Annotated in this window: 54 protein-coding genes (2 of these 54 cut by a window edge); 30 read left to right on the forward strand and 24 right to left on the reverse strand. The window is 62.9% G+C overall.

Features of this window, described 5'->3' with window-relative positions; translation table 11 throughout:
• From BM019_RS13430 to astA, 5 genes are all read left to right on the forward strand, one after another.
• Window positions 1-363 carry the 3' portion of a type I glutamate--ammonia ligase gene (locus tag BM019_RS13430; protein ID WP_092418538.1) on the forward strand. 984 nt of this gene lie to the left of the window's left edge, so only the last 363 of its 1347 coding nucleotides appear in the window; the start codon falls outside the window, past its left edge; its stop codon occupies window positions 361-363.
• Complete coding sequence (locus BM019_RS13435) at window positions 347-1099, forward strand: N-formylglutamate amidohydrolase (protein ID WP_009043108.1); 753 nt, start codon at window positions 347-349, stop codon at window positions 1097-1099. Before BM019_RS13430 ends, BM019_RS13435 begins: the two co-directional genes overlap by 17 nt.
• Before the next feature lie 193 nt (window positions 1100-1292).
• A complete protein-coding gene (locus BM019_RS13440; protein ID WP_092418539.1) occupies window positions 1293-2636 on the forward strand; it encodes an APC family permease in 1344 nt (447 codons plus the stop codon).
• Window positions 2637-2828: 192 nt separating this feature from the next.
• On the forward strand, window positions 2829-3845 hold the full coding sequence (locus BM019_RS13445; protein WP_092418540.1) for an arginine N-succinyltransferase: 1017 nt from the start codon (window positions 2829-2831) through the stop codon (window positions 3843-3845).
• A 58-nt stretch (window positions 3846-3903) separates the two neighbouring features.
• Complete coding sequence (astA, locus tag BM019_RS13450; protein ID WP_009043105.1) at window positions 3904-4968, forward strand: arginine N-succinyltransferase; 1065 nt, start codon at window positions 3904-3906, stop codon at window positions 4966-4968.
• A gap of 24 nt (window positions 4969-4992) precedes the next feature.
• Here the strand turns inward: astA and BM019_RS13455 are convergent, their stop codons facing one another.
• The 3 genes from BM019_RS13455 to BM019_RS13465 all read right to left on the reverse strand — a co-directional run bounded on the left by BM019_RS13455 (window position 4993) and on the right by BM019_RS13465 (window position 8082).
• The gene (locus tag BM019_RS13455) at window positions 4993-5388 is read right to left on the reverse strand and encodes a carboxymuconolactone decarboxylase family protein (RefSeq protein WP_092418541.1); all 396 of its coding nucleotides are present in this window, start codon (window positions 5386-5388) and stop codon (window positions 4993-4995) included.
• A gap of 231 nt (window positions 5389-5619) precedes the next feature.
• Window positions 5620-6864, reverse strand: coding sequence for a M20/M25/M40 family metallo-hydrolase (locus BM019_RS13460; RefSeq protein ID WP_092418542.1), 1245 nt, complete (start codon window positions 6862-6864; stop codon window positions 5620-5622).
• Between the two features lie 93 nt (window positions 6865-6957).
• On the reverse strand, window positions 6958-8082 hold the full coding sequence (locus tag BM019_RS13465) for a diguanylate cyclase (RefSeq protein WP_092418543.1): 1125 nt from the start codon (window positions 8080-8082) through the stop codon (window positions 6958-6960).
• Between the two features lie 264 nt (window positions 8083-8346).
• On the opposite strand from BM019_RS13465, the gene BM019_RS13470 reads away from it, so the two are divergent.
• The 3 genes from BM019_RS13470 (at window position 8347) to BM019_RS13480 (ending at window position 10562) form a co-directional block, all read left to right on the forward strand.
• On the forward strand, window positions 8347-9741 hold the full coding sequence (locus tag BM019_RS13470; RefSeq protein WP_092418544.1) for a 2-oxoadipate dioxygenase/decarboxylase HglS: 1395 nt from the start codon (window positions 8347-8349) through the stop codon (window positions 9739-9741).
• 235 nt (window positions 9742-9976) lie between these two features.
• A complete protein-coding gene (locus BM019_RS13475) occupies window positions 9977-10270 on the forward strand; it encodes a type II toxin-antitoxin system RelE/ParE family toxin (RefSeq protein ID WP_085530375.1) in 294 nt (97 codons plus the stop codon).
• A 1-nt stretch (window position 10271) separates the two neighbouring features.
• Entirely contained in the window at window positions 10272-10562 is a 291-nt protein-coding gene (locus tag BM019_RS13480; RefSeq protein WP_062822914.1) for an addiction module antidote protein, read from the forward strand.
• A 396-nt stretch (window positions 10563-10958) separates the two neighbouring features.
• On the opposite strand, the gene BM019_RS13485 is transcribed toward BM019_RS13480, so the two are convergent.
• The 11 genes from BM019_RS13485 to BM019_RS30790 all read right to left on the reverse strand — a co-directional run bounded on the left by BM019_RS13485 (window position 10959) and on the right by BM019_RS30790 (window position 25506).
• A complete protein-coding gene (locus BM019_RS13485) occupies window positions 10959-11546 on the reverse strand; it encodes a hypothetical protein (protein ID WP_007923530.1) in 588 nt (195 codons plus the stop codon).
• A gap of 118 nt (window positions 11547-11664) precedes the next feature.
• Entirely contained in the window at window positions 11665-13047 is a 1383-nt protein-coding gene (locus BM019_RS13490; protein WP_092418545.1) for an efflux transporter outer membrane subunit, read from the reverse strand.
• A complete protein-coding gene (locus BM019_RS13495) occupies window positions 13040-16222 on the reverse strand; it encodes an efflux RND transporter permease subunit (RefSeq protein WP_092418546.1) in 3183 nt (1060 codons plus the stop codon). The genes BM019_RS13490 and BM019_RS13495 overlap by 8 nt, the downstream gene beginning before the upstream one ends.
• Window positions 16219-17409, reverse strand: coding sequence for an efflux RND transporter periplasmic adaptor subunit (locus BM019_RS13500; RefSeq protein ID WP_062822918.1), 1191 nt, complete (start codon window positions 17407-17409; stop codon window positions 16219-16221). Before BM019_RS13500 ends, BM019_RS13495 begins: the two co-directional genes overlap by 4 nt.
• Before the next feature lie 101 nt (window positions 17410-17510).
• Window positions 17511-17648, reverse strand: coding sequence for a hypothetical protein (locus BM019_RS30785; RefSeq protein ID WP_009043095.1), 138 nt, complete (start codon window positions 17646-17648; stop codon window positions 17511-17513).
• 203 nt (window positions 17649-17851) lie between these two features.
• Window positions 17852-18934, reverse strand: coding sequence for a lipocalin-like domain-containing protein (locus BM019_RS13505; RefSeq protein ID WP_009043094.1), 1083 nt, complete (start codon window positions 18932-18934; stop codon window positions 17852-17854).
• Entirely contained in the window at window positions 18924-21440 is a 2517-nt protein-coding gene (locus BM019_RS13510) for an ABC transporter permease (protein ID WP_239691069.1), read from the reverse strand. Before BM019_RS13510 ends, BM019_RS13505 begins: the two co-directional genes overlap by 11 nt.
• Window positions 21406-22074, reverse strand: coding sequence for an ABC transporter ATP-binding protein (locus tag BM019_RS13515; protein ID WP_092418547.1), 669 nt, complete (start codon window positions 22072-22074; stop codon window positions 21406-21408). Before BM019_RS13515 ends, BM019_RS13510 begins: the two co-directional genes overlap by 35 nt.
• Before the next feature lie 268 nt (window positions 22075-22342).
• Complete coding sequence (locus BM019_RS13520) at window positions 22343-22996, reverse strand: peroxiredoxin (protein WP_009043091.1); 654 nt, start codon at window positions 22994-22996, stop codon at window positions 22343-22345.
• A gap of 184 nt (window positions 22997-23180) precedes the next feature.
• A complete protein-coding gene (locus BM019_RS13525; RefSeq protein ID WP_092418548.1) occupies window positions 23181-25304 on the reverse strand; it encodes a TonB-dependent receptor in 2124 nt (707 codons plus the stop codon).
• A complete protein-coding gene (locus BM019_RS30790) occupies window positions 25240-25506 on the reverse strand; it encodes a hypothetical protein (protein WP_175510644.1) in 267 nt (88 codons plus the stop codon). The genes BM019_RS13525 and BM019_RS30790 overlap by 65 nt, the downstream gene beginning before the upstream one ends.
• 160 nt (window positions 25507-25666) lie before the next feature.
• Between BM019_RS30790 and BM019_RS13535 the strand changes: the two genes are divergently transcribed.
• From BM019_RS13535 to BM019_RS13565, 8 genes are all read left to right on the forward strand, one after another.
• A complete protein-coding gene (locus tag BM019_RS13535; protein WP_092418550.1) occupies window positions 25667-26215 on the forward strand; it encodes a YniB family protein in 549 nt (182 codons plus the stop codon).
• Window positions 26216-26591: 376 nt separating this feature from the next.
• Window positions 26592-27077, forward strand: a complete 486-nt coding sequence (locus BM019_RS30505) for a hypothetical protein (protein ID WP_139217375.1) — start codon at window positions 26592-26594, stop codon at window positions 27075-27077.
• On the forward strand, window positions 27052-27837 hold the full coding sequence (locus BM019_RS13540) for a hypothetical protein (protein ID WP_092418551.1): 786 nt from the start codon (window positions 27052-27054) through the stop codon (window positions 27835-27837). Before BM019_RS30505 ends, BM019_RS13540 begins: the two co-directional genes overlap by 26 nt.
• The gene (locus BM019_RS13545) at window positions 27834-28358 is read left to right on the forward strand and encodes a hypothetical protein (RefSeq protein WP_092418552.1); all 525 of its coding nucleotides are present in this window, start codon (window positions 27834-27836) and stop codon (window positions 28356-28358) included. Before BM019_RS13540 ends, BM019_RS13545 begins: the two co-directional genes overlap by 4 nt.
• Entirely contained in the window at window positions 28346-30322 is a 1977-nt protein-coding gene (locus BM019_RS13550; RefSeq protein ID WP_092418553.1) for an AAA family ATPase, read from the forward strand. The genes BM019_RS13545 and BM019_RS13550 overlap by 13 nt, the downstream gene beginning before the upstream one ends.
• A 305-nt stretch (window positions 30323-30627) precedes the next feature.
• A complete protein-coding gene (locus tag BM019_RS13555; RefSeq protein WP_092418554.1) occupies window positions 30628-31005 on the forward strand; it encodes a DUF7079 family protein in 378 nt (125 codons plus the stop codon).
• A gap of 378 nt (window positions 31006-31383) precedes the next feature.
• Window positions 31384-31665 carry a hypothetical protein gene (locus BM019_RS13560; protein WP_092418555.1) on the forward strand — a complete coding sequence of 94 codons (282 nt, stop codon included), beginning with the start codon at window positions 31384-31386 and terminating at the stop codon, window positions 31663-31665.
• A gap of 217 nt (window positions 31666-31882) precedes the next feature.
• Window positions 31883-32284, forward strand: coding sequence for a type II toxin-antitoxin system HicB family antitoxin (locus tag BM019_RS13565; protein WP_092418556.1), 402 nt, complete (start codon window positions 31883-31885; stop codon window positions 32282-32284).
• A gap of 459 nt (window positions 32285-32743) precedes the next feature.
• Here the strand turns inward: BM019_RS13565 and BM019_RS13575 are convergent, their stop codons facing one another.
• Window positions 32744-33508, reverse strand: coding sequence for a hypothetical protein (locus BM019_RS13575; protein ID WP_088019194.1), 765 nt, complete (start codon window positions 33506-33508; stop codon window positions 32744-32746).
• Window positions 33509-33805: 297 nt separating this feature from the next.
• Between BM019_RS13575 and BM019_RS13580 the strand changes: the two genes are divergently transcribed.
• On the forward strand, window positions 33806-34453 hold the full coding sequence (locus BM019_RS13580; protein WP_092418558.1) for a hypothetical protein: 648 nt from the start codon (window positions 33806-33808) through the stop codon (window positions 34451-34453).
• A gap of 92 nt (window positions 34454-34545) precedes the next feature.
• Entirely contained in the window at window positions 34546-35175 is a 630-nt protein-coding gene (locus BM019_RS13585) for an HAD family hydrolase (protein ID WP_092418559.1), read from the forward strand.
• A gap of 101 nt (window positions 35176-35276) precedes the next feature.
• Here the strand turns inward: BM019_RS13585 and BM019_RS13590 are convergent, their stop codons facing one another.
• From BM019_RS13590 to BM019_RS13610, 5 genes are all read right to left on the reverse strand, one after another.
• On the reverse strand, window positions 35277-36350 hold the full coding sequence (locus BM019_RS13590) for a 2,3-butanediol dehydrogenase (protein WP_239691072.1): 1074 nt from the start codon (window positions 36348-36350) through the stop codon (window positions 35277-35279).
• A gap of 88 nt (window positions 36351-36438) precedes the next feature.
• The gene (locus BM019_RS13595) at window positions 36439-37551 is read right to left on the reverse strand and encodes an acetoin dehydrogenase dihydrolipoyllysine-residue acetyltransferase subunit (RefSeq protein ID WP_092418561.1); all 1113 of its coding nucleotides are present in this window, start codon (window positions 37549-37551) and stop codon (window positions 36439-36441) included.
• Window positions 37548-38564, reverse strand: a complete 1017-nt coding sequence (locus BM019_RS13600; RefSeq protein ID WP_092418562.1) for an alpha-ketoacid dehydrogenase subunit beta — start codon at window positions 38562-38564, stop codon at window positions 37548-37550. The genes BM019_RS13595 and BM019_RS13600 overlap by 4 nt, the downstream gene beginning before the upstream one ends.
• Before the next feature lie 45 nt (window positions 38565-38609).
• A complete protein-coding gene (locus tag BM019_RS13605; protein WP_092418563.1) occupies window positions 38610-39587 on the reverse strand; it encodes a thiamine pyrophosphate-dependent dehydrogenase E1 component subunit alpha in 978 nt (325 codons plus the stop codon).
• A complete protein-coding gene (locus BM019_RS13610; RefSeq protein ID WP_009043077.1) occupies window positions 39565-40665 on the reverse strand; it encodes an ATP-NAD kinase family protein in 1101 nt (366 codons plus the stop codon). The genes BM019_RS13605 and BM019_RS13610 overlap by 23 nt, the downstream gene beginning before the upstream one ends.
• 342 nt (window positions 40666-41007) lie before the next feature.
• On the opposite strand from BM019_RS13610, the gene BM019_RS13615 reads away from it, so the two are divergent.
• Window positions 41008-42876 (forward strand): sigma-54-dependent Fis family transcriptional regulator, encoded by a 1869-nt coding sequence (locus BM019_RS13615; protein WP_092418564.1) that lies wholly within the window; start codon window positions 41008-41010, stop codon window positions 42874-42876.
• Window positions 42877-43042: 166 nt separating this feature from the next.
• On the opposite strand, the gene BM019_RS13620 is transcribed toward BM019_RS13615, so the two are convergent.
• Complete coding sequence (locus BM019_RS13620) at window positions 43043-44059, reverse strand: AraC family transcriptional regulator (RefSeq protein WP_053260439.1); 1017 nt, start codon at window positions 44057-44059, stop codon at window positions 43043-43045.
• A 171-nt stretch (window positions 44060-44230) separates the two neighbouring features.
• Here BM019_RS13620 and BM019_RS13625 point away from each other — a divergent pair, with 171 nt between their 5' ends.
• The 7 genes from BM019_RS13625 to BM019_RS13655 all read left to right on the forward strand — a co-directional run bounded on the left by BM019_RS13625 (window position 44231) and on the right by BM019_RS13655 (window position 49851).
• On the forward strand, window positions 44231-45082 hold the full coding sequence (locus BM019_RS13625) for a 3-hydroxybutyryl-CoA dehydrogenase (RefSeq protein WP_092418565.1): 852 nt from the start codon (window positions 44231-44233) through the stop codon (window positions 45080-45082).
• Window positions 45075-45671 carry a TetR/AcrR family transcriptional regulator gene (locus BM019_RS13630; RefSeq protein WP_062822931.1) on the forward strand — a complete coding sequence of 199 codons (597 nt, stop codon included), beginning with the start codon at window positions 45075-45077 and terminating at the stop codon, window positions 45669-45671. The genes BM019_RS13625 and BM019_RS13630 overlap by 8 nt, the downstream gene beginning before the upstream one ends.
• A gap of 429 nt (window positions 45672-46100) precedes the next feature.
• Window positions 46101-46289 (forward strand): DUF1843 domain-containing protein, encoded by a 189-nt coding sequence (locus BM019_RS13635; protein WP_009043072.1) that lies wholly within the window; start codon window positions 46101-46103, stop codon window positions 46287-46289.
• A 34-nt stretch (window positions 46290-46323) separates the two neighbouring features.
• A complete protein-coding gene (locus BM019_RS13640) occupies window positions 46324-46968 on the forward strand; it encodes a DUF1842 domain-containing protein (RefSeq protein WP_009043071.1) in 645 nt (214 codons plus the stop codon).
• Between the two features lie 53 nt (window positions 46969-47021).
• Window positions 47022-47603, forward strand: coding sequence for a DUF1842 domain-containing protein (locus tag BM019_RS13645; protein ID WP_092418566.1), 582 nt, complete (start codon window positions 47022-47024; stop codon window positions 47601-47603).
• A gap of 153 nt (window positions 47604-47756) precedes the next feature.
• Window positions 47757-49220, forward strand: a complete 1464-nt coding sequence (locus tag BM019_RS13650) for a GDL motif peptide-associated radical SAM/SPASM maturase (RefSeq protein ID WP_092418567.1) — start codon at window positions 47757-47759, stop codon at window positions 49218-49220.
• 217 nt (window positions 49221-49437) lie between these two features.
• Entirely contained in the window at window positions 49438-49851 is a 414-nt protein-coding gene (locus BM019_RS13655) for a VOC family protein (protein WP_009043068.1), read from the forward strand.
• Between the two features lie 46 nt (window positions 49852-49897).
• On the opposite strand, the gene BM019_RS13660 is transcribed toward BM019_RS13655, so the two are convergent.
• Window positions 49898-50404, reverse strand: a complete 507-nt coding sequence (locus BM019_RS13660; protein WP_085530352.1) for a winged helix-turn-helix transcriptional regulator — start codon at window positions 50402-50404, stop codon at window positions 49898-49900.
• Between the two features lie 114 nt (window positions 50405-50518).
• Between BM019_RS13660 and fabF the strand changes: the two genes are divergently transcribed.
• Window positions 50519-51787 (forward strand): beta-ketoacyl-ACP synthase II, encoded by a 1269-nt coding sequence (gene fabF, locus BM019_RS13665; RefSeq protein ID WP_092418587.1) that lies wholly within the window; start codon window positions 50519-50521, stop codon window positions 51785-51787.
• Between the two features lie 91 nt (window positions 51788-51878).
• Here fabF and BM019_RS13670 read toward each other — a convergent pair whose 3' ends face one another.
• Entirely contained in the window at window positions 51879-52334 is a 456-nt protein-coding gene (locus BM019_RS13670; protein ID WP_009043065.1) for a MarR family winged helix-turn-helix transcriptional regulator, read from the reverse strand.
• 309 nt (window positions 52335-52643) lie between these two features.
• Between BM019_RS13670 and BM019_RS13675 the strand changes: the two genes are divergently transcribed.
• Together BM019_RS13675 and BM019_RS13680 are read left to right on the forward strand one after the other, a co-directional pair.
• Complete coding sequence (locus BM019_RS13675; protein ID WP_092418568.1) at window positions 52644-53198, forward strand: cytochrome b; 555 nt, start codon at window positions 52644-52646, stop codon at window positions 53196-53198.
• A gap of 280 nt (window positions 53199-53478) precedes the next feature.
• Window positions 53479-55287: a calcium-binding protein gene (locus tag BM019_RS13680; protein WP_092418569.1), complete on the forward strand. Its 1809-nt coding sequence runs from the start codon at window positions 53479-53481 to the stop codon at window positions 55285-55287.
• Window positions 55288-55434: 147 nt separating this feature from the next.
• On the opposite strand, the gene BM019_RS13685 is transcribed toward BM019_RS13680, so the two are convergent.
• On the reverse strand, window positions 55435-55731 hold the full coding sequence (locus BM019_RS13685) for a hypothetical protein (protein WP_092418570.1): 297 nt from the start codon (window positions 55729-55731) through the stop codon (window positions 55435-55437).
• A gap of 536 nt (window positions 55732-56267) precedes the next feature.
• Here BM019_RS13685 and BM019_RS13695 point away from each other — a divergent pair.
• Window positions 56268-56590 carry the 5' portion of a phiTE_072 family protein gene (locus BM019_RS13695; protein ID WP_239691070.1) on the forward strand. Its footprint extends 97 nt past the window's final position, so 323 of the gene's 420 nt are visible here — the first part of the coding sequence; its start codon is at window positions 56268-56270; the stop codon falls past the right edge of the window.

Below are 56590 nucleotides of genomic sequence, written 5' to 3' on the forward strand. Positions count from 1 at the left end.
CCCGTGGCGCCGCAGTACAACCTGGAATTCCGCGCGCTGGACGCCACCGCCTCGCCGCACCTGGCCATGGCCGCGGTGCTGATCGCCGGACGCCTGGGCATCGAACACAAACTGATCCTGAGAGCCACCACCGACGAAGTGCCGGACGAACTGAGCGCGCAGCAGCGCCAGGACCGCGGCATCGTCGCCCTTCCGGCCTCGTTGCCGCAGGCACTGGACTGCCTGCGCAACTGCCCGGAACTGCTGCAAGCGCTGCCAGCCCCGCTGCTGGAAACCTATTTCGCCGTCAAACACAAGGAAGTAGAACTGACCGAGCACCTGACCCCTGCCCAACTCTGTGAGCACTATGCACACCTGTACTGAAACCGCTGAACTGGGGCTGTACACCCGACCGGCCTACCAGCTGCTGCGAGAAGATTCCGCGCACCCGCTGATCCTCGTCTGCGAACACGCCAGCCGTTATATTCCGGCGCAACTCAACGACCTCGGCCTGGACCCGGAAGCGGCGCGCGAACACATCGCCTGGGATCCCGGCGCCCTGGAGCTGGCGCAAAGCCTGTCGCAGACCCTCGGCGCTACACTGCTGACGGCCAATTATTCGCGGCTGCTGATCGACCTCAACCGCCCGTGCCAGGCCCACGACAGCATTCCGTTGCAGAGCGAGATCTACCAGATCCCGGGCAACCAGTACCTCGACGAAGCCACCCGCGAGTACCGCCGCAAGCAGCTGTTCAGGCCCTTTCATGCGCGCCTGAGCGGGCTGATCGACGCGCGCCTGGCCGCGGGCCGGCCGGTGCGGGTGGTGGGCATCCACAGTTTTACCCCGCTGTACTACGGCCAGCGCCGTACGCTGGAGATGGGCGTGCTGTTCGACCGCGCCGAGGGTTACGCCCGGCGCCTGCTGGAAGGCATGTCGGTCCACGACGTGAAGATCGCCGGCAACGAGCCGTACAAGATCGACGCCCTGGGCGACATGACCGTGCCGGCCCACGGCGATGCCCGCGGGCTGGATTCGGTATTGATCGAGGTGCGCAACGACCTGCTGCGCACCCCGCAGGCCATACAGTGCTGGACGGATTATCTGGCGCCGCTGTTGTAAAAAAGCTGTACATCAGGATCGAGCTGTCGTTGTAAAAAAGCTGTTTGCTGTACCGGTACAACAACTATAAAAAACCGCCGTGGCGTGTCTTTAAACCTGCCAGGTTCAAATACATTGCCTGCCCCTGCAGGTCGTCCTTCGACCTCAGCGACAGGCTCCCGCCCCCCCTTTGGCTGACAAGGAGAACCTCTTCATGGAGATTGAAGAATTCGGCTACAAACAGGAACTCAAGCGCGGCCTGACGCTGCGCGATCTGGTGGTCTACGGGATGATTTTCATGATCCCCATCGCCCCGTTCGGGGTCTACGGCTATGTAAACCAGGAAGCACCGGGCATGGTGCCGCTGGCCTACATCATCGGCATGCTGGCGATGCTTTTCACCGCCCTCAGCTACGGCAGCATGGCCCGCGCCTTTCCCATCGCCGGCTCGGTCTACTCCTACGCCCAGCGCGGGCTCAACCCCCATGTCGGGTTCATCGCCGGCTGGCTGATGCTGCTCGACTACCTGCTGATCCCGCCGTTGCTGTACGTCTACGCGGCCATGGCGCTGAACCACCTGTACCCGGACATTCCCAAGGTCGGCTTCATCCTCGCGTTCCTGGTCAGCGCCACCTTCGTCAACCTGCGCGGCATCACCTTCACCGCACGGATGAACATCGTGTTTCTCCTGGGGCAACTGGTGGTGCTGGGGATCTTCCTGTTCTACGCCTGGAACGCCCTGCACGGTGGCGCCGGTAACGGCCAGCTGACCCTGGCGCCGCTGTACCACCCGGAGAATTTCCACTTCGGCATGCTGATGCAGGGCGTGTCGATCGCCGTGCTGTCGTTCCTCGGTTTCGATGCCATTTCCACCCTGGCCGAAGAGATCAAGAGCGAGCCGGGCAAGAGCGTCGGCCGCGCCGCGCTGATCACCCTGCTGGTGATGGGCGCGATCTTCGTGGTGCAGACCTGGATCGCCACCGACCTGGCCGCCGGCATGGGCTTCAAGTCGGCCGACACCGCCTTCTACGAGATCGCCGAAATCGCCGGCGGCAGCTGGCTGGCGACCCTGACCGCGGTGGCCACCGCGCTGGCCTGGGGCGTGGCGGTGGCCATCACCTCGCAAGCGGCGGTGTCGCGCCTGCTGTTCGGCATGGCCCGCGACGGCAAGCTGCCGAAGATCCTGGCCAAGGTCCACCCCAGGCACAACACGCCGCACGTCAGCATCTACCTGGTGGCCGTGCTGTCGCTGCTGATCTGCTACCTGTTCATCAACTCGGTGGACACCCTCACCTCCCTGGTGAACTTCGGCGCCCTCAGCGGTTTCATGCTGTTGCACCTGACCGTGATCAATCACTACTGGCGTCGCAACCATTCGGCCCAGGTACTGCGGCATCTGATTTGCCCGGTGATCGGCTTTCTAATTGTCTGCGCGATCATGTACAACATGGGGGTCGATGCGCAGAAACTCGGTTGCATCTGGATCGCCATCGGCCTGGTCTACCTGTTTTTCCTCAACAAGCTGGGCGCCAATACGGCGCTGGCCGATCCACTTTAATCAACACCCCCGGCCGCCGCGGCACCATGAAGGTGCTCCGGCGAATCCGAGTGGGCGCCGACAGGTGCCTGCGTGCCACCACCCGCCCATGCGGGCAGTGGCAGTAATGCGTGGAAACCGACAGTGATTGTCAGGTTCGGCGCCCCGGGTTTCGCGACCAGGCGTCGATCATTTTGATACAGGAGTGCATCCATGCTGGTCTTACGCCCAGTTGCGCCAGACGATTTGCCGGAGTTGCAACGGCTGGCCCGTGAAAGCCTGGTGGGGGTGACGTCCCTGCCGGACGATCGACAACACCTTTTGGACAAGATTCTCGACTCCTGCTCCTCCTTCGCCGCCAACGTGCAGGCGCCGGGGCCGGAGAACTATTTTTTTGTCCTGCACGACCCGGCCAGCGGCCAGTTGCGCGGCTGTTCGGAAATCCTCGCCATGGCCGGGTTTTCCGCGCCCTTCTACAGCCTGCGCAACCGGCCTTTCGTCAGCAGCTCGCGGGAGCTGAACGTGCAGCACGGCGTGCCGACCCTGTCGCTGTGCCAGGACCTGAGCAACCACAGCCTGCTGCGCGGCTTTCATATCGACCCGGACCTGGTCGGCACGCCAATGGCGGAGCTGCTCTCCAGGGCTCGCCTGCTGTTCATCGCCGCCCATGGCTCGCGCTTCGCCGACACCAGCATCACCGAGATCGTCGGCTACAGCAGCGACGACGGCCATTCGCCGTTCTGGGATGCCCTGGGCAAGCACTTCTTCGACCTGCCCTACGTCGAGGCCGAACGCCTATGCGGCCTGCAAAGCCGCAGCTTCCTCGCCGACCTGATGCCGCAGTACCCGATCTACATCCCGATGCTGCCCAAGGCGGCCCAGGACTGCATTGGCCAGGTTCACCCGCAGGGTCGCGAGGCCTACGAGATCCTGCTGCGCGAGGGGTTCGAAGCCAACCACTATGTCGACCTGTTCGACGGCGGCCCGACGCTGTACGCCCGCCACAACGGCGTTCGCTCCATTCGCCAGAGCCTTATCGCCAACGCCTGCCCGGGCCCGCAGAGCGGCAGCGGCCGGGCCTGGCTGGCGAGCAACGAGCGGCTGGGGCAATACCGGGCCGCCCTGGTGCACCTGGACGAAGCACCGGGGGACCTGGTCAACCTTGACCCGCAAACCTTCCAGGCCCTGCACCTGCAAACCGGCGACCCGGTACGGCTGGTCGCCCTATGAAGAACCCCGGACACGTTTGCATTCGCCGCCGCAACAGGCGCGCAGAAGGAGCTGCATCATGATCGTTCGCCCGGTACGCATGACTGACCTGCCCGCGCTGATGGCCCTGGCCCAGCGCGCGGGCCTGGGGCTGACCACTCTGCCGGCCAACCAGGATCGCCTGACCCATCGGATTCGCTGGGCCCAGCGGACCTTTGCCGAACAGGTGGAACGGGCCGACGCCGACTACCTGTTCGTGCTCGAGGACGACGACCAGCAAGTGATCGGCATCAGCGCCCTGACCGGCGCCGTGGGCCTGCGCGAACCCTGGTACAGCTACCGGGTCGGCATGACCGTCAATTCGGCGCCGCACCTGGGCATCCGGCGGCAGATCCCGACCCTGTTCCTGAACAACGAGATGACCGGCCAATCGGAACTCTGCTCGCTGTTCCTGCGCCCCGACCAGCGCCGTGACAGCAACGGCCGCCTGCTGTCCCTGGCGCGCCTGCTGTTCGTCGCCGAGTTTCCGCACCTGTTCGGCGACAAGCTGATCGCCGAGCTGCGCGGCAAGGGTGACGAGAACGGCTGCTCGCCGTTCTGGAACAGCCTGGGCCGGCACTTTCTGCAGATGGATTTCGTCCAGGCCGACCACCTGTCCAGCCTCGGCCACAAACCCTTTATCGCCGAACTGCTGCCGCGCCAGCCGCTGTACACCTGCCTGCTCAGCGAACCGGCCCAGGCCGCGATCGGCCAGGCCCACGAAAACGCCGAGGCGGCGCTGGCCATCCTGCGCCACGAAGGTTTTGCCCATCAGGGCCATATCGACATCTTCGACGGCGGGCCGGTGATCGAGGCCGAGCTGAGCAAAGTCCGCGCGGTGCGCGAAAGCCAGGTGCTGCCGCTGCTGGTCGGCACCCCGGACGACGACGCGCCGACCTGGCTGATCCACAACCGCCGGCTGGAAAGCTGCCGCGTCACCCGCGCCCGCGCTCGCCTGGTGTCCGGCTGCCTGCTGGTGGATCGCCTCAGCGCCAAGCGCCTGCAAGTGCAGCCCGGCGACCTGGTGCGCGCCGTGCCGCTGCTGGCCACCCAGGCCAAGGCGGCTGCGGTCGAAAGCCCAAGGACGGCGCTGGCTGATGCCTGAGCGGCGCCAAGGGCCGTATCGGACTCATTCGAGCTTGAACCCGTCATCCAGCGGCACCCGGTAGCCGTTGGCCAGGCGATTGGTTTCGTTGGCCATGCCGACCACCGCCTGCAACTCACCGAACATCGCCTCCGTCATCCCCGCCTTGCGCGCCGCGGCGGTGTGCGAAGCGATGCAATAAGGACAGTTGTTGGTGACGCTGACCGCGACGTAGATCAGCTCCTTGGTCAGCGGATCGAGCGCCCCCGGCGCCATGATCTCCTTGAGACTGTCCCAGGTACGCCGCAAGGTCGGCGGATGGGCCGCCAGGCATTTCCAGAAGTTGTTCACCTGGTCGACCCGGCGGGTGCGCATGATGTCGTCGAACACCGCCCGCACTTCCGGGCTGGCGTCGGCGTATTCGGTGAGGTGCTTGCTCATTGAAGGCTCCGCGGTGGGGGACGAGGCTTTCGAGTATAGGCAGGGGGATCGCAGGCGCCCGCAGCCATTCCCCTGTAGCCGCTGCCGAGCCTGCGAGGCTGCGATCGACTGCGCAGCAGGCGCAAGGATCTCGAGACCGCTGGAGGACCTGCGGTCCTATCGCAGCCTCGCGGGCTCGGCAGCGGCTACAGGTCCGGCCATGCAGACAATGCAGTGCGTCTGTTCCTGCAATCAGCGCTTGGCCGACAGCTCCATGATCATCCGCGCCAGCAGATAGATCCGTGGCGCCACGCTCTCGACTTCGGCGTACTCCTCGGGGGTGTGGATATTGCCGCCGACGATGCCGAAGCCATCCAGGGTCGGCGTGCCAACGCCGGCCGAGAGGCTGGAGTCCGCCGCCCCGCCGCTGCCCTCGATGGTCAGCTTGCGCCCCAGTTCGCCGTAGATGCCCTGGGCCATGGCCACCAGCGCATCGGACTTCTCGGTCTGCGGCATCGGCGGCAAACCGCGCTGCAAGCTGGTCTTGACTTCGGTGTCGGCGATCAGCTTGTTGGCCGAGACCCGCGCCAGATCCTGCTCGATGCGGTCGAACTCCTCCGGCACCGCCGCCCGCACATCCGCCTTGGCGGTGGCCTGGTCGGGAATCACATTGGTCCGGTCGCCGGCCTTGAGCACGGTGAAGTTGATGGTGGTTTTCTTCTCTTCATCCCCCAGCTTGCCCAGTTGCAGGATCTGGTGCGCCGCCTCCATCGCCGCGTTGCGCCCCAGCTCCGGCGCGACGCCTGCGTGAGCGGCCTTGCCCTTGACCTCCACCAGCGCCGTGGCGCTGCCCTTGCGCCACACCACCAGGCCATCGGCCGGGCGCCCCGGTTCCAGGTTCAAGGTCACGTCGTGGGCCTTGGCGGTTTTCTTGATCAGCTCGGTGGCGATCTCCGAACCGGTTTCCTCGCTGGCGTCGAGCAGGAAGGTGATCTGTGCATAGTCCTTGAACTTGAGGTTATCCAGGACCTTCAGCGCGTAGATCCCGGCGACGATGCCGCCCTTGTCGTCCATCACCCCGGGGCCGTAGGCGCGGCCATCCTGGATGCGGAACGGCCGCTCGGCCGCGGTGCCTTCCTTGAACACCGTGTCCATGTGCGCCATCAGCAGGATCCTCGCCTTGCCGGTGCCCTTGAGCGTGGCCAGCACATGGCTGCCGCCGGCCGTGCCGTTGGGGACTTTTTCGATGCTGGCGCCAAGCTTCTTCAGTTCGGCGATAGCGATGTCGCTCACCTGGTCCAGCCCCGCCTCGTAGCCGGAGCCCGAGTCGATGTTCACCAGGCGCTCCAGCAGTTTCAGGGCGTCGCCCTGGTATTGCTGCGCATCGTTCTGCACTTGGGGGTGGGGTTCGGCGCTGGCGTGGGTGGCCAGCAGGCCAAGGGCGAGGGTCAGGCCGATACGGGCGGCCAGCAATGAGCGAGGGGAAGTCTGCGTCATGAATCGGTCCTTGTTTCGTGTCGGAAGGTGCCCGCCCACCCTACCTGACAAATTCGCCCCCCTCCATGCTGGCGCAATGCTCTGCGAGCGGCCTCACAGCGAGTTCAGCAGGACCTTTGGCGAGCGGTCGCCGCGGCCGCAGCTGACCTTGTTGCGGCCGGTGGTCTTCGCCTCGTACAAGGCCTGGTCGGCATCGTTCAACCAGTCCAGGGCATCGCTATGGTCCGGGGAATAGGCGGCCAGGCCGATGCTCAGGCTGACCTCCAGGGCTGGGCTCTGTTCATAGCCCAACCCGCCAAAACGGCAACGCAAGGCCTCCATCAGTTCGGCGGCATGCTCCAATGGCACGTCCGGCAGGATCACGCAGAACTCGTCGCCGCCGTAACGCCCGGCCAGGTCACTGATCCGCAGGTTCTGCTTGAGCAGCTTGCTCAGCTGGCGCAACACGATGTCGCCGGCGACATGGCCGTAGGTGTCGTTGATGGCCTTGAAATGATCGATGTCGATCAGCGCGATGGCGCCGCCCTGGTTCTGGGTCGAGGCCTGGCGCCGGCAACGCTGGAACTCGATTTCCAGCTGGTCCTTCCAGGCCCCGTGGTTGAGCAGGCCCGACAGGCTATCGGTGCGGCTCAGGGCCAGCAATTCGCGTTTGTGCCGGGACAGGACATTGGCCTGCTGGTAGCAGATAAAACCCAGGGCCAGCGGATACAGGGTCAGCATCGGCAGGCAGGCATAAAGTTGCAGCGCACTGGTCTGGGTCACGAAGCCGACGCCGAACAACAGCAGCCCGACAGCGATCCCCAGCGCCTGCGCCAGACAACCGGCCAGGAAAAAGGGCACGCCACCCAGGGCGATATTGTTCATCGCCATCAACGACAGGGTGGTGGTGGTCGGCAGCGGGTTGAAGTGCATGGCCGCCACCCAGAACCCGCCAAGGAAGGCATCCACCAGCAGGTTGCGATGCTCGCCGCGAAACGGCACTGGCGAGCAGCGCGCCCACTGGTACGCCAGGTGCGGCCAGATGAAAGCGTTGAACGACATGAACGCCCAGACCCAGGGCGATGGATGCAGCGGGTACATGCCCGCGGACACGCAAAGGAAACCGAGGGCCAGCCCCAGAATTCGCGTCTTGTATAGCCTCCTGGCCAGTGAAAGTCCCTTTCCTCCATTGTGCGGCGTCAAGGCCAAGTCGCCTCCGTTGAACGGTACGCAAGCCATGGGATGCGGTGGTGTTCAGAAGTCTATCAGCGCAACGGCAAATAGCCATCACCGCTCGGCCGCCGGAAAGCGCTGCGGGTTGCCTGAGTGAAAACCAGCGGATGCCATCGGTCCAGTTGCACGTAGCCACCCTGCCCGCCTGCATTCATTTGCAGAATGAAGTCCGGAAGAAACTTCGTTTGTCAGCACACCCCGCGCCAACCAGAATCAGGCCCAGCCAACACCGCTACCCTCTTTGTCTCACTACGCCGGGAATCCTTGTTTATGAGCCTGCAGAGCTTCGTCAGCCCAGACCTGATCCGCCAACGTTTTTCACGGGCGATGTCGGACATGTACCGCGAGGAAGTGCCGCTGTACGGTGCCCTGATGGAGCTGGTGGCCCAGGTCAACGCCGGGGTCCTGGACAGCGACGAGAGGATCGCCCGGCAGCTGCGCAGCACCGGCGAAATCCAGCGCCTGGACCTGGAGCGCCACGGCGCCATTCGCGTCGGCACCGCCACGGAACTGGCGACCCTCGGCCGGCTGTTCGCGGTCATGGGCATGCAGCCGGTGGGTTACTACGACCTCACCCCGGCCGGGGTGCCGGTGCATTCCACGGCCTTTCGCGCGGTGCATGAAAGCGCCCTGCAGGTCAGCCCGTTCCGGGTCTTCACCTCGCTGTTGCGCCTGGAGCTGATCGACAACCCGCAGTTGCGTAGCTTCGCTGAATCGGTGCTGGCGCGTCGGAGCATTTTCACCCCGCGCGCCCTGGCCCTGATCGAACAGGCCGAAACCCAGGGCGGCCTCGATGACAGCGCCGCCGGGGAATTCGTCGAGCAGGCCCTGGAAACCTTCCGCTGGCACCACAGCGCCACGGTCACAGCTGCGCAGTACCAGCAACTGAGCGCCCAGCACCGATTGATCGCCGACGTGGTGGCGTTCAAAGGACCGCATATCAACCACCTGACGCCACGCACCCTGGACATCGACCAGGTGCAAGCGCTGATGCCGGCCCACGGCATCACGCCCAAGGCGGTGATCGAAGGCCCGCCGCGCCGGGAATGCCCGATCCTCTTGCGCCAGACCAGCTTCAAGGCGCTGGAGGAAGCTGTGGCCTTCACCGACCAGCCCGACAGCCGCGGCAGCCACAGCGCGCGCTTCGGCGAGATCGAACAGCGCGGCGCCGCCCTCACCCCCAAGGGCCGGGCGCTGTACGACCAGCTGTTGAACGCCGCCCGCGACGCCCTGGGGGACTTTCCCAACGAAGCCAATGCCCAGCGCTACAACACCCTGATGGCCGAACACTTCCGCGCCTTTCCCGATGACCACGAGACCATGCGCGAACAGGGCCTGGCGTACTTCCGCTACTTCGTCAGCGAACAAGGCCTGGCCGCATGCCAACAGGCGGATCGACCGACGAACCTGGAGGCGCTGATCCACGCCGGGCATGTGCGGGCCGAGCCGCTGGTGTACGAGGACTTCCTGCCGGTCAGCGCCGCCGGGATCTTCCAGTCCAACCTGGGCGACGATGCGCAAAGCCATTACGCCGGCCACTCCAACCGGCAGGCTTTCGAGCGGGCCCTGGGGCGCCCGACCATCGATGAACTGCAGCTGTACGCCGACACCCAACAGCGCTCGCTCCAGGCATGCGCCGCGGCGCTGGGCCTGCCGGCTCTCTGATTCTCCGTCCCACAGCATCAGCCAGAACGGCTGATGCTGGCTCTTTCCCGCCCCCGCAGCCGGGCAATGGCTACAGGGTGTTTCGGCAGCCCTGATCGACAACATGCCGATACGAAACAGCCCGCCTCGCCCACTCCCCTCCTGCTTACCTTCCCATGACGTCTTCAGGTGCACCGTCAGTCGCCTGGGGGTCGTTACACCTTTTTATTTTGTCTCTATATGGATACAGTCACTCATGGATTACGAGATCCTGCAGACGACCGTCTTTGCCCAATGGCACACCACACTACGGGACCTGCGCGCCAGGATAGCCATCGCTCGGCGCATCGAGCGGGCTTCGGCGGGCAACCTGGGCGATGTGAAAAACCTCGGCGGCGGTCTCTCGGAAATGCGCGTGAATACAGGCGCCGGCTACCGCCTCTATTTCACGGTGCGCGGCCACACCCTTATCGTCCTGCTGCTGGGCGGCGACAAGTCCACCCAGCCTGCCGATATCTGCCAGGCCCGTTCCCTGGCCAAGGAGTTCTGATATGTCCGACACCCTGCTTCCCTTCGACATCGCCACCCTGCTCGACAGCGACCAGGCGATCAGCGAGTACCTGTCCCAGGTCCTGGCCGATGGCGATACCGATGAACTGATCCGCGCCCTGGGCCATGTCGCCAGGGCGCGGGGCATGACGCAGATTGCCAAGGCCACCGGCCAGGGCCGGGCCAGCCTCTACAAGGCCTTTGCCCCGGGCGCCAAGCCGCGTTTCGATACCGTGGTCAAGGTCATGCGCGCGCTGGGCCTGCAGCTGTGCACCACCGTGTCCCGCGGCTGAAGCCGACCCAGGCGGCAGGCAATGAAACAACAGGCTGTGTCGGTAAAGAGTCTTGCTGGAGAGAGCCGAGCGCTCTTGGCAACCGCGGGCAACAGGCGTCGAACCTGCGCGGGTCGCATGAACGCAATGACGGAAATCGTGGGGCGGGAACCCCGAAGAGGGTGTTCGCCCAGTGCTCTGGCCTGGCAATCCATGCACCGGTAAAGAGCCCTTGCACCGGGCGAACGAGAACTATTTTAATCGAACAACAAAAGAAAGTCCGTGCACATATTCTGAAGAATTCTGAACACAAAGCTGGTGGAAATTTTTTTATTTCGCTCACCTTCGTTCAACTCTGCGCACGGACCTCCGAGATCCGGCGCGCCGGCCGCCACAGCGACCAGCGCCCGGTCTCAATCAACCTTCGTGCTGGGTCGTAACTTGCAACACGTCGGTGTAGGTCACCACCACGCTCTGGCCGACCTTGAGGTCTTTCAGCCGGGCCTGGACTTCCGGTTTTTCCACGGCCAGGACCTTCTTGTTACCCGCCGGGCCCTGGAAGGTCAGCTGGTTGTTCTTCAGATCGATGTCGGTGATCTTCAGTTGCACCTGCACCTGGCGATAGGCTTCACCGCCCGGGTTGGGGTTGTCCTTGGTGGCGCGAATCACCCCGGTGCGCTCAGCGGAATCCGGCAGGCCTTTTTCCACATTGGTGTCCAGCACCGCCACCACCGCGTGAGTGACCCGCACATTGACCTGGTCGCCCACCTTCAAATGCCCCAGGTCCTTGGCCTGATCGCTGAGTTGCACATGCACCGGTTGGCCCTGCGCGCCTTCCAGCACCACACGATGCTTGGCGGCATCCACGGAGAGCACTTTGGTCACCAGTTCATCGGCCTCCACGGTACCGGCCAACGGAATGTCGGCGGCGTAGGCATGCAGGCTGGCAGCAGACAACAGAGTGGCCAAGGCAACGGCTTTGGCCAGAGAGTGAAGCGGCTTCATAGAAGTTCATCCCTGTAATTGAAGACAAGACCCGCGCCGTTCAGGCGCGCGGTGCCGCTTGAGCATAGACGCTGTAAATGCCCACGCCGCCGCGAACCACAGATTCGTTGCTGCCCGTTCAACCACCGAGCGCCCGCACCAGCACAGCCTGGTTCTGCAATTGCGCGGTCTTGATCCGCGACAGCGCGTTCTGCGCCGTGAGTTCGACGCGCTGGGCCTGCAGCACATCGAGAAACGGCGCCTCACCGGCGGCCCAGGAGCGCTGGATCTGCTGCGCCGCCGAACTGGCCTGCGCCGCGGCACTGGCCAGATGCTGCTGGCTCTCGGCATTGCGCCGGGCCGCGGCGAGGGCCGACTCGACTTCCGCCACCGCGCCGAGCACGGTACGGCGATAGCCGAGCAAGGCCTGGCGCCCCTCGGCATCGCGCAGTTCCACCACCGCGCGCCGGCGTCCGCCGTCCAGCAGCGGCACGCTGGCATTGATACCGGCCAGCCAGAAGGTCGAGCTGGCCAGGTTCGCGGCACTGACACCATCGACCAGCGAGCCCAGGGCTGCCGACAGGCTCAGGCGCGGCAGCAGGTCGGCCTTGGCCACCCCGACCCGTGCGTAGGCAGCGATCAGCCGGGCCTCGGCGGCGCGGATGTCGGGACGCCGACGCAGCAGGTCGGCCGGGGTGCCGGCATCCACCAGATCCACCTCGCTCAGTTGCGCCGGGCTGGCGGCGAACTGTTGGTACAGCGCCTCGCTCGGCTGCGCCAGCAACACTGCCAGGCGGTGCAGCGAGCGCTGCCACTCCAGTTGCAGGGCCGGCACCTGGGCCGCGGTGGACTCCGACTGGGAACGCGCCCGCAGCAGATCGGCCTGCGGGCTGCTGCCTGCCGCATACAGCTGCTCGGTCAGTTGCAGGGTGCGGCTCTGGCTCTCGGCGTTCTGCCGCACGATGCTCAGGCGCTCTTCCAGCCCCCGCGCCTGGGCATAGGCCTGCACCACCTCGGTGACCAGCGCCACCTTGACCCCACGCGCCTCTTCCGCGCTGGCCTGCAGGTCGGCATCGGCGGCCCGCACGCCTTCGCGAATCCGCCCGAACAGGTCGATCTCCCAGGAGGCGTCGAGACTCAGGCTCAGCGGCTCGGTCATCAAGGGTTCGCTGAACCCGGCCTGGTCCGCCGAGATCCGTTGCCGGGCGGCGCTGGCCCCCAGGTTCAGCTCGGGGCTCGCGCCGGCAGCCGCGACGCTGCGCAAGGCACGGCTGGCATCGATCCGCGCCAGGGCAATCTGCAGGTCGAGGTTTTCCTCCAGTGCCCGCGCCACCAGGCGGTCGAGCAAGGGGTCGTGGTACAGCGTCCACCATTGCTCGGCAATGCCCGCCGCCGGTATTTGCGGCGCATTGACGAAACGCCCGGCGGGCGCCTCGACAGCCGGTGGCAAGGTCGGCGCGGCGCAGGCCGCAAGCAGCGCCGCGGTAAAGGCCAGGGCGGGAAAACGCAGCAGGTTATTCATGGACCACTCCCGAAGCAGAGACGCTGGATGGGGCCTGCAACCGCCGCTCGCCCCCGGCGAGACGGCGGATCAGGACATAGAAGATCGGGGTGAACAGCAGGCCGAACAGGGTCACGCCGATCATGCCGAAGAACACCGCCGAACCGACCGCCTGGCGCATTTCCGAACCGGCGCCTTCGGACAGCACCAGCGGCAGCACACCGAGGATGAAGGCCAGGGAGGTCATCAGGATCGGTCGCAGGCGCAGGCGACACGCCTCCACCACGGCATCGACGATGCCCTGCCCGTCCTGTTCCTGCTGCCGCGCCACCTCGACGATCAGGATGGCGTTTTTCGCCGCCAGCCCCACCAGCACGATGAAACCGATCTGGGTCAGGATGTTGATGTCCAGGCCCATCAGGCGCACGCCACCGGCGGCGGCCAGCAGACACATGGGCACGATCAGCAGGATCGCCAGCGGCAGGCTCCAACTGCCGTACTGCGCGGCCAGCACCAGGTAGACGAAGATCACACAGAGCGGGAATACCAGCAGGCCCATGTTGCCGGCGGTGGTCTGCTGGTAGCTCAGGTCGGTCCACTGGTAGGTGATGCCCGGTGGCAGGGTCTGCCCGGCCAGGCGTTCCATGGTTTGCAGGGCGAAGTCGGAGCCCAGTCCGGGCAAGGTGTCGCCGTTGATTTCCGCGGTCGGGAACAGGTTGTAGCGTGGGAAACGCTCGACCCCGAGCGACTCGTGCAACCGCGTGACGCTGGCGATCGGCACCATGTCGCCGGCCTCGTTGCGCACCTTGACCCGCGCCAGGTCCTCTGGCGTGACCCGATACGGCAAGTCCGCCTGGGCCGTCACCCGATAGGTGCGCCCCACCAGGTTGAAGTCGTTGATGTAAGTCGAGCCGAAATAGGTCTCGATGGCCTGGTTGATCTGGCTGCTGGGCACCCCGAGCATCTCGGCGCGCTCACGGTCCAGCTCGACGAACACCTGCGGCGTACGGGCCGAGAACGGCGAGTAGACACCGGTCATGCCCTGGGTCGCATTGGCCGCGGCGATCAGTTGCTCGGTGGCCTTGGCCAGGGCCTGGCTGCCCAGGCCGGCACGGTCCTGCAGGCGCATGGAGAAGCCACCGGTGCTGCCCAGGCCCTGGACCGGAGGCGGCGTGGCGACAATCACCGACGCGCCGCTGACCACTTTCAGGCGCTCACGCAGGTCGGCGGCGATCTTGTCCGAGGTCAGGCCGCGCAGCTTGCGCTTGGACCAGGGCTCGAACACCGGCGCCAGGCCGGACGAGTTGGAAGAACTGGTGCCGGTGACCATGGAGAACCCGGAGAACGTCGGCACCCGGTCGACACCCGGCACTTGCAGGGCGATGGCTTCGATCTGCCGGGAAATCTCGTTGGTGCGCTCCAGTGCAGCGCCTTCCGGCAGTTGCACGATCACCACCAGGTAACCGCGGTCCTGGGCCGGAATGAAACCCTTGGGCGTGGACACCAGCAGATAGGCCGTGGCCGCGATCAATACCGCGTAGATCGCCAGCATCAATGGAGTACGCGCCACCAGCCCCCGCACGCTACCGGCATAGCCCACCGAAAGCTTGAGGAAGCCGCGGTTGAAGCCCTCCGCTGCGCGCTTGAGCAGGCCAGCCACACCGTGCCGTGGCGCCTGATGCGCCTTGGGGTCGTGGCGTCGCAGAATCATCGCCGCCAGCGCCGGCGACAGGGTCACCGAGTTGAACAGCGAGATCGCCGTGGCCACCGCGATGGTGATGCCGAACTGGCGGAAGAACTCACCGGAGATCCCCGGAATGAACGCCGTGGGAATGAACACCGCGCAGAGCACCAGGGTGATCGCCACCAGCGCGCCGCCAATTTCCTGCATGGTGATCAGCGTGGCCTGCAACGGGCTCTTGCCTTCGGCCAGATGGCGCTCGACGTTTTCCACCACGACGATGGCGTTGTCGACCACGATGCCCACCGCCAGCACCAGGCCGAACAGGGTCAGGTTGTTGATCGAGTAACCGAGCATGGCCATGACCGCGAAGGTCCCCACCAGCGACACCGGAATCGCCAGGATCGGGATGATCGACGGACGCCAGCCTTGCAGGAATACCAGGATCACCAGCACCACCAGGATCACCGCCTCGTAGATGGTCTTGCCCAGCTCGCCGATGCTGTCGGCGATGAACGCGGTGGGGTTGTAGCCGATGCTGTATTCGATGCCTTCGGGGAATTCCTGGCTCAGGTCCTGCATGGTCTGCTCGACCACCTTCATGGTGGCCAGGGCATTGGCGCCGGGACGTTGCAGCACCTGCAGGCCGATGGCCGGGTGGCGCAGGTAATAGGTGTTGTTGACGTAGGCCAGGCCGGCGATTTCGGTGCGCGCCACATCCTTCAGGCGCACCAGGCGCCCGGCGCTGCCGGACTTGATGACGATGTTGTCGAAGTCCGCCGGCTCTTTCAGGCGACCTTCGAAAATCAGGTTCGGCTGGAAGGCCTGGGACGCCACTGGCGGTTGCGCGATCACCCCGCCCGCCACCTGGGTGTTCTGCGCGCGCACCGCGGCAATGATGTCTGCCGGCGTCAGGTTGAAGGACGCCACGCGCTCCGGGTCGAGCCAGATGCGCATGGAGTATTCACGGGCGCCCAGCGGATTGATGTCGCCCACGCCGTCGATGCGCTTGAGGGTATCGGCGACGGTCCGGATGGCGAAGTTGGAAACGTAGAGCTGGTCGTAGGTGCCCTTGGGCGAGGAAATGAAGATGGTCGACAGCTGGGTCGGCGACGATTTGCGCACCGACACGCCGCTGCGCTGTACCGGCTCCGGCAGGCGCGGCGTGGCCAGGGCCACGCGGTTCTGCACCAGCACCTGGGCCTTGTCGACATCGGTGCCGCTCTTGAACGTCACGGTCAGGTTGAGGCTGCCATCGGAGGTCGCCTGGCTGTACATGTAGAGCATGTCCTCGACGCCGTTGACCTCCTGTTCGAGGGGGATCGCCAGGGTCTCGGCCACGGTCTGCGCCGACGCGCCCGGGTAGGTCGCCTGCACCACCACCGTGGGCGGCGCGATGTCCGGGTATTCGGACGTCGGCAGGATCAGGTAGGCCAGGCCGCCGACGATCATCAGCACGATGGACAGCACGATCGCCAGCACCGGCTGTTCGACGGAGATTTTCCCCAGGTTCATAGCGGCGCTCCTTCGCTGGCCGAGGCCTTCGGCGCCAGCGCCAGGGCCTGCTCGCTGGCGGTCGCGGTCTCGCCGACGCGCACCCGCTGGATGCCGTCGACTATTACCCGGTCCTCGGGCCGCAGGCCGCTGGCGACTTCACGCAGGCCGTCATGCAGCTTGCCCAACTGCACCGGACGCAGTTCCACCTGGTTCTGCGCATTGAGCACATAGACCACCTTGCGCGTGGCATCGACGCTGATCGCCGTGTCCGGCAGCAACAGCGCCTGATAGCTCGGGCGCCCGGAAAACTGCACACGCCCGAACTGCCCCGGGCTCAGGCGCAGGTCCGGGTTGGCCACCCGGGCGCGCTGGCGCAGGGTACCGGTGGACGGGTCGAGGCGGTTGTCGATGAAATCCATGCGCCCGCTCAGGGTCGGCTCGCTCTGCCCCGGCAAGGCGATGCGCACCAGGTTCTGGCCCGCGGCGCCCTGCTCCTGGCGGCGGTACTTGAGGTAGCTCTGCTCATCGATATCGAAGTAGATGTCGATGGGGTCCAGGGACACGATGGTGGTCAGCAGGGTCGCATTGTTGTTGCCGCCGTTGACCAGGTTGCCTTCGCTGATCAGCTTGCGGCTGATCCGCCCGCTCATGGGCGCGGTGATGCGCGTGAACTCCAGGTCGAGCCGGGCATTGCTCAAGGCGCCTTCGGCGCTCAGGACTTCGGCCTGGGCCGCCTGCCGCGCCTGCAAGCGCTGGTCATACAGGCTGCGGGCAATGGTCTTCGATTCGATCAGCACCTTGGCCCGGGCATACTCCTGCTCGGCCAGGGCCAACTGCGAACGTACCTGGGCCAGCTTGCCCTGGGCCTGGACCACCGCGGCCTGGAAGGAGCGCGAATCGATGACGAACAGCAGGTCGCCCTTCTTGACGATGGCGCCGTCGGTGAAGGCGACCTTTTCCAGGTAGCCGCTGACCCGCGAACGCACTTCCACCGAATCGGTAGCCTCGAAACGTCCGGTGAAGCTGTCCCAATCGATGATCTGCCGGTTCACCGGCTGGCTCACCGAAACCGTCGGCGGCGCGGGCGGGGCCAGTACCTGATCCGGACCGCAGCCGGACAACGCCGACAGCAGCGCCAGGCCGATGGCCGACAACGCGGCAAACTTCAAGGGTTTGGACTTCATCGCGGATAATCCTGGTTTCATAACTTTCCCCGGGGTTGGCGAACAACTTTTCAACCCAGTTTTCAGCCACACAAAAGAGTCGGCCGCCTACTTTCCAGCAGCGGCCACTTGAACTTTAAACTTCAGTTTTGTGCCGAGCCCGCGCTCAATGCGCGGTTTCTTTCGACAAAGGCGCCGGACTCCTCGGCCTGCACGCCGACCACGGAAGACAAGGCCAGCAAGGCAAGGAACAGGGCTGCGGATTTTTTCAGACTGAACATGGCGGAGAACCTCAGTGATATTTAAGTTGAGCGAATTCTCCGTCTTTGCGAAAAAAGATAAATGCTGCGCCGGGGAAAAGAATATTGAGTCGAAATCATGAATCGACACTTTATTAGTTCAACAGAAAACCATTCACAGTTTGACGCGAGAGATAAATGAATATTGGGCAAATAACTAATGACCGGCACTCACGAATACCTCGTTAATAGCCGGTCATCTCCAGATAACCGCTGCCGGCATGGCTGCCGCTCAATTGCACCGGGCCTTCCCAATAAGGAATGCGCAGGTTCATCCAGGCCTTGGGGTTGAGCGCCTCGGCATTGATATCCAGGCCGTGGCCGGGAATGCGCAGACGCCAGCGGGTGGGCAACGTGCGCCCCGCCACCTTGGAGTCCTCCAGCGGGGTGAGCTGGATATCGTCCTTGTGCAGGGTCTGGGTGCGGCCGTCGGGCTCGATCCAGGTGCCGGTGATGTAGGGCGGTTTGTGGTTTTCCCGCACGCGGAACAGCATCAGCCGTTCGCCGCTGTCCAGGTGCAGGGAGAACCAGTCCCACCCGCTCTGCCCGGCCGCCAGGGGCTGGCTGCTCCATTCGCGGTCGAGCCAGGCTGGGCCGCTGACCTCATAGGTCTGGCCGTCGATCTGCAGGCTGCCCTCGGCCTGGAAAAACGGCTGGCTGTAGTAATAGGACGCCTGGCCCTGCTCGGACTTGCGGCTGTAGCCGCCCTCGCCCTGGAGCACCAGGGGCCGGTCGCTGCGCAGCTGCAAGCGGTAGGCGAAACCCGCGCCGCTGGCTTGCAGTTGCATATGGGCCAGCGGGTCGGCGTTGGCGTCGGCGGACTGGCTGCTGAAACTCCAATCGTCGATCCAGGCCTTGAACGGCTGCACCGTCACCCCGGCCTGCCCCACCCCGCCGCGGGCATAACGTTCGGCGGCGTGATGGGCAGTGGCCGAAGTCGCCGCGGCGTGGCCCAGCCAGACATTCGGCGCCTGCCAGCCGGGCTGGTCGGGTTCGGCGCGCAAGGCGCTGCGAAACAGCGTCCACTGCACGCCGAAGCGCTGGCCGTCGCTGGCCCTGAGGTCGGCGGTGAGGTACCACCACTCGATGCGAAAACCGTCATGCACACCATGGTCCGCCGGGAAGCTGAACACCCGCCCCGGCACCACCTGGGTGAACGCCGCGGCGTCCTCGCCCAGGCCGGCGAAACCTTGCGCTGGCTCGTCGCCCTTATCGCAGCCGCACAGGGCTGACACCAGCAACAGGCCAAGCAGCCGTTCAATCTTCATGGGCGAAAGTCCTGAGCAGATCCGCCGGCTGGCTGCGATACAAGCGCAGCAACGGCCAGGCCGACGCGAGCAAGGTGGCCAGCACCGCCAGGGCCAACAGCTGCACCAGTTGCAGCGGGAACACCCGCAACGGCAGGCGCCAACCGAAGGCCTGGACGTTGATCACCGTGTCCAGGCACCAGGCCAGGGCAATGCCCAGGGGCAGCGCCAGGAGCAAGGTCAGCAGCGCCAGCAGCCAGGTCTGCCCGAGGTTGAGCAGCATCAACTGGCGCCGGCTCACCCCCAGCGCCCACAGCGGCGCGAGCTGGCCCAGGCGGCTCTGGCTCTGGGTCAGCAGGCTGATAAACAGCGCCACGCCGGCCACTCCCAGGGTCAGGCTGTTGAGCGCGGCGGTGGCGGCGAAGGTGCGTTCGAATACCTGGCTCGACCAACCCTTGAGCTGCGCCTGCTCGACCATGCGGCTGTCGTCGAGACCGAAGCGCTGCCGCAAGGCGCTGACCAGCGGCGCCACGGCGGCCGGCTCGATGCGCAGGTTAAAGCGGTTGGGCGTCAGCTGCGGCCAATGCGCCAGCAAGTGCTCGGCATTCACCAGCAGGTGGCCCCTGGGGTTGCCGTAGTCGGCATAGATCGCCACCACTTGCGGCGCCCACTGCCCCACGGGCACGGGAATCTCCAGCCGATCGCCCAGCCGCACCTTGAGCCGGCGCGCCGTCTGCTCGCTGAGCATCAGGGTGTCGGCGCTGGCCATCTGGGTCCAGGGCTGCTCGCCCAGGGCTTCGAGCAAGGGCCAGTGCTGGCGGTAGCTGGCATGCTCGATCACCCCGTACAGGTCCGCCGGCCAGCCTTGCAGTTGCAGCGCCACCTGCCAGACCGGAAGCACCGCGGCAACGGCAGGTTGCTCGGGCAGCCAGCGTTGCAGCTCCCGCGCCTGCGCCGGGGTCTGCGGGTTGATGTACAGCTCGGCGCTCAGGCGTTGTTCGAGCCAGTCGGCGAAGGTCTGGCGAAAACCGGCGGTCATGCTGCCGGCGCCGATATTGGCGGCCAGGGCCAGCAGCAGCGCCATTAACGCCAGGCTCAGGGCCGGCAACTGCTGCCGGCAATCGGCGAGGAACCACTGCCCGAGCACCGAACGGCTGCGCCCGAGCAGCGCGCTGAGCAACCCATTGAGCAACACCGGCAAGCCCAGGGCCGCGCCCAGCAGCAGGCCCGCCATCAGCACGAAACCGCTGCCCAGGCTGTCGCCCCAGGTCCAAGCCGCGCCCGCCAGCCCCGCCAGGGCCGTCGCCACCCAAGCCTGACGCCGCAGCCAGCGTGCATGCGCCTGGTGCCAGGCCTGGGGATCGGCCAGCGCCAGCAACGGCAAGCGTGCCGCCCGCAGCAGACTGTTGGCCCCCGCCAGCAAGGCGCCGAGCAGGCTCAAGCCGATCCCGCTGAACCACCACCAGGGGCTCAGGCTCAACTGCCCCGCCACCTCGGCGCCATACAGGCCACGCAGGCTCGCGGCAACATCCGGCAGCAGCACGCTGGCCAGCAGGTAGCCGCTAAGCACCCCGGCCAGGCCACCGAGCAAGGCCAGGCCACCGAGTTCGACACACAGGCAGGCGATCAGCATCCGCGCACTGACCCCGCAGGCGCGCAAGGTGCGCAGCAGGCCACGCCGCTGCTCCAGGGCCAGGCCGATGGCGGCGTGGACGATAAACAGGCCGACCAGGAACGACAGGAAACCCAGGGCATCCAGGTTCAGGTGAAAGCTTTCGGTCAGGCGCGCCAGATCGTTTTCCTCACTACCGCGCTTGAGCACCAGCAGGCTCTTGAACGCATCGGGCAAGGCCGGCGCGCTGGCGGCGAAATCCGCCGGCAACAGCAGGCGCGAGATCTGCTGCGGCAAGCCCAGCAGCGGCTGGGCAAAACCGATATCCACCAGCAGCAACCCCGGGGCCATGTCCGCCTGGCTGTGCAGTGGCGGCAGTGGCTGGCCGCTCGCGGTCACCGGCCGATCGCCTTCGCGATAGCCGAGGGCTTGCAGGGTCTGTGGGGCAATCCAGGTGCTGCCCGGCGGGCTGACGAATTCGACCATGCGCGCGGAATCCAGCACCTGGCCGGCGACCGCCGCACCGGCCGGCAGCGACAGCGGCTCGATCCCGAGCAATTGCAGGCGCTGCTGTGCATGGCCCTTGAGCGTCAGCCGGCCTTGCACCACCGGCGACACCGGCCAGCCGGCCCGGCGCAGGCCGACGAACAGGTCCTGGGAAAACGGCGCGCCATTGGCCGTGGCCAGGCTGGCCTGGGGCGCGCCGCCGATCAGTTGGCTGGCCTTGGCGTAACTGTCCCGCGCCTGGCTGTTGAGCGCCTGCACCCCAGTCAACAGGCTGGTGGCCAGCCACAGCCCGGTCAGCACACTGAAAAACTGCACCGGGTGCCGCCGCCAATGGCTGAGCAGCGCCCGCAGGCTGTGCCAGAACACCCGCACCTCAGCGCTCGCCCGCGCCGGCCAGACGCCCGCCATGCAGCAATGCGATCCGCCCCAGGCGACTGGCAACGCGCTGGCTGTGGGTGACCATCAACAGGCTGGTGGGGGTCTCGGCCAGCAGCTCCAGCAACAGCTGCAGCACGTCGTCGCTGGTGGCTTCGTCGAGGCTGCCGGTGGGTTCGTCGGCCAGCAGCAGCCGTGGTTTGCCGGCCAGGGCGCGACCCAGGGCCACCCGCTGTTGCTGGCCGCCGGACAGTTGCTCCGGGTAACGCCGCAGCAGATCGCCCAGGCCCAAACGCTCCACCAGTTGCGCCTGCCAACGCCCATCGAAACGCCCGGCCAGCCGCGCCTGGAACCCCAGGTTGTCCTCCACCCGCAGGCTGCCGATCAGGTTGAACTGCTGGAACACCAGCCCGACTTCGGTGCGCCGCCAGTTGGCCAGCTGGTGTTCGTTCATCCGCTCCAACTGCTGATCGCCGATGCGGATGCTGCCGCCATCGACCTTGTCCAGGCCGGCGATCAGATGCAGCAAGGTGCTCTTGCCACTGCCCGACTCGCCCATCAGCGCCAGGCTGGCGCCCTGCTCCAGGTGCAGGTCGACCCCCTGCAACACCGGCAACGGGCCCTGGGGCGTGGCGTAGCTTTTGCGGACGGCTTGAACATCGAGCATGGGTGGGCTCTGGCAGCGGAAGGAAGGCTCAAGGATAGCGCTTGTCAGGCCACGAGGGTTCGCGGCGCACCCCGCCCGGCACTCAGTGGTATCGACGGACTGTTTGAACCGCGGATGGGCAGTGGCTGCCCATCCTGGCTAAAGGCGCCCCCATGGACATGCCTGGAGGTGACTGCAACGCCGTGCCGGCGGTCTGCCGGGTGAACCCTGTCCGGCGTCGCGTCATCCCCGCAGGCCAGCTCCGTGAGCGAGCCCTTGTCGGTGGTGGTTACTTCGGTTGCTCTACGACCCGCAGATAGGGCTTCAACGTCTTGAAGCCTTGTGGGTATTTCTTCCGGGCGTCCTCGTCGGATACCGAGGTAGGAATGATCACATCCTCGCCCGGGCGCCAGTTCACCGGGGTGGCGACGGTGTGCTTGGCATTCAGTTGCAGGGCATCGAGCAGGCGCAGCACTTCATCGAAATTGCGCCCGGCGCTCATCGGGTACACCAGCATCGCCTTGACCTTCTTGTCCGGGCCGATGATGAACACCGAACGCACGGTGGCGTTGTCCACGGCGGTGCGCGCGCCGCCACTGGCATTGGGGTGGATCATGTCGTAGAGCTTGGCCACCACCAGGTTCTCGTCGCCGATCATCGGGTAGTTGACCGCATGCCCCTGGGTCTCCTGGATGTCGCCGACCCAGGCTTTATGGTCGCTGACCGGATCGATGCTGAGCCCGACAATCCTGGTGTTGCGTTTGTCGAACTCCGGCTTGAGCCTGGCCATATAACCGAGCTCGGTGGTGCACACGGGGGTGAAGTCCTTGGGGTGCGAAAACAGGATTGCCCATTTATCGCCGATCCACTCGTGGAAGTGCAGCGGACCTTCGGTGGTGTCGGCAGTGAAATCGGGTGCTTCGTCGCCAATGCGGATTGCCATGTTTGGTCTCCTTGCAGTGACTGGGAGGGGTAGTTGTCAGGGAACTGACGGCTGTTGCGGCGGCGTTCGGGTACGACTGAACCTGTCGGCGCGAATGAGTATAGGAGACCCATCAGGCAAGGCGAGCGCAGACAAAAAAGTCCGGCAGTGTCGCACTGCCGGGCTTTGGTCTCAGGGTAGGCCTTCAAAACCGGTAGTTGGCGCTCAGTTCCAGGGTGCGTGGCGCGCCCGGCGTGATCAGGTCCACCGAGCCATGCGCCGAGGCGTAATAGTCCTTGTCGAAGACGTTACGCAGGCGCAGGGCCATGTCCCATTTCGGCAGGTTGTACAGCAAGGCCGCGTCCACCGTGGTGTAGGCCGGCATGACCACCTGGTTGTCCAGGGCGGTGTAACGGTCATCGACATAGTTCGCCCCCATGCCGACACGCCACTCCTGGGTCAAGGAACGTACCAGCCACAGATTGGCGCTGTGGCGCGGGGTCAGGGTCGGGGTCTGGCCTTCGTTGGCGACCCCGTTGGTACGGCTGTTGGACTTGATGATCTCGGCATCCAGGTAGGCATAGCCGGCATAGACCTGCCATTTGTCGCTCAACTGTCCGCTGGCGGTCAGTTCCAGACCATCGGTACGCTGCTCACCCGCCAGCACCAGCTTGCTCGGGTTCGCCGGATCGGTGGTTTTCATATTGGTGCGTTCCAGACGGAACAGCGCCGCGGTCAAGGCCAGGCGATTGTCGAACAGGTCCCACTTGCCGCCGATCTCGAAGTTGGTGGTCTCTTCCGGCTCCAGGTCCTGGTTGCTGGTACTCAGGGCGAACATTTCCGCGGACGGCTGGTAGGAACGGCTGACCGAGATGTAATAGGACTGGATCTGGTCAGGCTGATAAACCAGGCCGACGCGCGGGCTCCAGGTGGTGTCCGTGCGGGACAGGCTGCTGTGGGTCAGGTCGTCGGAGTATTCCTGGTCGAATATGTCATAGCGCACGCCCACCAGGGCTTTCCAGTGTGGCGTCAGTTCGATCAGGTCCTGCACATAGAAGCCGGCGGTGTCCTGGGTGTTGCTGCCCTTGGCGGTCTGCCGGTTGGCCTGGAACGGCACATCGACCAGGGCATCGCGATACACCGGCACCTGCGCCACGTTGGATTGGCTGAACACCGACTGATCCTTCACCTGGCGCCCCAGCTCCACCCCATAGAGCAGGCTGTGGTTCATCCCGGCGAGCACGGCCTGTTGCTTGAGCTCGGTCTGGTTGAACCAGCCATCTTCCTTGCGCTGCACATTGCCGCGGTTGAGCTTCACCAGCAGTTCGCCATTGGATGCGGTGACAAAGCGCGTCGGGCTGGAGTCGGCCAGCGTGTTGTTGCGATCCAGATCGTAGTGGTAGTAGCGGCTGGTGTTGCTCAGGCTGAAATCGTCGTTGATGCGGTAGTCGATACCCGCCGTGAACGAAAACACCTCGCTGCGGGTGTAGTCGTCATCCGGGTCGGCGGAACCGAAGCGCTTGTCGCGGTCCACATCGACCGGGCGATTGCCGCGCGCCGGAATGCCGAAGTCGATCAGGCGCTTGTCGTACAGATAGGTAGCGCCCAGGTTCAGCTCCAGATCGTCCGAGAGCTTGAAGTAGGCCGACGGCGCGATGGCCTTGCGGTCGATATAGCCGTCATCGCGGAAGGTGTCGCTGTTCTCCAGCGCCCCGGTGACCCGAAAAGCCTTGTCGTTGTGCTGCTGGTCGGCCCAGCCGGCATCGAACTGCGTGCGCTTCTTACCCTCGCTGTCGAAGCTGACCCCCACTTCCTGCTTGGGGGCGAAGTTGGGCTTCTTGCTGATGCTGTTGATCAGGCCACCGGATGAGCCGCGACCATAAAGCACCGCCGCGGGCCCCTTGATCACCTCCACCCGCTCGACATTGGACAGGTCGCGGAAATACAGGGCGTCGTCGCGAATGCCGTCGACGTACATATCGCCAATGGCGCTGAAACCGCGGATGGTGACCTGATCGCGCTGGCCGTCGCCGTTGGACAGGCCGACACCGGGGACATTTTTCAGCACGTCCTCCATCGACTGCGCGCCCTGGTCCTTGATCACGCTCTGGGGGATCACGTTGACGGTTTGCGGGATATCCCGCAGCGGCGCATCGATCTTCAACGCACTCCTGCTCTCGGTCGGCATGTAGCTCTGCTCGCTGTACTCACTGTTCACAGCGGTGGCCGGAAGGGTTAGAGCAGACTCCGTTTCTGCCTGTAGATCAGGGACGACCAGAATGCCCAGCAACGACAGAGAAGCCGGGTAAATGCGCGATGAGACCACCATGGATACCTTTTTTTGTAGGAATTATCTGAAGATCGCGCGAATGATAACGATTATCTTTTGTAAGTAAATACATATCATTATGATTCTGATCATTGACAAAGCCTGGAACGGCCGTCTCGATTTGGCGGGTGCGCTGTTCAGCTTTAGCTCGCGTTTGTACGGAGCTTGATGCATCGGCAGGAAATTCATCAGTGGCAGGCATTGCGCGTCGTTCAGGCCGAGCCGCCGGTAGCGTTCGTCGCAGCCCTGCCGGCTGAAACCCTCAAGGCCCAAAGGCAGCCCATAAGCCAGCGCCGCCCCTATCGGCCAGGGGCGACGAACTATTAGTATTGCGGCCCTTTTCTTCATCGCAGGACGCACAGATGAACTACACCCAGGCCCAACTGAAATACCGGCTGGCCATCGCCGCAGGCGCATTGCTGTTTACCGGCGCCTTGATCTCCACCGTGTTTTCCACCCTGAAAATGCTCCACTGGCGCCTGGACAGCTACACCACCGCCGCGGCGACCATCAACCGCCCGATCAAGAACTTCATGTTCACCGTCTATGAAAACACCCGCCCCCTGGACTGGTTCTGGGACAACAGCCCAACCCCCGACTTTATCCGCCTGAGCAACCCGCCCCACTGGAAATTCCTGGTGATCTACCTGCTGATCTTCATCGGCGCCGCCCTGTTCACCTGGGGCCGGACCCTGATGCGCAAAGTCGAGGAAGTCGAACCCCTGATCCAGGCCCGGCTCAATGCGCCAGCGGAGGAAGGTGTCGCGGTCATGACGTTGCAGCAACTGGAGGAGTCGACCCCGGTGGAGGCCGTGCCTTCGTTCTTTTCGCAGGTTCGGGTGCTTTGTGTGCTGCCGGTGGGGATTGGGGTGGTTTATTTGGGAGTGTTGTGGATGTTGGGCATTTTGTGAGTCCGGTGGTGGCGGATTGAGCTATATGTACTCGGTGATAAATGTCCATGAGTTGAAGCAAATCAAGGGGACCTTTTCAGAGCGTGTCTAACGTACGAAGTCGTCACGGGAGCGAAAACACAATATGGTCCATATGCGGTAATGATCATAATCGGCAGCAAACGGCCAGAAGCTGCCAGTCGTCACCGGCTGGAATCCGACTCAACTAGGTCTACACGGGCCAGGGTTGGCCTCACCCTTAGTTGCTCTCCCTGCCCAAACCGGAGAGGCGTAAGCCATGCAAGGCATAGCGGCATATCGACAGCATGGTCAGCTTTCAGTTAGGGTTCGGTCATAGAAATCCCCGAACAACCTAAGTAACGGATTACACGTCGATATGACGCAGATAATAAACCGGGATGCCGCTGACAAAACAAAAGGCTTCCGGCTCCAAAAGCTCCGAGCAGCAACACTTCTGCTGAGAGCAGCAAATGACTTGTCAAATGTAAATTTCTACTATGCAGCCATTGAAGTGGAAGAAGATGTAACAATAATAAAAACTGTAAATTTAAGCACAGAACAGATAATTGAAGAAGACAAAAATTACAGTTCTGATAGCAACTTTACAATACACTCAGAAGCCGTACTAAACACCCTTGTAAGCTTTTTTGATATCTATATAGGCAAGTGGCACAAAAGCCAATCTACAGTATTTACATTTAGCTTTTACACCACAACGAATTTCGGAAAAGAAAAAAAGAAAGAACTTGCAGACGGGACAATAATAGAGCTTCCCGACAAGCCGATTCTTGAGATTCTTCAAAACTCCTCTGATATTCCCGATGACATAGCCAGTATTGTCAAATACCATCCTGCTTGCTGAATACAAAAAGCAATATGAAAAATTCCCCGGAAATGGCTACCTCAAAGCTCTCGAAGATATTGATCTAGAAGAATTCAAGGCTTTTCTGAAGAAAATAAACTGGCTGTCTGGGCAAGAAGACGAATCAGAAATCCAAGACAGTGCAGAGAAACTGATAAAAAGCTGCAAATATTATCAACTCAGCATGAGTGGAAAGGAGCAACTGATTCTCGCTAAAATTCTTGACAAGATTGATGAGAAACAACACTTCACAGACTTCGCAGAGAGATTTATCAACTCCGCCGAGGTAGAACTAATTTTCAAAATGGCAGAGTCCGAAGTCAGTGAGCAGTTGCTTGACCCCATATGGAAAGAACTTAAAGAGCTATCAGCTAAAATCACTGACAAACGCAATTTAGAAGAAAAGCTACTAGATAGCTGTCCAACTTACCCAAAATCAAAAATTGCAACCCTTGCAAGAAAAGCCTGCAGTTCGAAAACGGAAGAAGAAGCAAGCAACAAAAGCTTTTTATCATTAAAGTACAGGGTTTTTGAAGCCTGTGAGGACTTTTTTTTTGATAACGAAAAATTCAGCGACACCGTTAATCAGACCTCAATCGACACCACAATAAAATCACTACAGCAAAAAGCAGCAGATACGATTGAAGAATTGAAAAAAGATTACACATACACCGTATCAAACAAAGAAACCATCAACGGCATAGTAGTAAACCTAATAGACTCATGCTTCATATGCTTCGATGAGGAGAAATCCGAATGAACGAGGCAGCAAAAAAGAGCTTAATGTTCATATCATCTGATGACTTTTACCTGCTGACATATGCAACAATAATTATCCTTGACTGCCTAAACTGCACCAAGGGACGAATTTTTAAAGACTACAGAAAAATTCCATTCATAATAGAGCTAATAACCAACACTCGAAACACACTAATACTAGAGTCCTCAACTACAGAGAGACTACACAAAGGCGATAAAGACTTCCTCTTCCACAGCTATACAAATGGCCTCGCCAAAAGAAGCGAAACATTAAAAATTTTATTCACACTTGAAAAGAAGGGATATGTATCTCTCCACAAGGGTGACACAGAAGCACTAGTCAACATAACCCTAAATAAAGAAGAACTGCCCCCAAACTTCCTATCCAAGGAAGTCTTCAAGAACGAGTACATGAATTGCGAGAAATTTAAGAGGGCAATTCAGAGAAGCACAGCCATTACTCTTGACACATTTCTTAGCAAGGTATATCGAGACAGAGGTATAAAAATATGGGAAGTTTAAGAATTCAGAAGGTGGTTTATGAGGGCACAAACTACCATTTCGAATCCCCCCTATTTGATGAAAACCTCATTCTTATAGAAGGTGACAACGGAACGGGGAAGAGTACATTTTGCAACTTGATTTATTACGGGCTTGGTGGGCGAGTTAGCGAGTTTAGCCGTAAAGAGAAGAAAGAGCAGCATAAACAAATCACAGAAGACAAAGACAATCGCGTCGAACTTTACGTAAAAATAAACAATGAAAGCTACAAGCTAACTCGCTACATAGACGACAACGATATAACTGTATCATCGACTCTAGAAGCCTGCGATATCAGCACTAAATCACGAATCTTAATACACAACAACGATCAGCCCACGTCCATCTTTCAGGTGTTTCGCTCCCCTGAAGTAGAGTACATATTTTCTGACTGGATTCTTTCGAAGCTTGAAATAACCGTTGTAGAGCTATACCAAGGTTATAGAAATTTTAAAATTAATTTCACTGACCTTATGCGGCTTATCTATCATGACCAGCAACCCGACCCTAAAGGGGTTTACAAGAAGATAGATACACAAAGCAATTTCATGAATGACTCAGAGCTTCTGAGAAAAGCCATCTTTGAGCTTTTAGTCGGAAAAACATTTTCGGAATACTACGAATCCCTTTCCAAGTCAAAAGCACTAGAAAAAGATAAAAACATTGCAGCTGGGCTTCTGAAAGAATACTCCCGAATCATTGAGGAACTGTCCGGAAGTTCAGAACCGCTAAATATTTCGTTTCTTCAGGCCTCCCTGCAAGAAAAAGAGAATCAATTAGAGCGCTTGCACAACGCCAGGAACAAATTCAAAAGCAATAGAGAGATCAAAGGAGCAGTAGTAGACTATGCACTAATAGATATAAAGAACCAAATTACCGAGAAACAGCTAGCCTTAAGCAAGTTAAATCAAGACCTGATCTCAACCATAGGTGAAAAACGACAATTAAACACGGTAAAAGAAAATACTCTAAGAGAAATTTCTCAAATCGTAAAAATCATTCACTCGCATGATCAACTTAATTTATTCTCAGCAGATACATGCCCCTACTGTTTAGGAAAGGTTGAACGGGCAACAGGTCACTGTGTTTGCGGCTCAGAGATACAAGAGGAACAGTACCAACGCTTCTTCTATACGTCCAAAGAATACAAAGAAATCTATAAAGCAAAAATCAAAACGACCCAAACCATTGAAATAGCTATAACTGACTGCAATCAAGACCTAAAGATCATTCAGGATAATATTCACAAGCTGGAAACAGAAGTCCCAGAGCTAATGCGAAAAATAGAAGAGAGAGTTGACAATCTAGGCACCCCTGTAGATCTAGACACAATTAATGATATTGATGATGAGATCCTAAGCACTCGTCAAGATATAGAAAAGATACGCCAGCAAATTGAAGCAGAAAGCAAAAATGTTCGCCTTACAAACGACTACGAGCGAAAGAGAAGCGAACATGAAATTTCAAAGCTGCAAACAGATGAGTTAGATGCGAAAGCAAAAATAGATATTCAAGGTAAGGTAGGGAGGCTCAGCTCTATCTATAATAAATTAATGACTGATTCCCTACCTGACTGCAACACTGCTCGCATAAGTTTAGATGACTACCTCCCGATAGTTGGTAGTGGTGAATACAGAGAGGCCAGCTCAGCCGTATCAAGGCGACTTATGTATTACCTCGCTCTTATGAATTTATCCCTGTCACAAGAAGACGTACCGTTTCCTAAATTCTTGCTTATCGACACGCCAGAAACTTCAGGGATTGAGCTGGACAACCTTAAACGTTGCCTTGAAAAAATTGGCGAACTTGGCAGCTATGGAAAATCTTATCAAGTCATACTCACTACGGGCCTTAAAAAATATCCTGACAGCTTTAAAGTGCATAGAAAAATCTATCTTCCAGACAAGCAGCATCGCTTATTAGTCAAAAAACAAACGGCACAGTAAGGGCATACATTGTTCTCAAATTATGCCCCTCAACGTCTTGTAAAGATCTGCTTGTGCCTCAGGAACCGCTGAACGACATCTGAGGCTACTCCAAAGGGGATGAGGGGCTTATCTGCTTGGCGCAGTGGATCGCCCCGATTTCCGCATGAACCGAAAGACCACTTCTGGCCAAAAGCGGACTCGTAGTTTTTAAAAGCGGAGCATTTTGTACATTTCTGCCTCTAGCGTCCTATGCGAGGGTTACTAATTGGGCGTGACATTCGTGATAGGTTGTGTCGTTCACAAGTTTTTGACAGGAGGTCATCATGGCTAAACCAGCGGTGCGTAAGAGCGACCCATTAAGTGAGCCTGAACTGACAAAGGTCAGGACCGCACTCTCTGATCCATTCAATGATTTTCCGGTGGATTACGACTCCATAGCCAAGGAAGTAAAAGATGTCGATCCTGACGTGCTGTACGAGATCCTTTATTCAGAAATTGCACCGGTGTGTTTCACCAATATTGCGGCAGCCGTGCCCTCTATCTGGTCGGGCTTTGATCCTGACTCGCTCAACGCCATGATCGAAGAAAGGCTGGCGGCGAGGGAGAACAGTTGGTTTCGCAGGCTGTTAGATAAAGCGCTGGTTCTCTGGCTGAAATACAACTACGGCTATATCTGGAAGGAAATTTCTTGCAGGCTTTGAGGTTTGGTTACGAACGGACATTAGGGTGTCAAGTCAATGTAATTACGCCCCACCGCCGTTGCCTCCAACGCTCCGACACAACCACTCAAAAATCCCCTCCAATGCACGGTTGCGCCGCTCAAGCGCGGCCCCTATAGTTCGCCCTCGCGGCAAAATCCGCGAACGACCTTGGCCGGTCGAATTACAACGACGCATCAGCGTCCAAAACACCATTGCAGACGCTTTTTTTGTGCCTGCGATTCTGTGTTATGGCGGCTGTGTGCGGGACACCTTCGGGTGTGCCGGTGTCGTTGTAAACCGGTCGGCCAACCCTCACACAGCTGCCACCCTCAATTTGCTTGGCCGCAAATGGTGGAAGCTCTACAACGAGTAACGACCATGGACGATCAATCGATTTCCCGCTTCACCCCCGTCGACACCCACGACGCCGACGCTCCCGTTTTCTACCTCGATAGCAACGCGCCCTTGAGCGATCTGGCGGCTAGCGCAGCCCATCGTTTCACCGTGGTGCGCGACCTGATGGACAGCCTGTCCACGCTTAACCTGAAAGATATTTCCGACTGCGATCTAGCACGGGTAACCCGAGGGGTGCATTTGCTGACCCGGGAAGGGTGTGCGGTGTTGGAGGTGATTCAGTGGCGCACGGCGCAGGAGGCCTGAGCGCTATTGAGCCTGGGAGGCTGTTTGTAGCCGCTGCCGAAGAATGAGGCTGCGATCGGCTGCGCAGCAGACGCTAATTCTGCCTCCCGGCTTTACCTGTTACACCGCGTCGTCAGGTTTGGCGGGCGCTTCGTCGGAATGCCGCCCAACCCGATCGCAGCCTGCGGCAGCGGCTACAGGGAGTGTCAAAGCCTTTGCACCTTATGAGGAGATCCCCGTGCACTATCCCATCTGCATCGAGTGGGGCGACGAGCACACGGCTACCGGCATCCAGATTCCCGACATTCCTGGCGCGGTCACCGCCGGCGACACCTTCGAGGCCGCGTACAGCGCCGCCATCGAAATCGCCCACGTCATGCTCGAAGAACTGGCCCGTGAGGGACAAGCCATTCCCCTGCCCTCGCCCACCGGCACCCACCGCGCCAACCCCGACTTCGAAGGGATGGGCTGGGGCATGCTGGATATCGATATCACGCCTTACCTGGGCAAAACCGAAAAGGTCAATGTGACCCTGCCGGGCTACGTGATTCAACGCATCGACCGCTTTGTGCGCGAGCACAACATCAAGAGCCGGTCGTCTTTCCTGGCGGATGCCGCAATGGAAAAGCTGGGGCGTTAAAAACCGAAAAGCTCCCTACACACAGCCCAGCCCCAAGGCCGGCCGACAGGCCGCCGTCTTGCTCTGCTCTTGCTTTGGCTTTTGATCTAAAAGCCCCGTTAACCACGATGGCCGAACGCAGGCATTGAGCCGTGGGTAACCCGGCAGGGATGCCGGGTTAGCCGCCCCAGGCCATGGATGGCCTGTGGCGGCGGCCCACGGATCAATGCCTTCGTTCGGGCATGCCGAGCCTAGGCGAGGCACCGAGTGGTGGGGCAAAGCGTTTTGGTTACTTTGGCGCTCTTCCAAAGTGACCCGCTGTAAGAGCGGAACCATAAGTAGCCGTTACCGCAGGAACGGATATGCACCCCGTCCAACATCACCAGCGAAACCACTACCGCTATCGCGAGCAAGCTTCGCTCCTACAAAAGCCCATGCAGCAACAGATATGTACCCAAGAAGATCACGGACGACAGCGCCCTACTGCACCGGCAAAAAATTCATCAGCAGCAGACTTTGCGCGTAGTTCAGGCCAATACGCCGGTAGCGCTCGTCAAGCATCTGAGTCAGCAGGTCGAGGCGCGCCACAATCTTCCCAAACTCCACAGCAAAACTCAGATTGCTGCCCTCCTCCGAAATCTCATTGGAAAACAGCAACAACTCCCCATTGGCCCCCTGCCGCTGACTGAGCATCCAGGTAGCCTTTTCAATATTGCGCGCCGCATTACTGACAAACTGCGGATCAATAGTGTCGGTCATAAAAAACTCAGTGCGCCCGCCATGGGCAGTCACCAGCATGCTGCCAATGGCATAGATGAAAGCGCCGACCCGGTCGCCACGAAACTCCGGGCTCAAGGCATAACTCAAGGCTGCCAGGTCACGACGGTTGCCCAGGGCCGGCAAGGCCTTCTGCTGCTCGATGGCCTGGCGGATTTCCCGCTGGGCGCTGGTGGCGTCGGTATACCCCCACTCGCGCCACTGGTTGGGGTTGCGCAGGTAAAGCTTGTTCATCAGCAGGTACAGGCTTTGCAGGTTGTCGCGCATGCTCAGGGTGGCCATGCGGTCGACGCTGGTCTGGAAGAATTCCTGGGGCTTGCCATTGCTGAACTGGTGGACCATGTCGCGCCCCTGCTGCTGGCTGCAGCCACTGGCGCAGACCATCAAGACAGCGGCCAGCCACAGAGGCTGGCACGGCATACGCAGGCAAAACACGCGCAAGGAATAACGAGAAAGCGGATAAACCATCGGCACCATTCTGGACTCTGGCCGCGCGGGGAGTCGGCGCGGCCTGGCCCTGAATAGAACCGCAAAAACGCAAAAAGTGCGGTGGCCGGGCCAACCGTGCATCGCCGGCCAACCCCGCCGAAGCCCTGGTAGGCAGCGTGCAGGCTCGCCCAAAAACGCCATCAAGGCACCGACGCCAGCCCGCCAATGGCCACGCGCCCCGCCCATGGCGGCTCGCCGATACGGCTTCGACGACTGATGCAAAACCAGCGGCGGCCTTGCATACTGCGCGCCCCGCACACTGCCCAAGGAAGAAACGTGTTGGCGCCCGCCCCCTCTTTGTCGAACCTACTTATCCGTCGCCTGTTCACCCTGTGCTCGTGGATCAACGCGCTGCTGAGCGCAATCGCCGTGGCCGCCCCGCTGGCGGTGATGGTGATCGCCGACCTGCAACTGATCGTCCCGCGGGACGTCAGCGGCACGCTGTTCGGCGGCGCCATGGGCTTTCAGCTGTACCTCGGCCTGTGGCTCGTCTGCCTCCTCGGCCTGACCCTGGCCCTGCTCACCCGCATGCCCGGCGCCCGCCTGGCCTGGATCGTCGCCGGGCTGGTGCCGCTGCTGCTGGGCACCTGGTGGCGGATCAATTACCCGGACGATGCCGACGGCAACCTGATCTTCAGCCCGCAGTCCTGGGAGCTGGATTACGCGATGGCGATCGGCTGCGGCCTGACCTTCAGCGGGCTGTACTGGTATCGGCGCGGGCGCCTCAAGCCCCGGCCAGCCGCCACCAGCGCGGATGTGCTGTTGCCGCGGATCGTTGGCGCGCTGCTGTTGGCTGGCGTGTTCATCCTCCCGGCGCTGAATTTCATCAAGCAGCCCTTGCCCACCTGTGCGTTCAACAAGGCCGGGCAACAGCTGAGCGTGTGCCTGAGCGATGACCCGAACGAACGGGTGATTGTCGATTGAGGGACCGCGCTAGTCCCGCCGGCAAATTGCATTGCATCGCCTGCCGTCGCAGGATGTCGCCCTGACCCACAACCGCTCAAAAGGACGTGCCGATGACAATTCGTGCTGTGGTTTTCGATTTTGGTGGCGTGCTGTTCGACTGGAGCCCGCACCACCTGTACCGCCAACTGATCCCCGACGATGCCCGCCGCCAATGGTTCCTCGAGACCATTTGCACCCAGGCCTGGAATACCCAGCAGGACGCCGGGCGGCCCCTGGCCGAAGCGACCCGCAGCCTGGTGGCCGAACACCCGGAGCATGCGCCGCTGATCGAGGCCTATTACGGGCGCTGGCCGGAAATGCTCCGCGGCCAGCTGGACGACGGCGTGGCCTTGCTGGAAGAGTTGCACCAGACGCAGATGCCGCTGTTCGGGCTGACCAATTGGTCCCAGGAGACCTTCCCCTACGCCTGGGACAACTATCCGTTCCTCCAGCGTTTTCGCGACATCGTGGTGTCCGGGCAAGAGCGGCAGATCAAGCCTGACGCCGAGATCTACCACACCGCCCTGCAGCGCATTCGCGCGCACCTGCCGGATGTGGCGCCGCAGGAGTTGGTGTTCATCGACGACCACGCGCCGAATATCGTCGCCGCCAAGGCCCTGGGCTGGAATGCGATTCACCACCAGTCGGCGGCTGAAACCCGTCGCCAGTTGCAGGTCTTGGGGCTTTTGGGCGCGATGTGAAATAGCTGGATGAAACCGTTGCCGCAATGACAGCCAGGATCAACCGATCTGCGATGAAAAAAAGGCGATGGCCGCTGCCGGCCATCGCCAAATCGCCCTGCTCAGGCGCCTTGCAACGGTCCGGGTGAAACGATGATCTTGACGTTGTGTTCCTTGTTATTGACCAGTTCCTCGAAGCCCTGGCCAACGATCTGTTCCAGCTGGATACGCCCGGTCACCAGCGGCGCAATGTCCAGGCGGCCGTCGGCGATAAAGGCGATCACGTCGGCGAATTCGCCGTTGTAGGCCAGCGCCCCCAGCACCTGCTTCTCGGTGGCCACCAACTCGAAGAAGTTGAACTCGCTGGGCTCCTCGAAGATGCCCACCAGCACGCATTTGCCAGCCTTGCGGATCAGGTCGATGGCCAGCTTGGCGGTGTGCTTGTTGCCGATGCATTCGAAACTGACATCCGCCCCCAGCCCACCAGTCAGGCGCTTGACCTCGGCCAGGGCATCGCACGCCTTGGGATCGAGCACATGGCTGGCGCCGACTTCCAGGGCCTTGGCCTTGCGCGCGCCGGACATTTCCAGGGCGATCACCTGGGCCGCGCCGGCGGCCTTGGCGCACATGATGGTGCACAGGCCGATGGTGCCGGCGCCGACCACCACCACGTTCTGGCCCAGCAGGCTGCCGGCCTTCTTCACCGCGTGCATGCCCACCGCCAATGGCTCGATCAAGGCCCCGGCCTCGGCGGGAAAGTTGTCCGGCAAGGCGTATAGCAAATTGGCCGGCACGTTCACACGTTCGGCGAAGGCGCCGTTGTTCATCAGCCCGGTAAAGGCCAGGCTCTCGCAGATGTTGTACAGGCCGTGGGTGCAGTAATAACAGGTGCCGCAATGCTGGCAGGCGTCGGCGGCCACCGCCTGGCCAACGCTGAACCCTTGGACCCCGGCGCCGAGGGCGACGATCTCGCCGCAGAACTCGTGGCCGAGGATGCACTGGCCCTTGATCCCGGTCAGCGGGTGCGGCGCCTCCACCGGAATGAACACCGGCCCGGCCACGTATTCGTGCAGGTCGGACCCGCAGATGCCGCACCAGTCGACCCGGATCTGCACCCAGCCGGCAGGCGGCGCCTCGGGCAGCGGCACGTCTTCGACGCGGATATCGTGACGGCCATGCCAGACCGCGGCGCGCATACTGGGGACGGCTTTGAGGGAAACACTCATCTTGGCTTCTCCTTGTTTTTGTCGGGCTGCGACGGCCCCTTGGCCGCCGCAGAAAACTTCAGTGCTGCTGGATAAAGTCGAGGATCAGGCGATTGACCTGCTCCGCCGCTTCCATCTGCACCATGTGCCCCTGCCCCGGCAGCACCTCGATCTGCGCCTTGAGCCCGGCGCTGTGGCTCATCGGAATAATCCGGTCGTCGCTGCCCCAGATCACCAGCACTGGCTGCCCGCCGTCCTGCACCACGGGGCGCAGGTCAGCCTGCTGGCGACCCTCGGCAAACAGCTGGCCGGCCAGTTGCCCGAGGGCCGCGTCCACCCCTTCCAGGCGCTTGAACTTGAGCATGTCGTCGAGCATCTGCCGGTTCACCAGTTCGGCGTTGGAGAACAGCTGCACCAGTTGCGGCTTGAGGGCATTGCGGTTGCCGGCCTCGACAAAACCGCGCAGGTAATCGCCGTTGATTTCGGCCCCCAGCCCGGCGCTGCCGATCAGGCTCAGCGAGCGCACCCGCTGCGGCGCCAGGCGCGCGGTGTTCAAGGCCACCGCGCCGCCCATGGAATGCCCCACCAAGTGGGCCGCGGGAATTTCCAGGTGATCGAGCAAGGCCAGCAGCACGTCGCTCAGTTCGTCGAGGTCGCCCCGTTGCAGTTTTTTGGCCGACTCGCCGTGGCCCGGCAGGTCGAGGGCGACGACCCGGCGCCCGGCGGCCAGGGCTTCGTGGTTGAACAGCCAGTTGTTCAGGTCGCCGCCGAAACCGTGCACCAGCACCAGCGGCGTGCCGCCTGCGCCGCGCTCGAAGTAGCGGATCAGCCGGCCCTCCAGCTCGACCTTCTGCGGCGCCGGGCCGCTGTCTTCGTCGGCGGCATCGCCGGGCACGAAAGACGCCTGGAACTGCTCGATCAGCGCGTCGATCTCGGCGTCGCTGGCCTCGCCCTCGACGACGATGCCGAGCAAGGCGCCCACCGCCAGGGTCTCGTCCTGGCGGGCGAGCTGCCGGCGCAGCACGCCGGAGAACGGTGCCTCGACGCTGCTGGAAATCTTGTCGGTTTCCACGTCCAGCACTTCGTCGCCCTTGCTGATGCTCTGCCCCTCTTCCTTGAGCCAGGCATCGACCCGGCCCTCGGTCATCGACAGGCCCCACTTGGGCATGGTCAGGGTATGGATCTGGCTCATCGGCGGCTCCACTCGATCAGGTTCAGCACGGCCTGTTCGATCTTCGCCGCGTCAGGGATGTACAGGTCTTCCAGGGCATCGGAGAACGGCACCGGGGTGTGCGGCGCGGTGACCATTTCAATCGGTGCCTTGAGCGCGGCGAAGGCTTTTTGCGCCACCAGCGCCGAGATGTCGGTGGCCATGGAACAGCGCGGGTTGGCTTCGTCGATCACGACCAGACGCCCGGTCTTCTCCACGCTTTCCAGGATGCTGTCTTCGTCCAGCGGGCTGGTGGTGCGCAGGTCGATGACCTCGCAATCGATGCCGCGCCCGGCCAGGCTGCGCGCCGCGTCCAGCGCGGTGTTGACCGTGCGCCCGTAGGACACCAGGGTCACGTCCTTGCCGTCGCGCAGGAAGTTGGCCTCGCCGAACGGAATCGCATAGGACTCCTCCGGCACTTCGCCCTGCAGGCTGTAGAGCAGCTTGTGCTCGCAGAAGATCACCGGGTCGTTGTCGCGGATGGCCTGGATCAGCAGGCCCTTGGCGTCATAGGGCGACGACGGGCAAACCACTTTCAGCCCGGGGATGTGGGTCCACAGCGAGGTGAGCATCTGCGAATGCTGGGCCGCGGCGCGCAGGCCGGCGCCGACCATGGTGCGGATCACCAGCGGGGTCTGCGCCTTGCCGCCGAACATGTAGCGGAACTTGGCCGCCTGATTGAGGATCTGGTCCAGGCAGCAGCCGGCGAAGTCGACGAACATCAGTTCGCACACCGGGCGCACACCCCGGGTGGCCGCGCCCACGGCGGCGCCGACATAACCGATTTCCGACAGCGGGGTGTCCAGCACTCGCCCGGGGAATTGATGGTAGAGGCCCTTGGTCACGCCCAGCACGCCGCCCCAGGCGTCGTTGTCGCCGGGGGCGCCGGCACCGCCGGCCACGTCTTCACCCATGATGAACACGCTGGGGTCGCGACGCATTTCCTGGGCCAGGGCTTCGTTGATGGCCTGCTGGTAACTGATTTTTCTCGCCATGATGGTTCTCTCGATTTTTTGTTGTGGGGGCGATGAAGGGGCCGCTCAGGGGTAAGCGACGTAGACGTCGCTGAGCAGATCGGCCGGGCTCGGCTTGGGGTCGGACTTGGCCTTGCGCACCGCGTCCTCGATCAGCGCGTCCACCTCCTGGTCGACCTGCTCCAGTTGGCTGGCCTGGACCAGGCCCGAGCGCGTGGTGCGCTCGCGAAACTGCATCAGGCAGTCGTTGTGCTCGCGGTAATGCTTGACCTCGTCGGGGGCGCGGTAGGTCTGCGCGTCGCCCTCGAAGTGGCCGTAGTAACGAGTCAGCTTGACCTCGATCAGCGAGGGGCCCTCGCCGGCCCGGGCCCGCTCCACGGCGGCGCCGGCGGCCTCGTGCACGGCGAAGAAATCGAAGCCGTCCACCGTCACCCCGGGCATGCCGAAGCCGGCGGCGCGATCGGCGATGTGATCGCAGGCCACCGACCAGTTGGACGCCGTGGCCTCGGCGTAGCCGTTGTTCTCGGCGACGAACAGGCACGGCAGGTTCCACACCGAGGCCATGTTCATGGCCTCGAACACCGCGCCCTCGTTGGAGCCGCCGTCGCCGAAGAACACCACCGACACGCCGTCGGTGCCCTGCAGCCGCGCCGCCAGGGCCGCGCCCACCACCAGTGGCGCGCCGGCACCGACGATGCCGTTGGCGCCGAGCATGCCCTTTTCGAAATCGGCGATGTGCATGGAGCCGCCCTTGCCCTGGCAGACCCCGGTCTTCTTGCCGTAGATCTCGGCCATCATCCCGTACACGTCCACGCCCTTGGCAATGCAATGGCCGTGGCCACGGTGGTTGGAGGCGATGCAGTCATCGTCCCGCAGGTGGGCCATGACCCCGGCGGCCGAGGCCTCTTCGCCGGCGTAGAGGTGGACGAAACCGGGGATCTCGCCGGTGGCGAATTCCACGTGCAGGCGTTCTTCGAATGCGCGGATGGTGCGCATCACCCGGTAGGCATGCAGCAACTGCTCAGTGGTCAAAGGTGTCGACATTTTTATTCTCCAGGGTGTCTTCGGACTGAAAGTTCACGGGGTGTTGCCGGTGCTGGCGGTCGATGGCCAGCAGGCGCTGGCGCGCCGCGTGGTCCAGCACCGCGTTGACATCGATGCTCAGCGGGCCGCCGCCATCGAGGGTGACCGTGGGCCGGTCGTGGGCGTTGAATTCGATCTCGCGCTCGCCATCCAGGGCCAGGGTGCCGGCGCTCAGGCACAGCGGCTGGGGCACGTCGGGCAGCAGGTAGCCGGCGTCCCGCACGCCGCAGCCCTGCAACAGGCCCGGGGCCAGGGGCACCAGCAGCGCTTCGGGGGATTGAGGGTCGAGGCGCATCCAGGCGCCGTGGGGCTCCTGGCGGGTGACCGGCAACCACAGCCCGCAGAGCGCGGAAATGCCAATGGACTGGGGCTCGGCGAAGGTCACGAAAACCTCGGCCAGGTCGCTGGCGCGGCTGATGGCGCGGGCGCCGACAAAGGCCAGGGGCGACACCGCCACGTCCACCAGGGCCACTTCGCAGAGGCCCCGGGAAGGCTCGCGCACCAGCAGGCGCTTGTTGCGCCGCAGGGCGATTGCGCCGGGCACCCGGCCGCTGGCGTAGAGGCCGCCGGCCAGCCCGGCGCTGGTGGCTTCGCGCAGTTCCGGGAAAGCGTTGTTGGTGCCGGTGGACAGGGTCAGCAAGGGGATATCGCCCACCTCGGCGGCCACCGCCTTGTGGGTGCCGTCGCCGCCGAGCACGGCGATCAGCGCCACCTCGCGCTCGGCCATCCAGCGCGCCGCCCGGCGGGTGTCCTCGACGCTCTGGCGCAGGGTCAGGTCAAGGAATTCCAGGGCCGGCCAGTGGTTGTCCCGGGCCTGGCGGCTGCGGCTGTTCTTCTGCACCGCGGCGGCGATCCCGGTCATGTCGGTGGGCATCAATACCTGCTCGATGCCGGTGGCGCCGAAGGCCGCCAGCAGGCGCTGGATCACCGAGACCTTGTCGGTGCTGGAAAACAGCCCGGCGTTGGCGGTGAGGCGGCGCACATCGCGCCCCGAGGCCGGGTTGGCGATGATGCCCACGCTCAGGGGACGGCGACTCATAAGCCCACCGCGGGCGGATCACAGGCAGGACAAGACATGGGGCACCTCGTTGTTATTCTTCGATGAGCCAGTCGGGGCTGGTTATCCAGGGATAGAGCAAGGCCGGTGCCAATTGCCCTGGAAAACCCGGACAAGGCCGATCCAGAGCGCTTGCCTTGACGCTGGCGAGGCCTTGGCCAGCCCCGCCGATGAGACGTTGCATGTCAGGTTGCACGGGGCTTCGGCGAGACCTTGAGACGTTGCGTCTCACGACCGCCGCCGGGGCAGCCGGCGCTTGTCGAGGCGAGCGGATCGGCGCTTAATTGCGCCCACAACGATAAGAAGCTGCAACCGGAGGCCTTCATGCTTTCCGCACACTCAAGAGCCCACGTGGACTGCGTCAGCCGGGTCCTGAAAAACGCCGCGCACCTGCCCCAGGCGCCGGTCCCGAGCTTGATCCTCGACTCCTGGCGCCGCTCCCTGGAGCAGCACCACCTGGACCCCGGTTCGCTACAGGGGCCACGCATCCTGTCCCAGGATGTGCTCAAGGAATGCCGCGAGCGCTCCGAGCTGTTCCTGCGCATTGCCAGCGAAGAAGTGGCCCGCCTCCATGGCCGGGTGCGCGACGCCGACTACTGCGTGCTGCTCACCGACGCCCAGGGCCGGACCATCGACTACCGGGTGGAATCGACCATTCGCAACGACTGCCGCAAGGCCGGCCTGTACCTGGGCACCTGCTGGTCGGAGGGCGAGGAAGGCACCTGCGGCGTGGCGGCGGTTCTCACCGCCCGCGCGCCGATCACGGTGCACAAGCGCGACCACTTTCGCGCGGCCTTTATCGGCCTGACCTGCTCCGCCGCGCCGGTGTTCGACCCTCAGGGCGAGCTGCTGGGGGTGCTGGATGTTTCGGCGGTGCGCTCCCCGGACGAGCGCCGCTCCCAGCACCTGATCCGGCAGATGGTGGTGCAGAGCGCCCGGGAGATCGAACAGGCGTTCTTCATGAGCAGCGCCCAGGGTTATTGGGTGCTGCGGGCCCACGCCAGCCCGGGTTATGTCGACAGCCAGCCCGATTATCTATTGGCCTGGGACGACGACGGCTGCCTGCGCGCGCTGAACCCGGCGGCGCGCGCCTACCTGCTGCAACGTTATGGCCAGCTGCCCCAGCACATCGCCCAGGTGTTCGATCCGCAATTGCTGCATCGCGCCCGGGATGAAGCGCTGTGCCCGCTGTCCGCGGAACTGCATGGACGGCTGCGGGCGCCACGCCGGCCCCTGAGCCGCCCGCGCCTGAGCCTGGCCGGCGAGCCACTGGACCCGCGGGTGGAGCAGAGCCTGCGCCTGGCGGTGCGGGTCAAGGACCGGCATCTGCCGGTGCTGATCCAGGGCGAGACCGGCTCCGGCAAGGAAGTCTTCGCCCGCCAGCTGCACCAGGCCAGCCAGCGCCGCGAGCGGCCGTTCGTGGCGGTGAACTGCGCGGCGATCCCGGAAAGCCTGATCGAGAGCGAGCTGTTCGGCTATGTCGCCGGAGCCTTTACCGGAGCCTCCGGCAAGGGCATGCAGGGCCTGTTGCAACAGGCCGATGGCGGCACCCTGTTTCTCGACGAAATCGGCGACATGCCCCTGGCCTTGCAGACCCGCTTGCTGCGGGTGTTGGCCGAGGGCGAAGTGGCGCCGCTGGGGGCGTCGCAGCGCCGGTCGGTGGATATCCAGGTGATCTGCGCCACCCACCGCGACCTGGAAAGCCTGGTGGCCGAGGGGCGCTTTCGCGAGGACCTGTATTTCCGCCTGGGCGGCGCGCGCTTTCAGTTGCCGCCGCTGCGCGAACGCAGCGACCGGCTGGCGCTGATCACGCGGATTGTCGAGGAGGAGTCCAAGCGCTGCGGGGCGCCGGTGCAACTGGGCAACGCGGCCCTGGAATGCCTGCTGGGTTATCGCTGGCCGGGCAATGTGCGGCAATTGCGACATGTACTGCGCTATGCCTGCGCGGTGTGCGAGGGGCCGTTGATCCAGCTGCATGACCTGCCGGAACAGGTGCGCGGGGTCGAGCCCGCGGGCGCCCTGCCCGCCCAGGAAACCGGCGGCAGCCCCGAGCGCCAGGCGTTGCTGGATGCCCTGGTGCGCCATCGCTGGAAGCCGGTGGCGGCCGCCAGGGCCCTGGGTATTTCCCGCGCGACCCTGTACCGCCGGGTGCAGCAGCACGGCATCCAGATGCCCGGACGCAGCCCGGCCTGAGCGGGGTCGGCGATGCTGAGTCCGTAGCCGCTGCCGCAGGCTGCGCAGGCGACGTAAAACCCGCATCCATGGTTGACCTGATGCACCGCGCTGCCTGGCTTGGCGTCCGCTGCGCGGCCGTGCGCAGCCTGCGGCAGCGGCTACACAGTCGGGCGCGCGGCAGTGGCTATGGGGTCGGGGGTTGGTAGCGCGCGCGATAGCGCCCGGGGCTTTCGCCGGTCCATTTCTTGAACGCGCGGTGGAAGGCGCTGGGCTCCTGGAAGCCGGTGCGCTCGGCGATTTCGCCGATGCTCGCGCGGCTCTGGCGCAGCAGTTCGACGGCCATACCGCGGCGCACTTCGTCCTTGATCTCCTGGTACGACACACCCTCGCGCTCCAGGCGCCGACGCAGGGTGCTGGGGCTGACCTGCACCTCGCCGGCGAAGGCTTCCAGGGTCGGCCACTGGCTGTAATGACTGCGGCGCAGGCGTTGATAGACCTGGGTCGCCAGGCCGTGCTGGTTGCGAAAACGGATCACCAGCCACTGCGGCGCGCTGCGCAGAAAGACCTTGAGCGAGGCCAGGTCCTGGACCACCGGCAGGCGCAGGAAACGGCTGGCGAATTCGATTTCGGTGCGCTCGGCGCCGAAGGTCAGGTTCGGCCCCCAGAGCAAGGCATCGTCGCTCAGGGACAGGCGCGGATAACGGAAGTCGGCGCGGTCGATGGGAATGCGCCGCCCGCCGAGCCAGCACAGCAGGCTGATCATCAGCACCAGGAAGGTCTCTTCGCCAAAACGCCCGGCGGCGTCATCGCAAGGCTGGCTGTCGAGGCTCAGCACCGCGCGCTTGCCACGCACGCTGAGGCTGCCACGAAAATCGCGCAGGAACAGGCCGAAATTGGCCAGGCATTGGCGCAGGGCCTTTTCCAGGGTCGGCTCCTGGATCAGCCCGCGGCAGATCAGGGCGAACGCCCCCGGCGGCAGGCCGTGGGAATCGAGCTGGAAAAACTCGTCGCGCAGCTCGCGGATCTGGATCAGCCACAGGGCCGCGAACGCGCTGGCCGGCACCCGCGCCTCGGGCTGGCCGAGCAAGGCCGGATCGATGCCCGCTTCGGCCAGCACCGCGGCCAGGCGCTCGGGCCGCTCACGCAAGGCGTGGACCATCACCTGCACGAAGTAGACCGCGACCGAATCCTTTTCCCGCATGGAATGACTGCTCTCTGTGGCTGTGGACATGGCAAAAAACGCCAGCGCGGCTGAGCGCTTTTGGCATAGGCCGGGGTCGGCGCGGGCACTAGACTCGCGCCTCGAAGGTTGCATTGCAAGACGCGCTCGCGCTGCGCTGCGACACGTCCGGACGAAGAAAGAGAAGCCAAGATGAATCTGCAGAATATCGGTGTGATCGGCGCCGGCACCATGGGTAACGGTATCGCTCAGGTCTGTGCCCAGGCCGGGTTCGAAGTGACCTTGCTGGACATCAGCGACAGCGCCCTGCAAAAGGCCGTGGCCACGGTGAGCAAGAACCTCGACCGGCTGATCGCCAAGGGCAGCCTGGACGAAGCGCAGAAACAGACGACCCTGGGGCGCATCCGCACCAGCACCGACTACGCCAGCCTGGTCGACGCACAACTGGTGATCGAAGCGGCCACGGAAAACCTCGAGCTGAAACGGCGGGTGCTGCAACAGATCGCCGCCCAGGTTTGCAGCACCTGTGTCATCGCCTCCAACACCTCGTCGCTGTCGATCACCCAGCTCGCCGCCAGCGTCAGCGCGCCCGAGCGCTTTATCGGCCTGCACTTCTTCAACCCGGTGCCGGTGATGGGCCTGATCGAAGTGATCCGCGGCCTGCAGACCAGCGACGCGACCCACACCCTGGCCCTGGACATGGCCACCCGCCTGGGCAAGGTTGCGATCACCGCCGGCAACCGCCCGGGCTTCGTGGTCAACCGGATCCTGGTGCCGATGATCAACGAGGCGATCCTGGTATTGCAGGAAGGCCTGGCCAGCGCCGAGGACATCGACGCCGGCATGCGCCTGGGCTGCAACCAGCCGATCGGCCCGCTGGCCCTGGCCGACCTGATCGGCCTGGACACCCTGCTGGCGATCCTTGAGGCCCTCTACGATGGCTTCAACGACAGCAAATACCGGCCCGCGCCGCTGCTCAAGGAAATGGTCGCCGCCGGTTACCTGGGGCGCAAGACCGAACGTGGCTTCCACCGCTATGGCTGAGCGTTGCTCGCGTTTTGCCGAAAGCCGCGACAAGGCCCTGGAGCTGTTCGCCAGCAAGGGGTTCGGCCAGGTCGGCATGCGCGAGCTGGCGAGCCACCTGGGGCTGACCCCGGGCTCGCTGTATCACCATTACCCGAGCAAGCAGCACCTGCTGCTGGACCTGATCGAAGAGTTCTACGACGAACTGCTCGGCACCCTGGGGCGCATCGAACGACGGCGCAAGGCGCCGGACGATCGCCTGCGCACTCTGATCCGCGCCCACCTGAAACTGCACCGGGAACTGCCTCGGCATTTCCGTCTGGTGGAGCGCGACAGCGGTTGCCTGAACCAGGACCAGCAGCAGCGCGTGCGTCAGCTGCGCGAGCAATATGAACGCCGCCTGCTGATGCTCCTCGGCCCGCTGCCGCGGCTCGGCGACGCGGCGCTGCTGGCCACCGGGCATGCCATCGCCAGCCTGCTCAACAGCGCGCCCGGCTGGCTGGACGAACAGCCACTGACCGAGCACGAGCGCGAAACCCTGCTGGAACACCTGCTCAGCGGCGCCCTGGAACGGCTGTTGAACAGCGCGCCGCAGAGCGCCGTGGCCTGAACCGCGGCGCAACACCAATCGCCGCCCCTGCGACCATCGACTGCCGACCGCACTCCCACAGACAACAACCGCCCCTGTAGCCGCTGCCGCAGGCTGCGATAAGGCCCGCAGGGGCTTCGGCGTTCGTGCGTTCGCCGCGAGCCTGCGGCTCGATCGCAGCCTGCGGCAGCGGCTACAGATAAGGCGGATGGCGGGGCATGTAAGTGGTGGCGCCGGCTTGTATTCATTCCTTGTAAGCGGTGGGTCGCTGATTGCCAAACGCGCTATAGGGCCGCGTCAGTTCCTTGTCCTGCCTGAATATATTTTTTCCCGATAACGGCTATTCAAAGTTATTCGTTCACCCTCGCGTTTGCCCCATGCCCGGCCTGCTTAACTGCAAAAGCTGCCGGATAGCGCAGTCTCTACAACCCTCCCACGGAAGGCAACGCCATGAGTTCATCCTCGCTCCACCCCGTCACGCCTTATGGCGTGGCGATTCAAGAAGCAATCGCCCTCGGCAACCTGCCGCAGATGAAGTCCCTGCTCAAACAACGCGATTCATCCCAGAAAGAATCCAAAGAACTGAGCAGCGCTTACGAGCAGTTGGCACAGGAAGTCGCCCGTCTGGAACGGCGCTAAGGCCGTTCCATTTTCTAATGCACTGGAGGCAATCATGTCCGGTTCCACTTCGTCCAATCTTGGCTTGTTTCCCCTCAGCTACCGGATCGGCACTTCGATCCCCGGCGCGCCGAGCCTCACCCTCGACCTGCTGGTCTACACCCCCGAGCAGAGCGTGCGTGGCACCTCGCTGGTGACCCAGGCCGTCAACCCACCTTTGGAGCTGTCGTCCGATGTGTGGGGGCAATACACCTACCTGACCGTCATGCCACCCAGCACCAGCAAGATCCTGGTCACCGCCCAGGGTAATCAGGGCGGGCCGGGCTCGAACTCGATCATCACCTTCAAGATTCAACTGGTGGTGGATCACGACTGGAAGAACGGCATCGCCAACTACCAGTACTACAACGGCCAGCGCTGGGTATCGGTGGAGAACGTTCCCGCCCACCTCGTCGAGTCGGTGCCCTCCTACGCCTTCTCGGCCTTGCCGATACCGCTGGAGCCCGGCCCGGTCCTGCTGCCCTATCCACCGATCACCCCGCTGTATGCCGCGCCGATCCATGGCGCCATCGCCAGTGGCGACCTGGCCCAGATGAAGAGCCTGGCCAGCCTGGCCCAGCAGCAACTGGAACAATTGCCCCAGCTGCGCAGCGCGCTGGACGCGGCCAAGGACGAGATCGGCAGGCTCGAGCGGCGTTGACCATGGCGCGCCAACCCATCCGGCTTCCCTGAACAAGAACAAGGAGTTGCACCATGCAAACTGGACTGTTCCATACCCGCATCCAAGCCACCACGGGGCTGTTGGGTGCCCCGGTTCTGATCCTCGACCTGTTGGTCAACACCGTGCAGAAAAAAGTCAGCGGCGTGGCCCGAGTGTTCAAGAGTACCTACCCGCCGGTGAACTTCTTCGCCGACGTGTGGGGCGACTACTCCCAGTTACAGCTGCACCCGTCGACCGAAGGCCACATCATCCTGAGCCTGACCGGCAACCCCAGCGGACCGACCAGCCAGATCGCCGCGACCTTCCAGCTGCACGGGATTCTCGGGCTCGACTGGGCCAGCGGTTTCGCCAGCTACAAATACTGCTACCAGGGCAACTGGCAGGACGTGCAGCACGCCGCGGTCAGCCAGGTGTCGATCCCGCACCCCGAGCCTGTGCCTCATCACCCCGTGCCGCTGTATGCGGTGGCGGTGCAGCAGGCGCAAAGCAGCGGTGACCTGGCGCAGCTCAAGGCGGTCGTCCGCCAGGGCGAGCAGCAACTGGCCAGCGGCGATGCGCTGCGCAGCGCCCTGCAGCAGCTGAACGCCGAGATCGCCCGCCTCGAAGCTCGCTGAAAGGTGGCGTCCGGGCCTGGCCTTCCTTCCCCCAGGGCCAGGCCCGGTTCCCCACTGGCAAACCCTTTGTCCGCCCGGGCCGGCATCGCCAGGGACGGCGCGGACATCCGCCAGGTTCGTGCCGCGCGCCGGAGTGCGCGCAAAGGACTGTCCATGTCAGCCAATCGCCCCGCCCGCTACCTCAGCGAAACCGACCTCAAGCGTTACGTACCAGTGCATGTGGTCTGGGAAATCACCCTCGCCTGCGACCTCAAATGCCTGCATTGCGGCTCGCGCGCCGGCCACCGACGCCCCAATGAATTGAATACCCAGGAATGCCTCGACGTGATCGACGCCCTCGCCGCCCTCGGCACGCGGGAAGTCACCCTGATCGGCGGCGAAGCCTATTTGCGCAAGGACTGGACCCGCCTGATCCAGGCCATCCACGACCACGGCATCTACTGCGCGATCCAGACCGGCGGGCGCAACCTGACCCCGGCGAAAATGCAGGCCGCGGTGGAGGCCGGGCTCAACGGCGTGGGGGTTTCGCTGGACGGCCTGGCGCCCCTGCACGACGCCGTGCGCAATGTCCCGGGCTCCTTCGACAAGGCCGTGGACACCCTGCGCCGGGCCAAGCAGGCCGGGCTCGCGGTCAGCGTCAACACGCAGATCGGCGCGGCCACCCTGCCCGACTTGCCGGAGCTGATGAACCAGATCATCGAACTGGGCGCCACCCATTGGCAGATCCAGCTGACGGTGGCCATGGGCAACGCGGTGGACCACCCGGAACTGCTGCTGCAACCCTATCAACTGCTGGAAGTGATGCCGCTGCTCGCGCGTCTCTACCGCGAAGGCCAGGAACGCGGCCTGCTGATGAACGTGGGCAACAACATCGGTTACTACGGCCCTTACGAGCATATGTGGCGCGGCTTCGGTGACGAGCGCGTGCACTGGAGCGGCTGCGCCGCCGGGCAAACGGTGCTGGCCCTGGAAGCCGACGGCACGGTCAAGGGCTGCCCTTCGCTGGCGACGGTGGGGTTCTCCGGCGGCAATGTGCGCGACATGAACCTGCACGACATCTGGCACTACAGCGAGGGCATGCATTTTGGCCGCCTGCGTTCGGTCGACGACCTCTGGGGTTATTGCCGCACCTGCTACTACAACGACGTGTGCCGCGGCGGCTGCACCTGGACCTCGCACTCGCTGCTGGGCAAGCCCGGCAACAATCCGTACTGCCACTACCGCGCCCTGGACCTGCAGAAAAAGGGCATGCGCGAACGCATCGTCAAACTCGAGGACGCTGCCCAGGCGTCGTTCGCGGTCGGTCGCTTCGACCTGATCACCGAACGCATCGACACCGGCGAGACGGTCAGCAGCGTCAGCGACAGCGGCCAGGTGATCAAGCTGGCGTGGATCAACCAGGGGCAGAAATCCCCCGAGGAAGGACGCCTGCCCACCCAGCTGGCGCTGTGCCGCGGCTGCTGGCAGTACATCCATGCCCACGAAACCACTTGCCCGCACTGCTCGGCCGATGTGGCCAGCGCCGAGGCCGACTACCTGGCCGACCGCGCCCGGCAACAGGCGATCATGGACCGCCTGACCGGCCTGCTGGGCATGCCCCAGACCCGGCTGGTGTAGCGACCAGCCAAAGCCCGCCGCCAACCGGGCGGCGGGCCTGGCAGGGGGTTGCACCAAGGGTGATAACCCGCCACGGGCCCATGAGAAAACCGTCTAAAAACAAGCCCACTGCCACACAGGTTTAGGCTTTGCTAGTGGAGGTCTCAACCCATCAGCTTTTGCCAGCGGGCCGGCTCACCCGGCGCGCCCGCGGCCCCTGCCATCCGGGAGTCCCAGCATGAAAATCAATCCCTACCTGATCTTCAACGGCGATTGCGCCGCCGCCTTCAAGTTCTACGCCCAGTGCCTGCAAGGCACCCTCGAAGTGATGATGACCTTCGGCGAAAGCCCCGCCCGCGACCATGTTCCCGCCGAGTGCCACAACCTGGTCATCCACACCCGCCTGCTGGTGGGCGACCAGGCCATCATGGGCTCGGACAGCACGCCCGACCGGCCTTACTCGGGGATCCACGGCTGCTCGATATCGCTGAATGTCGACAGCATCGCCGAGGCCGAGCGGGTGTTCGCCGCGCTGGCGGACCAGGGCACTGTGCAGATGCCGCTGGAGGCCACCTTCTGGGCGGCGCGCTTCGGCATGCTGGTCGACCGCTTCGGCGCCTCGTGGATGGTCAACTGCGAAAAGGACCAGTGACAGGCGCCTGTCGTTAAGCCAAGGGGCCGCGGCGATTCGCGGCCCCTCAAGCCTCGCCCTCGGCCTCCATCGCCCGCAGCCCCGCCAGCCGCTGACGTATGCCTTCGCTGGCCACCGGCCCGGCCTGGACCGTGCACGCCTCCAGCGGCACCGGGCGACCATCGGCCAGGTCGGCCATCATTGGCCGCACCGGCCGGCCGGTGGCGCGCTCGACGATCTGCACGCTTTCCCCTTCCGGCGCGTAATGACGATTGCCCCAGGCGACGAACGCCATCAGCACCACACGAAAATCCTCGCCCCGGGCCGTCGGTACATATTGGTAGCGCAGCGGCCGCTGACTGTAGGCCTGGCGCTCCAGCAAGCCGTCCTCGACCAGCGAATTCAAGCGCCGGGTGAGCATGTTGGGGGCGATCTGCAGGCTGCGGGAAAACTCCTCGAAACGCCGTAGGCCATGCAGAGCGTCGCGCATGATCAGGATGCTCCACCACTCGCCCACCCGCTCCAGACTACGGGCAATCGGGCATTCGTCGTGAAGGAGGGTCTTGCGTTGCATGGTGGTTCCTCGGATTTCGCAGTTGCGTATTTGTGGTTCGGGCATGTTACTTTCATGATGATAGTGACGTCCATAGAGCGACACACCCCACACGAGATGAAGGAGCTGAAGGTCATGAACAAACGCATTGTCGTCACCGGCATGGGCGCATTGACCCCGCTGGGCTGCGGCGTCGAACAGATCTGGCAACGCCTGCTGGCCGGGCAATCGGGTATCCGCCGGCTACCGGAAGAACTGATCGGCGACCTGCCGATCAGCATCGGCGGGCAGGTTCCCGACCGCACCGAGGACCCACAGGCCGGCTTCGATCCGGACGCGCTGCTGGCGCCCAAGGAACAGCGCAAGATGGACCGCTTCATCCTGTTCGCCCTCGCCGCCGCCCAGGAGGCGCTGGCCCAGGCCGGCTGGGCGCCGCAGACGGCAGAGGCGCAGGAACGTACCGCCACCATCATCGCGTCGGGCGTGGGCGGTTTCCCGGCTATCGCCGACGCCGTGCGCACCACCGACAGCAAAGGGCCGCGCCGTCTTTCGCCGTTCACCATTCCGTCCTTCCTCAGCAACATGGCCGCCGGTCATGTGTCGATCCAGCATGGCCTGAAGGGGCCGCTGGGCACGCCGGTGACGGCCTGCGCCGCGGGCGTCCAGGCCATCGGTGACGCCGCGCGGATGATTCGCGCCGGGGAGATCGACGTCGCGGTCTGCGGTGGCACGGAAGCCACGATTCACCGGGTCAGCCTGGCCGGTTTCGCGGCCGCGCGCGCCCTGTCGAGCGATTTCAACGACACGCCGGAACGCGCATCGCGGCCCTTCGACCAGGCGCGCGACGGCTTCGTGATGGGCGAAGGCGCCGGGCTGCTGGTGATCGAGGAGCTGGAACACGCCCTGGCCCGGGGCGCCACGCCGATCGCCGAACTGGTGGGCTACGGCACCAGCGCCGACGCCTATCACATGACCGCCGGGCCGGAGGACGGCGACGGTGCCCGCCGCGCCATGCAACAGGCGTTGCGTCAGGCTGGCATCGAGCCGTCGCAGGTCCAGCACCTGAACGCCCACGCCACCTCGACCCCGGTGGGCGACAAAGGCGAGCTGGCGGCGATCAAGAGCGTGTTTGGCAACCACAGCGACCTGGCCATCGCCTCGACCAAGTCGGCCACCGGCCACCTGCTGGGCGCCGCCGGCGGGATCGAAGCGATCTTCACCATCCTGGCGCTGCGCGACCAGATCGCCCCCGCCACCCTCAACCTGGAAAACCCGGATGCCGGCGCCGAAGGCCTCAACCTGATTCGTGGCCAGGCGCAGCCGCTGGCGATGGAATATGCCTTGTCCAACGGCTTCGGCTTTGGCGGGGTGAATGCCAGCGTGCTGTTCCGGCGCTGGGCGTAAGGCCGGGATTGTTCGCCGGGCACAGGGCGGTTTCAGTGCGGCTTCGCTGAAACCTCAATGTGCCCAGTCAGTCCCGTGCAACTGAGTATTTTCAGCCGGATGTCAAACCATCCGGCACCTTCGCCAGGTTGACATGCATGCGCATCAGCATGGCTTTGAGCTGCTCCACTTCCGCCTCGCTGAAACCCTGGATGGCCACCTCCTCCCAATACATCGCCCGTGGTACCAGCGACTCCACCAGGGCCAACCCCGCGGGCGTCAGGCTGATGCAGACCTGACGGCCATTGGCGTCCTGCCGCTCGCGCAGGATCAGCCCCAGCTTCTGCATGTTGGTCACTTGCCGCGACAAGGTGGAGATCTCCGCCGAAACCCGTCCGCCCAGCTCGCCAAGGCTGAGCCCGCCCTGTTCCCGAAGCACCGCAAGCACTCGGTACATGACCAGCGTCAGGCCATGCTCGCCAAGCTCCTGGGAAAAGCACTCGCCCATGCGCATCCCGACACGAGTGACCAGGTAAGGGACGGCGGTGGAAAAACAGTAACTGTTCAAAGGTTCAGACCTCGGTATCCATTGCTGAGACGGCTCTGCGCGGGGGCATGTTACGTCGTTGAGCTGATCCGGTGAAATGCGCCTGTCCCTTTCATTCGACACTGCCCGAATGGAGATGGTGGAAAACATGCACTTACAACTATTGCAAATGCAATACTTGCAAATACAAATGTCTGTTGAAATACTCCTTCCGCGATCGCCCTCGACCCAAGGCCGCCATCGCGTTCCGAGCCAAGGAGGCGACACCCGGTTGACTCAACCGACGGCAACCCGGAGTCCTTCCACCTTTCACAACGGCAGATTGTCCCTATGAATGCTTCCTCTTCCTACAGTCTGGCAGCACGGTTTTTCCACTGGAGCATGGCGCTGATCATCATCGGCGTCTGGCTGATCGGTTTTTACTCCGCCAACCTGCGTGGCGATGTGCCCAGGGGCGGCCCGGCGGTCTTCGTGCACAAGGCGATTGCCAGCACCGTGCTGTTCCTGCTGCTTGCCCGGCTCTGCTATCGCTTGACCCACCGCTACCCGGCCATGCCCAGCAGCGTCTCCAGGGCGATGTCCGGCATCGCCCATATCGCCCACGCCCTGCTCTACCTGATCGCCATGTTGGCCGTGCCGCTTTCGGGCTGGTACTGGAGTTCGGTCGCCGGTCACCCGATACCGCTGCTGGGTCTGTTCAACCTGCCGCCCATAGCGCCGGTGGATCAGTCCCGCTACGACCTGGCTATGTGGATACATCGCCTGCTGTCCTGGGGCGCCGGCGCCTTGATCCTGGTCCACGTGCTGGCGGCGTTCAAGCATCACTTCTTCGACAAGGACGACATTCTTGCGCGCATGTTGCTCAGGGTTCGCCGCCGCGGCTGACGCCCGGGCTGGAAGGTAGAGAGGATGGGCGGCTGCGAGCCACCCTCGAGCTAACCAAACTGTAATGACGCCGGATTTATAGCGGCTGGATCGGGCTTTCACTAGGACGATCGTGCCAACACCCCCTTACCTTACCCACACCCTCCAAATGAATGAGTAGCTTGGGCGCAGATTCCGGAGCGCGCAGTCACCAGGCTCCGAAATCCGAGCGAAGAAGAACAAGAAGACTTCAGCTCTTGTTTTTTTTCATGACTTTTTAGTTTGTGAGGGAAAACGAACCATGGCGATATTCGACTACAAGGGCCAAGACGGTCGCGTGCTGATTTCAGATGCCTGGAACCTGGCCACCTACACCAGCGGCGTAGCGACGGTAGGCGCGCTCTACCACTTGCCCGGGGCGGTCCTGGGCGAAGGCAACACCTTTGTCCTGCCCAAGGGATGGCGCGAGATCAGCGCCAGCGACCTGGGCATCGACGGCAGCCACCTCGACCTGACAGGCAGCTTCAAGGGCGAAAACGTCTCCGGCTCCCAAGCCAAGGTATTCGGCCAATACGACGAGAGCGGCAAGCTGGTGAAAATGGGCTTTTCGATTGCCGGCACCAACTCGCCAATGGACTTGCTGGGATACCCGGCAATGATCGACAACTCCTATATCCACGGCTACGACTACCTGCTCGACTCGATCAAGAACTACGCCAGCAGCCATAACCTGACGGGCAAGGATGTGCTGGTCACCGGCTACAGCCAGGGCGGCTCCGTGACCAACAGCATGTACCAGGGCAGGGAAACCCTGGCAGACGGCTTTTTCAAGGATTCGGACTACTTCGGCATGGCGTCGCCAAAGGCCAGCAACAGCGACGGTATCTTCAACTTCGGCTTCGAAAACGACATCGTGCACCGGCTGATCGGCGAACAGACCGACCTGAGCGGCGCCATTCTCGCGGCCCTCAAAGGCAGTGACGCCAGCTACACCTCGACCACCGATAACATCGTGCTGTTCGACACGGTCTACGCTTTGCCCACCTGGCCCAACGGCCCCTTCTCCGTGATCAATCCCAACGGCTGGGTGGCGCACCTGGAAGGCGTTTTCATCAACCCTATCCAGCGCATCGGCCAGTCGACGTTCTACGACTACATCGAGCGTGACAGCACCATCATCATCAGCAACCTCGACCCGGTCAGCCGCAGCTTTACCTGGGTCAGCGACAAATACTCCGCCACCTCCAACCACTTCGGCACGCCGGCCTTTCTCCTCGGCACGGACAGCGCGGACAAGCTGCAGGACGGCAGGAACGACGACTTCCTCGACGGTTTCGCCGGCAACGACAGCTTCAGGGTCAGCACCGGCACCGACATCGTCGCCGGCGGCGTGGGCGACGACAAAGTCTTCCTGCAGGGTACGGTTACCAGTTACGAAGCCGTGCGCCTGAGCGATGGCAGCCTGTTTCTCAACGACACCAACGGGCGTTACGGCCTCAAGGAGCTGCACGACGTCGAGCATGTCGAGTTCGAAGGCCTCCTGGGCCAGGCCTTGACCCCGGCCTTTACCGTGACCGGCAGCAAGCTCGATTTCGAAGGCCTGTTCGGGTCGGACAAGAGCTACGCCAAGGCCACCGAAGGCACGCAGTTGGCAGACCTGCTGAAGGGTACCGCCTCCCGCGACCTGATCTTCGGCCAGGGCGGCGACGATCTTATCGAAGGCGGCGCGGGCCATGATCTGCTGCACGGTGGAAGCGGCAACGACACCCTGCTCGGCGGCAATGGCAATGACGCCCTCTACGGCGGCGCGCACAACGACATCCTGGTGGGTGGCCTGGGCAACGACACCCTCAGCGGCGGTGTGGGCAGCGATCTGTTTGTCTTCGACGTGGGCGGCTTCGGCCATGACGTGATCAGCGATTTCAACGTTCACCAGAACGGCTTCGATCAGTTGGTGTTTTCCAAGTCGCTGTTCGCCTCCACGGCCGCCGTCCTCAGCGCCACCAGCCAGCAAGGCAGCGACAGCCTGATCGTGGCGGGAGACAGCAGCATTACCCTGGTCGGCCTCAACCCCGCGCAACTCAGTGCGGACATGATCAGCCTGGTCTGACGCTCGATGGGCACACCCTCCGCTCCTGTGAGGGTGTTGCTCCAGCCGGCCGTCGATGTCCTGGTCTTCCCAGGGGCTGCCTTGGCTACAGGTGAATTTGAGGCATAAAAAAGCCTGCCCTGAGTGGGCAAAGGGCTGATCCGAATTTCAGGCCCCTGACTCAGGATCACTCGCGGGCATGTCACGAAGCTCCTTGTCCTTTTCTTCCTGTGTATCTGCGCCAGGATCATCGACGCGACCACTTTTCCCTGCTTCCGGGTGCTCACTCGACACCGAGTTGTTTACATCTACGTCGATCATCTCTTCATCGACCGGCGCTTCATCATTCGCAGGCAATGGAACCTCAGGCTCCTTGCGCCTTGGGTCATGGCCTGCTTCGCTGTCCGAGGTTCGCTCTACGCCCTGCTGCGACCAGCTACCAGGTGCATTTTCGTCATTGTTCATGTTGGCTCTCCGTTCTAATGCTCGGGAAATCCGTACTTAAACATGAGAAACGACAGAGCCTTGCAAGTGCCGAGAAATGGATAAACGGCGGTCAATAAAAAACCGGCTCGATGGCCGGGTTTCTATTCGGTCAACCCTGCGCGCGCAGGAATGACAGGCAAGCCTCGCCAGCATGTTGAGCCGGGGATAGCGCTCGACAACGCAAGACACAGGTGACAGCAGGATCAATGCGTGACCGACAACACCACACCACGTCAATACCAACAGAACGAGAGCGAGGCGGTATCAGCTACAAACGTGAATGGTAGATCGATGAGAGCCAGCGGCCCTATGAACTGGGCGAGCTGATACTCGGTTTCTAATCCGTCGTAGCAGTCATATGAACCATGTGAAACCGCGGCAAACCAAGCGCAGCCGCTCAACTGCGAAATAGCCAACATCAAAATGAGCTTCCGTAGCACGTAATTTCCTTATTACTTTTCCATTGCCTGCTTCATAGACGCTCTTAAACAGAGCCAGTCACCCGTTGGGGCGGGATGGGGCCGCGCACAGTCGCGGAGTTCGTCGCAGACTGTGGCTGGGACTACGTCCTGAACTGTTTGGATCGCGGAATCAGTTCGACGGTTTTCAGCGGTAACGCCCTGCATGCTCTGGCTAAGAAGTGCATCGTCCAACGCCGCCGACAACAGACCGGGCGCCATGATTGGGAACTGGGTGAGCTGAGTAAGGGCGAAGCCCGCGAGCTTTGGCATGACATCGATGTTCTGCGCGGCATCGAGAGTGCAAATGAATGCTGGCACCACAGCACGCTGCTGACCGAGCTATTCGGCGAGGAATGGCATTACCCACTCGATGGCAA

The organism is Pseudomonas sp. NFPP07 (assembly GCF_900115645.1).
Classification (GTDB): domain Bacteria; phylum Pseudomonadota; class Gammaproteobacteria; order Pseudomonadales; family Pseudomonadaceae; genus Aquipseudomonas; species Aquipseudomonas chlororaphis.

Bases quoted from the DNA above. Each gene is read 5' to 3' on its own strand.
- BM019_RS13435 (WP_009043108.1), top strand. From the start codon at position 347: ATGCACACCTGTACTGAAACCGCTGAACTGGGGCTGTACACCCGACCG.
- BM019_RS13440 (WP_092418539.1), top strand. From the start codon at position 1,293: ATGGAGATTGAAGAATTCGGCTACAAACAGGAACTCAAGCGCGGCCTG.
- BM019_RS13445 (WP_092418540.1), top strand. From the start codon at position 2,829: ATGCTGGTCTTACGCCCAGTTGCGCCAGACGATTTGCCGGAGTTGCAA.
- astA (WP_009043105.1), top strand. From the start codon at position 3,904: ATGATCGTTCGCCCGGTACGCATGACTGACCTGCCCGCGCTGATGGCC.
- BM019_RS13455 (WP_092418541.1), bottom strand. From the start codon at position 5,388: ATGAGCAAGCACCTCACCGAATACGCCGACGCCAGCCCGGAAGTGCGG.
- BM019_RS13460 (WP_092418542.1), bottom strand. From the start codon at position 6,864: ATGACGCAGACTTCCCCTCGCTCATTGCTGGCCGCCCGTATCGGCCTG.
- BM019_RS13465 (WP_092418543.1), bottom strand. From the start codon at position 8,082: ATGGCTTGCGTACCGTTCAACGGAGGCGACTTGGCCTTGACGCCGCAC.
- BM019_RS13470 (WP_092418544.1), top strand. From the start codon at position 8,347: ATGAGCCTGCAGAGCTTCGTCAGCCCAGACCTGATCCGCCAACGTTTT.
- BM019_RS13475 (WP_085530375.1), top strand. From the start codon at position 9,977: ATGGATTACGAGATCCTGCAGACGACCGTCTTTGCCCAATGGCACACC.
- BM019_RS13480 (WP_062822914.1), top strand. From the start codon at position 10,272: ATGTCCGACACCCTGCTTCCCTTCGACATCGCCACCCTGCTCGACAGC.
- BM019_RS13485 (WP_007923530.1), bottom strand. From the start codon at position 11,546: ATGAAGCCGCTTCACTCTCTGGCCAAAGCCGTTGCCTTGGCCACTCTG.
- BM019_RS13490 (WP_092418545.1), bottom strand. From the start codon at position 13,047: ATGAATAACCTGCTGCGTTTTCCCGCCCTGGCCTTTACCGCGGCGCTG.
- BM019_RS13495 (WP_092418546.1), bottom strand. From the start codon at position 16,222: ATGAACCTGGGGAAAATCTCCGTCGAACAGCCGGTGCTGGCGATCGTG.
- BM019_RS13500 (WP_062822918.1), bottom strand. From the start codon at position 17,409: ATGAAACCAGGATTATCCGCGATGAAGTCCAAACCCTTGAAGTTTGCC.
- BM019_RS30785 (WP_009043095.1), bottom strand. From the start codon at position 17,648: ATGTTCAGTCTGAAAAAATCCGCAGCCCTGTTCCTTGCCTTGCTGGCC.
- BM019_RS13505 (WP_009043094.1), bottom strand. From the start codon at position 18,934: ATGAAGATTGAACGGCTGCTTGGCCTGTTGCTGGTGTCAGCCCTGTGC.
- BM019_RS13510 (WP_239691069.1), bottom strand. From the start codon at position 21,440: ATGGCGGGCGTCTGGCCGGCGCGGGCGAGCGCTGAGGTGCGGGTGTTC.
- BM019_RS13515 (WP_092418547.1), bottom strand. From the start codon at position 22,074: ATGCTCGATGTTCAAGCCGTCCGCAAAAGCTACGCCACGCCCCAGGGC.
- BM019_RS13520 (WP_009043091.1), bottom strand. From the start codon at position 22,996: ATGGCAATCCGCATTGGCGACGAAGCACCCGATTTCACTGCCGACACC.
- BM019_RS13525 (WP_092418548.1), bottom strand. From the start codon at position 25,304: ATGGTGGTCTCATCGCGCATTTACCCGGCTTCTCTGTCGTTGCTGGGC.
- BM019_RS30790 (WP_175510644.1), bottom strand. From the start codon at position 25,506: ATGCCTGCCACTGATGAATTTCCTGCCGATGCATCAAGCTCCGTACAA.
- BM019_RS13535 (WP_092418550.1), top strand. From the start codon at position 25,667: ATGAACTACACCCAGGCCCAACTGAAATACCGGCTGGCCATCGCCGCA.
- BM019_RS30505 (WP_139217375.1), top strand. From the start codon at position 26,592: ATGACGCAGATAATAAACCGGGATGCCGCTGACAAAACAAAAGGCTTC.
- BM019_RS13545 (WP_092418552.1), top strand. From the start codon at position 27,834: ATGAACGAGGCAGCAAAAAAGAGCTTAATGTTCATATCATCTGATGAC.
- BM019_RS13550 (WP_092418553.1), top strand. From the start codon at position 28,346: ATGGGAAGTTTAAGAATTCAGAAGGTGGTTTATGAGGGCACAAACTAC.
- BM019_RS13555 (WP_092418554.1), top strand. From the start codon at position 30,628: ATGGCTAAACCAGCGGTGCGTAAGAGCGACCCATTAAGTGAGCCTGAA.
- BM019_RS13560 (WP_092418555.1), top strand. From the start codon at position 31,384: ATGGACGATCAATCGATTTCCCGCTTCACCCCCGTCGACACCCACGAC.
- BM019_RS13575 (WP_088019194.1), bottom strand. From the start codon at position 33,508: ATGGTTTATCCGCTTTCTCGTTATTCCTTGCGCGTGTTTTGCCTGCGT.
- BM019_RS13585 (WP_092418559.1), top strand. From the start codon at position 34,546: ATGACAATTCGTGCTGTGGTTTTCGATTTTGGTGGCGTGCTGTTCGAC.
- BM019_RS13590 (WP_239691072.1), bottom strand. From the start codon at position 36,350: ATGCGCGCCGCGGTCTGGCATGGCCGTCACGATATCCGCGTCGAAGAC.
- BM019_RS13595 (WP_092418561.1), bottom strand. From the start codon at position 37,551: ATGAGCCAGATCCATACCCTGACCATGCCCAAGTGGGGCCTGTCGATG.
- BM019_RS13600 (WP_092418562.1), bottom strand. From the start codon at position 38,564: ATGGCGAGAAAAATCAGTTACCAGCAGGCCATCAACGAAGCCCTGGCC.
- BM019_RS13605 (WP_092418563.1), bottom strand. From the start codon at position 39,587: ATGTCGACACCTTTGACCACTGAGCAGTTGCTGCATGCCTACCGGGTG.
- BM019_RS13610 (WP_009043077.1), bottom strand. From the start codon at position 40,665: ATGAGTCGCCGTCCCCTGAGCGTGGGCATCATCGCCAACCCGGCCTCG.
- BM019_RS13615 (WP_092418564.1), top strand. From the start codon at position 41,008: ATGCTTTCCGCACACTCAAGAGCCCACGTGGACTGCGTCAGCCGGGTC.
- BM019_RS13620 (WP_053260439.1), bottom strand. From the start codon at position 44,059: ATGCGGGAAAAGGATTCGGTCGCGGTCTACTTCGTGCAGGTGATGGTC.
- BM019_RS13625 (WP_092418565.1), top strand. From the start codon at position 44,231: ATGAATCTGCAGAATATCGGTGTGATCGGCGCCGGCACCATGGGTAAC.
- BM019_RS13630 (WP_062822931.1), top strand. From the start codon at position 45,075: ATGGCTGAGCGTTGCTCGCGTTTTGCCGAAAGCCGCGACAAGGCCCTG.
- BM019_RS13635 (WP_009043072.1), top strand. From the start codon at position 46,101: ATGAGTTCATCCTCGCTCCACCCCGTCACGCCTTATGGCGTGGCGATT.
- BM019_RS13640 (WP_009043071.1), top strand. From the start codon at position 46,324: ATGTCCGGTTCCACTTCGTCCAATCTTGGCTTGTTTCCCCTCAGCTAC.
- BM019_RS13645 (WP_092418566.1), top strand. From the start codon at position 47,022: ATGCAAACTGGACTGTTCCATACCCGCATCCAAGCCACCACGGGGCTG.
- BM019_RS13650 (WP_092418567.1), top strand. From the start codon at position 47,757: ATGTCAGCCAATCGCCCCGCCCGCTACCTCAGCGAAACCGACCTCAAG.
- BM019_RS13655 (WP_009043068.1), top strand. From the start codon at position 49,438: ATGAAAATCAATCCCTACCTGATCTTCAACGGCGATTGCGCCGCCGCC.
- BM019_RS13660 (WP_085530352.1), bottom strand. From the start codon at position 50,404: ATGCAACGCAAGACCCTCCTTCACGACGAATGCCCGATTGCCCGTAGT.
- fabF (WP_092418587.1), top strand. From the start codon at position 50,519: ATGAACAAACGCATTGTCGTCACCGGCATGGGCGCATTGACCCCGCTG.
- BM019_RS13675 (WP_092418568.1), top strand. From the start codon at position 52,644: ATGAATGCTTCCTCTTCCTACAGTCTGGCAGCACGGTTTTTCCACTGG.
- BM019_RS13680 (WP_092418569.1), top strand. From the start codon at position 53,479: ATGGCGATATTCGACTACAAGGGCCAAGACGGTCGCGTGCTGATTTCA.
- BM019_RS13685 (WP_092418570.1), bottom strand. From the start codon at position 55,731: ATGAACAATGACGAAAATGCACCTGGTAGCTGGTCGCAGCAGGGCGTA.